This window comes from Amycolatopsis sulphurea (assembly GCF_002564045.1).
Classification (GTDB): domain Bacteria; phylum Actinomycetota; class Actinomycetes; order Mycobacteriales; family Pseudonocardiaceae; genus Amycolatopsis; species Amycolatopsis sulphurea.
The window spans coordinates 1030506-1087875 of record NZ_PDJK01000001.1 but is presented as its reverse complement, the minus strand read 5'-3'; the positions used below and the strand labels follow the sequence as shown (position 1 = coordinate 1087875).

Here is a 57370-nt window from a genome sequence, read left to right as displayed (position 1 = left end):
CGTGAATCCGGCAGGTTCGGCGACGTGCGAACCTCAGCCGCGAGTGCTCACCGCTTGCCCATCAACCGCCGGTCGTTGTCATCGAAGAGGAAGGACCGCTCCGAGGCGGGCCGGTTCCCGCGCGCGCGTCCCTTCCCCGGAACACAACCGGAACGCTCTTACGGAACAGCTCGACCAGTAGCCATGATCACCCCGCCGGGTATTCCGGTAGACGATCGCCTGACAGAACGCCCGGCTATATACGAACTGGTCTTCTCGATGGCGGTCGCCCTTGGCGGAAGGTCCCGTCAGCCGGTGAGTCTGATTCAGATGGCGGACTTGGTGAGTTCGGAATGCTGCGGACGCGGGTACGGCTAGACCATCCGGTGGAATCAGGTTTGCTTCGGCGCGGCGTGGCCACCATCGAGGTGATATTCCACTCGCGGTGGGCGTGATCCGCGTTCGGTACTCTTCTTCCGTGTCGGCCGCATTCGTTGCGGCGACGGGCGTTTGTCGCCATTCGGGGGGAAGGACCACGCACGATGGACCAAAGAGTCCTGGAAGCTCAGCAGTGGGTGAACGCCACTTACGGCGCGGTGGCCGGTTAAGCGGTGCCCGGAGAACGGGCGCACCGGCTGGTCCACGATGTACTCGCTGACCATGGGCCTGCAACACGAACTGGGCATCTCCCCCGTGGTCGCGAGCTTCGGCCCGGGTACGATGGCCAAGGTCAAAGAACTGGGCGTCGTCGGTTTCGGCTGGAACCGCAACAGCAACATCGTGCGCATCATTCAGCACGGCCTGTTCTGCAAGGGCTACAACGGAGCCAACGGTTACGGCGAATACAGCGCGGTGACCACCCAGGCAGTCAAGAAATGCGTGTCGACATGGGGCTTCCCGATGGCGGTATCGGCACTGCGGGCGGACAGGTCACGCCACAGATCTTCCGATGCGTGCTCAACATGGACGCCTACGTAACTGTTGGCGGCGGAACGGACAAGGTCCGCGGCATCCAGCAGTGGCTCAACGGGCGATACTGACAGCGCGACGCCGACACTCTCGGCCCCTGCGCCGGGAACTACTCTCGCGACGTACAGAAGTCGCTGGTGATCGGACTGCAGTACGAACTCGGCAGCAGCCAGCCCAACGGCAACTTCGGTCCCGGCACCCAGTCCGGACTGAAGAGCCACTCGGTCGGTCCGGGCAGTACCGGTATTTTCGTGGAACTATTCTCGGCGGCCTGTGTGTTCAACGAACCGGTACCGCTCGGAAACGTACGCACCACGCGGAAATCGACCTTCGACGGCGCGCTGGGCGAATACGTCCATGCGTTCCAGGGCTTCTCCCAACTCACCGTGAACGGCCAGGGCGACTACTCGATCTGGGCGCAACTGCTGGTTTCGATGGGGGACGCCGACCGGCCCGCACAGGGCTGCGACACCCGGTTCGAGATCACCGCCTCCCGGGCCCAGTGGCTCAAGTCCAACGGATACCGGGTGGCGGGCCGCTACCTGTACGACCCGCCGCGCTCAACCCTGGACAAGGAGATCAAGCCGGGCGAGCTGAAGACGATCTTCGGTGCCGGTCTGCGGGTATTCCCGATCTATCAAGACAACGCCCGTCAACTCTCCGACTTCACCTACTCCCACGGCTATCAGCACGCCCTCAACGCGCACCGGCTGGCCGTCGGCTACGGCTTCAATCGCGGCACGGTGATCTACTTCGCGGTGGACTACGACGCTACCCAGGAGCAGATCGACTCGGCCATCGTGCCTTACTTCCAGGGCGTGCAGGCTGGGCTGGCCAGCAACGGCAAGAAGTACGTGCACGGGGTGTACGGCTCGCGCAACGTGTGCATCAACGTCACGAACAAGACCTACGCGCGGCACTCGTTCGTCTCCGGAATGTCCTGGGGCTTCTCCGGAAACCTCGGTTTCCCGCTACCCGCGAATTGGTCGTACAACCAGATCAAGGAATTCACCGTCACGAACGGCTCGGACAAGTTCGACCTGGACCGTGATGTGGCCCGCGACGACGGCGGCGACCCTGGTCAGGGCAGTGTGAACGACCCAACCGGCCCCGCGGACACGTTCCTCGGCTACGTGCAGCGGCTCTACGACTGCGCCCGCTCCTACGGCAAGGGCAACCCGAGTCAGCTCGTCATGGAGTACATCCGAGAGGTGTCGTACAACGACTTGAGGTGGAAGGGGCTGATCGGTGGTGAGGCACGGATGGCCCGGCAGTACAAGGCCAACCACGACGCCTACCTGCGCCAGGCCCAGCAGCGAGCGGCCCGCTGATGGCCCGACTCCGTGTACGAGGCTGGCTTGGGCTGGCTCTGCTCGCTGCGGTCGCGTTCGTGTTCACCGCTTTCGTCGGCTTCGCGGCGGTCGGTCTGGACAGCCAGGAGAAGCGCGAAGCCGTACACCAGCAATACGACCGGGAGTACCTGAACCAGCATTCGCAGGAATCCGGCCAGTTTTTCCCGATGCACGAGTGGTGCAACGCCGACTACGACGTGGTGCCTGGCTGGATCAATCCAGCGCTCGTGATCTTCGCTGTCGTCACGGTGGCGTGCCTCATCGGAGCTGCCGCGGCCACCGTCCGCTTGATAAGGAATTCCCGATGACTGTTCCGGCCTGCTCGGCCCTCAGTCGCCGGCTGTTTCTCGGCTCGACTGCGGCGACCGTCGGCACTATCGCCCTCACCGGATTCACCGCCACCACCGCGGCCGCGGCGCCTACGGGTGCGAGCGCCTGGACCGGTTCGACCTCCGGCAACGGCTGGCCGATTCTGGCCAAGGCAACCGCGTTCCGCATCGAGGGCAGCAACCAGGCAGTCCGCCTGGTGGACGGGGACGCGGCGACGATTTTGTTGCACGTCGCGCGCCGTTTCCACTACGAGATCGACACCCTGCGCGACGGCGGCGTCGTCGGTTTCACACCCGGCCGGCCGGTCACGCAGCCGTTCGAATCGAACTGCCTATCCGGAACCGCGATCACCATTCGCTCCATCTGCTATCCCCTCGGCGCGCACGGCGGCTTCTACCCCAGGGTTCCGGCAAAGTTGGTCGGGGACCCGGCAGCGGGCGATGCTGAGGTGTGTGCGACCACCTCGTGGCGTGCGCCAGACCGGTTTCGGGTCTGTGAAGGGGCCCTTCACAGACTCTGAGTCCGTGAAGGGCCCCTTCACGGACTTCCACACCGACTTTGCCGACACCCTGGGCTTCTACCCCGGGGAACAGGCCGTGATCCGGGACATTCTCGCCGAACTCGGCAAGGCTGTGTCCTGGGGCGGCGACGAGCGGGTTCCGAAAGAATCGCATTTTCAGATTGCCCAGGCGCCTGGCCACCCCGCGATCCGGGCCGCGGCCCAGCAGATCCGAGGCTGGGACGATACCCCCGGCGGGCACGGCGCGGGCGCGGTAAACGTCTTCGCCACCAATCGGCTCCAGGCTGCCCACCAGGTCCCATTGCACACTCGGTGATCCCACAGCCCCGGTCCGGGTTCGGCGCGGGGTCGTGGTGCTCGGCTCCGGGCTGGAGAGCCTGATCGCGCCGATGTTCTTCAACCGCGGCAGCAGCCGGAACCCCACCAGCTCGGTGAACGCGAACCCGACCACGCCGGCGCCGTGCGGTGTCAGTGTGGTCTGCCTCGATCTCCGCATCGGTGCAGCGTCGCACCATACCCTCGATCATCGACGCGACCCCGGAACCGCTTCGAGTCACTCGCCGGTCGTGGTGGCCTTGCCCCTGGCAGCTACCCAGGACCTCCGGCATGCCATCCCGACGACATCCCCAAAGCGATCTTGCCTGACTGAAACGCACTCGACCGGAAAGTCCGGATCGCGGCGGTAACCGCACCGTCCACTGTGGATGGTGAACCACCCGGGCTCACCATCCACAGTGGATCGACCTCACAGCCGGCAGGAGCGGATGTCCGAGGCCAGGACCGCCTTGGCGCCGCATTCGGCCAGTTCGTCCATGATCCGGTTGACGTTCTTGCGGGACACCATCGCCCGCACCGCGACCCACTTCTCGTCGGCCAGCGGCGCGACCGTGGGCGATTCCAGCCCCGGCGTGATCGCGATCGCGCGCTCCAGCAGGTCGCGCGGGCAGTCGTAGTCCAGCATCAGGTACTGCTGCGCGAACACCACCCCGCGCAGCCGGGCGGCCAGCTGGGCCTTCGCCTTCGCCGGTTCGCCGCCCGCACGCTGGAGCAGGACCGCCTCGGACACGCAGATCGGGTCCCCGAAAGCGACCAGGTTGTGCTGGCGCAGCGAACGCCCCGACTCCACCACGTCCGCGATCGCGTCCGCGACGCCGAGCTGGATCGAGATTTCCACCGCCCCGTCCAGCCGGATCACCTCGGCCTCGACGCCCTGGCGGGCCAGGTCCTCGCGGACCAGCCGCGGATACGAGGTGGCGAGGCGCTTGCCGTGCAGATCGGCCGGCTTCCAGTCCCGGCCCGCCGGTGCCGCGTAGCGGAAGGTGGACCCGCCGAACCCCAGCGCCAGCACCTCCTCCACCGGGGCACCGGAGTCCAGCGCCAGATCGCGGCCGGTGATCCCGAGGTCCAGCTCCCCGGAGCCGACGTAGATCGCGATGTCCTTGGGGCGCAGGAAGAAGAACTCGACGTCGTTGACCGGGTCGAGGACGTTCAGGTCCTTGCCGTCATGTCGCTTGCGGTAGCCCGCCTCGGCGAGCATCTCCGCCGCGGCGACGGCGAGGGCTCCCTTGTTCGGCACGGCAACACGCAGCATTTCGCTCTCCTCGATCTCCGGTTCGGATGCGCGTCAGAGGTAGCGGTACACGTCCTCGGTCGAGATCCCCCGGCCGAGCATGAGCACCTGGACCCGGTACAGCAGTTGCGAGATCTCCTCGGCGAGCCGCTCGTCGGACTCGTGCTCGGCGGCGATCCACACCTCGCCCGCCTCTTCGAGCACCTTCTTGCCCTGGGCGTGCACCCCGTCGTCGAGGGCGACGACGGTGCCGGACCCGTCGGGACGGGTACGCGCGCGCTCGGCAAGCTCGGCGAACAGCTCATCGAAGGTCTTCACGGACAGCGATCCTTCCACCCCGCCCGCACCCGCCCGGCCCCGGGTGACCGGAAGCGGCCGGGCTCACACCTGCGCCAGCAACGCGGCCAGCGCCGGCCCGTCCACACCCACCAGCGAGCTGCGGAACACCCGCCGCGGGCCGCCGGGGACCTCGACGTCGTTCGGCACGACCAGCACCGCGCAGCCGGCCCGTTCGGCCGACTCCGCGCCCGGCGGCGAATCCTCCACCGCGACACTGCGTTCCGGCGCCACCCCGAGCAGCTCGGCGGCCTGCAGGTAGGGGCGGGGCAGCGGCTTGTTCTCCCCGCCGACCTCGTCGCCGCAGACCGTCACGTCGAAGAACTCGCGGCCGATGGAGTTGAGCGCCAGCTCGGTCAGCACCCGCTCGGTCGAGGTGACCAGCGCCGAGGGCAGCCCCGCCGCGCGCACCGCGCCGAGCGCCTCACGAGCACCCGGCCGCCACGGCAGCGCCCCGTCGAACAGCCGCGCCGTCCGGCGGCGGATCCACTCCCCCGTCTCCGCGACCGCCTCCGCGGTGACCGGCCGCCCGGCGACCTCCAGCAGCACCGCGGACGTGGCGTCCATGTTCGAGCCGACCAGCGTCAGCCGGGTCCGTTCGGACAGCGTCCCGCCGAGCATCTCCGCGCATTCGTACAGCGCGACGTCCCAGAGCTTCTCGGAATCGACGAGGGTGCCGTCCATGTCCCAGAACACGGCGGCGGGTCCGTCCGGCGAGGACGGTGCAGTCACGGTTTCTCCTTCATCCCGGGGACGGCTCTCCAGGCCCAGGATTCCACGGAGGCCCGGGTGAGCGGCGCCACACCCGAGCCCGCCCCGCGTGCGTGACGCGCCCGGCCGGGCACGCTGCGCAGCGGACGGGCCGAAGGTCGTAGGCTGGTCCGGTGAGTGACCCAGTCGAGCAGACCCCGCGGCCCGGTACCCCGGACCGCGACCACCCGGAATCGAACCGTCCGATCATGATTCTGGCTTTCGAAGGCTGGAACGACGCCGGTGACGCCGCCAGCCGTGCGCTCGAGCACCTCCAGCTCACCTGGGACGCCACACCGCTGGCCGAGGTGGAGCCGGACGACTACTACGACTTCCAGGTGAGCCGCCCGTCGGTCCGGCTGGTGGACGGGGTGAGCCGCCGGGTGGACTGGCCCACCACGCGGCTGTCGGTGTGCCGCCCGGAGGGGCTGGACCGCGATCTGGTGCTGGTGCAGGGCCCGGAGCCGAACATGCGCTGGCGCGCGTTCTGCGCCGAACTGGTGGAGCACGTGGTGCAGCTGGACGTGGAGCTCGTCGTCGCGCTCGGCGCGCTGCTCGCGGACACCGCGCACACCCGGCCGGTCCCGGTCACCGGGACGGCCTACGACAAGGACACCGCGAGCCGGTTCCACCTGGAGCTGAACAACTACCAGGGGCCGACCGGCATCGTCGGCGTGCTGCAGGACTACTGCGTGCAGGCCGGGGTGCCGGCGGTGTCGATCTGGGCGGCCGTGCCGCACTACGTCTCGCACCCGCCCTCGCCGAAGGCCACGCTGGCGCTGCTGCACAAGCTGGAGGATGTGCTCGACGTGGAGATCCCGCTCGGCTCGCTGCCCGAGCAGTCCGAGGAGTGGCAGCAGACCGTCAGCGAGATGGCCGACGAGGACGAGGAGATCAGCGAGTACGTGCGCGGCCTGGAGGAGCGCGGCGACGCGGAGACCGACTTCACCATGGAGGAGGTCTCCGGGGACAAGATCGCCGCGGAGTTCGAGCGCTACCTGCGCCGGCGGCGGCCGGGCCCGGGTCCGGACAGCGGCGGCTTCGGCCTGCGCTGAGCACAGCCGGCCACCGCGTCGGTGTTTCAGCGGTACGGGTGAACACGCGGTGACCAGGCTGACTCGGAACCGGCAGCACCCAGATCTGCCTCGGGTGCGGTTACGGCATTCCGGGTGCGCCACCTTCCCGCGCCGCGGCGGTCGGAGGGACTCGCCGGACCGGGGAAGAGGCGAACATGCGCAGCCCGCCGCCGCTGAGCACGACCGGCCGCGCGGCGGGAAATCCGCTTATGCGGTGAGCAGTTTCCGCACCGGCACCGCGCCGCGCGCCCGGCGGCTCCACTCCCGCGGGTAGCCGAGCGAGACCTCCTCGAAGCGCACGCCGTCGGCCGAGGTGGTGCGCGGGATGTGCAGGTGCCCGTAGACGGCCAGCTCGGCGCGGTACCGCAGGTGCCAGTCCTCGGTCTCGGTGGTACCGCACCAGAGTGCGAACTCCGGGTAGTACAGCGGCTCGGTCGGGTGCCGGTGCAGCGGCCAGTGCGACATCAGGATGGTGCGGTGATCCGCCGGGATGGCGTCGAGGCGGTCGCGGCTGACCTTCAGCCGGGCTTCGCACCAGGCCTGCCGGGACGGGTACGGATCGGGGTGCAGGAAGTACTCGTCGGTGCACACCACACCGGCCTCCCGCGCCTGCGCCAGCGCCACTTCGCGGCTCTCGCCCGCGGCCGCCGGGGTCCGCCAGCTGTAGTCGTAGAACACGAACAGCGGCGCGATGGTGAGCGGCTGCGGGCCGTGCGGCCACACCGGGAACTCGTCCTCCGGGGTGTGCACGCCCACCGCACGGCACTGCTCGACCAGGAACTCGTACCGGGCCTGGCCGCGCAGCTGACATTCGTCCTTCGGCGTGGTCCACAGCTCGTGGTTGCCCGGGACCCAGACCACCTTCGCGAAGCGCTCCCGGAGCGTCGCGAGGGTTTCTTTGATGGCTGAAGCACTTTCTGCCACGTCCCCGGCGACCAGCAGCCAGTCGTCCGGTCCGTCGGGCACCACCCGATCGACGAGCGGGCCGTTGCCCTCGTGGGTCACGTGCAGATCGGAAGTGGCGAAGAGAGACGGCACGCTCCCACCGTAACGACTTTCCGGGCCGGGGAACGCCGGAACCCGCCCCCGAGCGACCCCGGGACGGGCGACGCACCCCGGACGCACGACGGGGCATGACGAGAGGCGCCCACCCGCCCGTCGCCCGTCCCGGTCAGCTATGCTCACGCTCAGTCACTGCACCAGGCAGTGACTGAGTCCGTCAGCCACTTCGCCACCGAGGAACCATTCCGTGCCCGACCAGCGAGAACTCGCCACCGCCGCCACGCTGGCCCTGCCGCGGTTCATCAGCGCGACCGTCCGGTTCCACACCACCGTCGCGGATCGGCTCGGGGTCACCCCGGCCGAACTGCACTGCCTGCAACTGGTGCACAGCGGCGTCACCGACTCGCCCACCGAACTCGCGCGGCTGCTCGGGCTGACCACCGGCGCGTTCACCCGGCTGCTCGACCGGATGGAGCGGGCCCGGCTCGTGGAACGGGTACCCGATCCCGCCGATCGGCGGCGGCTGCGCGTGCGGGCCCGGCCGGACCGGATGGCCGAGCTGACCGACCTCTACGCCCCGCTCGCCCACCAGCTCGGCGCGCAACTGGCGAAGTTCGACCGCAGGCAGCTGACCGCGCTGGTCGCGTTCCTCACCGGCGGCGAGGCGGCCGCGGGCCGGGCCGTCGCCGAGCTGCACGAGGGAACGAGCTGAAGGCTGTGAAGGGGCCCTTCACGGACTCTGAGTCCGTGAAGGGCCCCTTCACGGACCTCGCTGATTGGTCAGAGAGCGATACCGAGGAGGGCGTCCACTGCGTCGCGGATCTGGCCCGGCGCGGCCGCGTCGGTGCCGGAGCGGTGCAGTGCGGCGCTCACCCAGGCGTCCACGGCCGCGAGTGCCTTTGGGGTGTCGAGGTCGTCGGAGAGGTGGTCGCGCAGCCGTACCACGGTGTCGGCCGCGTCCGGTCCGTCGGGCAGCGCGGCCGCCTCTCGCCAGCGGGCCAGCCGCTCCTGCGCCTCGGTCAGCAGCGCGTCGGTCCACGGCCGGTCTTCGCGGTAGTGCCCGGAGAACAGCGCCAGCCGGATCGCCGCGGGGTCGACGCCGTCCGCACGAAGGCGGGAGACGAACACCAGGTTCCCGCGGGACTTCGACATCTTCTCGCCGTCCAGGCCGATCATCCCGGCGTGCACGTAGTGCCGCGCGAACGGGTGCTCCCCTGACACCGCCTCGGCGTGCGCCGCGCTGTACTCGTGGTGCGGGAAGATCAGGTCCGAGCCGCCGCCCTGCAGGTCGAAACCGGACCCGAGGCGGTTGGCCGCGATCGCGCTGCATTCGATGTGCCAGCCCGGCCGCCCCGCGCCCAGCTCGGACTCCCAGGACGGCTCACCGTCGCGGGCCATCCGCCACAGCAGCGCGTCCAGCGGGTGCCGCTTGCCGGGGCGATCCGGGTCGCCGCCGCGCTCGGCGAAGAACTTCGCCATGGTCTCCGCGTCGTAGCCGGATTCGTAGCCGAACCGGCCGGTCGCGTTGTGCGCGAAGTAGACGTCCGGATACTCCGCGTCGTCCGCGCGGTAGGCGCTGCCGTCGGCCAGCAGTTTCGCGATCACCTCGATGATCTCCGGGATCGCCTCGACCGCGCCGACGAACTGCCGGGGCGGCACCACCCGCAGGGCTTCCATGTCCTCACGGAACAGCGCGGTCTCGCGCATGCCGAGCACGATCCAGTCGCCGGAGTCCCGCTCCGCGCGCTCCAGCAGTGGCTCGTCCACGTCGGTCACGTTCTGCACGTAGTGCACCTCGTGGCCGTTGTCCCGCCACACCCGGTTGACCAGGTCGAAGGCCAGGTACGTGGCAGCGTGGCCGAGGTGCGTGGCGTCGTAGGGGGTGATCCCGCAGACGTACATCCGGGCGGTCCGGCCCGGCGCGGTCGGGCGCACCTGCCCGGTCGCGGTGTCGTGGAGCCGGAGGGGGCGGGGCGTGCCGGGCAGCCGCGGCACGGCGACAGATGACCAAGTCTGCATACCTCCGACTGTAAGCGTGACGTCCGTCCGCTTTCTCACCCGGTGGGAGCCCGACCGCAGGCTCCCACCGGGCGAGAATCAGTGGCGCAGGGCGTTGGCCCGAACGGCGTCGCGCACGTACGCCCCGATGGCGGACTGCTGCTCCTCCTCACGGACCAGGAAGGGCCAGTTGGGCCGGCTCGCGCACGTACAGCTCCGCGATCCACTGCTGCATCTCGTAGCCGCACTCCCCCATCACCGCGGCGAGCATCGCACGGTGCTCCTCGGCGAGCGCGGCCGCTTCGGCGCCGTCGGCCGAAACTCCTGCGTCGACGAGCCTCGTCACCCAGTCTTTGCGCTGCCGCCAGGGTCCCGGCAAAGTTATCGAGGACCGTGATCAGCAGAGAGAGCCGTGGCTGCCGCGTCATCCATCGACGGCGCCTGCCCTCTCGATCTATTGCGCGGCGGGCGATGCGGAGGTGTTCGAGACGCCAGACCACCTCGTGGTGTGCGCCGGACCGGCTTCGGGTCTGTGAAGGGGCCCTTCACAGACCTTCACGGACCTCCGCCGTCTGCGCAGGGCCCCTCACACCGACTTTGCCGACACCCTTGCGTTGCCGCTCGGCTTCCGCCCATTCGGCCTTGTCCGCGGGCAGCGTGGCGCGCTGCCATTCCGGGGGTGTCGCCCCAGCGCTGCGCGGCCTCCTCCGGGTACCCCTCGGGCTCACGGAACCCGCCGAACACCTCGAACTTCTCCTCGGGCGTCAATGCGCTGCCCATGGCTCTCGCCTCCGGTACGCGATCGACGGCCGCGACCATGCGGGTGACCCGGTCCGCTTTCGCCACCAGCAGCTCCCGCTGCCACCTCAGGTGGGCGTCAGCTTCGGCCTCCGGTGCGGAAAGCAGAGTCGCGATCGTCTCAAGGGGGAGGCCGAGCTCCCGGTAGAGCAGGACACGCTGCAACCGGTCGAGATCGGCGTCGCGGTAACGACGGTAGCCGGCGGCGCTCCGCCCGCTCGGCGACAGCAACCCGATCTCGTCGTAGTGGTGCACTGTGCGCACGGTGATCCCGGCGAACGCCGCGACCTCGCCCACCCGGTAGTCCATCGCTTCCCCCGTTCTTGTGGCCGTCACCGGCCCGCAGGGTTCCGGCAAAGTTGGTCGGGGACCCGGCAGCGGGCGATGCGGAGGTGTATGCGACCACCTCGTGGCGTGCCCCGGACCGGTTTCAGGTCCGTGAAGGGGCCCTTCACAGACCTCCACACCATTCAGCGCCGTCGGGTACGCAGATAGTCCCCGACCACGGCCGCACCGAGCCCGTCCAGGTCCGGGGCGACGACGCGGCCTCCGGAGCGGCGCGCGATCAGGTCCACGAAGGCCGCCAGCCGGGGGTCATCGCCCAGCCGGAACACCGTGATCGCCGCGCCCAGCTTCGCCAGCCGGTCCACTTCGGACAGTGTCTTGTGGAGGGTGCGGGGCTCCGGCGGATAGGCGAACTCGGCCGCGCCGTCGGGTTCCAGGTGGGCGGTCGGCTCGCCGTCGGTGACCATCAGCACCACCGGCTGCGCGTCCGGGTGCCGCCGCAGGTGCCGCCCGGCCAGCAGCAGCGCGTGGTGCGCGTTCGTGCCCTGCTCCCAGGTGCCTTCGAGGCCGGCCAGCTCGGGCAGCTCGACCGGCGTCGCGTACCGGCCGAACGTGATCAGCTGCAGCGCGTCGCTGCGGAACCGGGTGCTGATCAGCTGGTGCAACGCCAGCGCGGTGCGTTTCATCGGCAGCCAGCGGCCTTCCTGGACCATCGACCACGAGGTGTCCACGAGCAGCGCGACGGCCGCGCGCGAGCGGTGCTCGGTCTCCACCACCTCGACATCCTCGACGTCCAGCCGTACCGCGCGCGAGCCCGTCGCGGCCGACCGCAGCACCGCGTTGCGCACCGTGCGCGGCACGTCCCAGGGCTGCATGTCCCCGAACCGCCACTCCCGGCTCGCGCCGGTCGGCTCCCCCGCCGCCCCGGCCGACTCGGTCTCCCGGTCGCCGGTCTTGCCGCGCAGCGCGCTGACCACGTCGGCCAGCGCGGTCTCCCCCAACCGGCGCAAAGCCTTGGGCGACAGGCGAAGCGTGCCGTCCGCTGCCCGTTCGAACAGGCCCTGCCGGCGCAGTTCGCGCTCCAGCTCGGCCAGCCGCCGGGCGTCCACCCCGGCCTCCAGGCCCAGCTGTGCCTCCAGCGCTTCGAGGTCGATGTCCTCCAGCCGGGCGCCGGGGTAGGACTGGCCCAGCTGCTCGGCCAGCGCATCCAGCTCGGCCAGATCGGACATCGCCTGCGCGCCTTCGCCGAGCCCGAGCGGGTCCTGGCCGCGGAACCGCTCCGAGGAGGTCCAATCCTCCCCCGGCCGCAGCGCCCGCAGCTGGGCGTCCAAAGCGGACAGCTGCGGTGCGAGCCGGGGATCGCCGAACGCCTGCTGCGCCAGCTCGGCCAGCTCCGCCCGCTGCTCCTCGGACATCGAGTTCAGCATCCGTTGCGCGGCGGCCGATCGGGCGGCCAGCACGTCGATCAGCTCGTCGACGTTCTGCGGGTGCTCCGGGAAGAACTCGCCGTGCTGACGCATGAACTCGGCGAAGCGTTCGCCGATGTCGGCAGCGCCCTCGGCATGTGCGGCCAGCAACGCGTTGAGATCGCCGAGCATCTGGTTGATCCGCTCGACGTCCTGCGGGCCGGCGTTCTCCATCGCCTGTTTCATGCCCTCGAACCGCGCGTCGAGCATCTCGCGGCCGAGCAGGTCACGGATCTGCGCGTACTTGCCGCGGGCCTCGTCCGAACGCCAGTCGTACTCGGTCAGCTCCCGTACCGCGGCCGCCGTGCCCGGTGGGAGCGCGTCCAGCTGTGCCTCCCGGAAGCGGGCCTCGTCGTCCGGGTCCGGGAACAGCTCCCGGCGCTCGGCCTCCACCGCTTCGCGCAGCAGCCGCTGCACTTCTTCCAGAGTGCCGTCCAGCCGGTGGCGGCGGCGGATCTCCGAACGGCGCTGCCACAGCCGCCGGGTCAGCTCGTCCAGACCGGCCGTCTGCCCGGTGCCGCGACGCAGCAGCTCCTCCAGCGCCGACCGCGGGGACGCGCCTTCCAGCACGTCGCGGCCGATCTCGTCGAGCGCTTCCCGCAGATCCGCCGGAGGCGCCAGCGGATCCGGCCCGTCGTGCCACGGGCCGTAGGAATAACCTTCCGGCAGCTGTGTCAATGCCGCCTCCGCGGGAAAAAGTACGTCGGCGGCGGCATTATTCGCCGTACACCGTGGTGGTGTCGTCGGTGTCCTTCGCCAGCCTGCGCGCGAGGAACAGCGACTCCAGTGCCAGCTCGACCGCCGCGGCGATCCGGCCGGCGGGCTCGTCCGCGGACACCCCGGCACGCTGGGCGACCTCGTGCAGCACCGGCAGCTCCGGCAGCGCGGCAAGCACCTCACTGCCCGGCACACGCTCCCCGGTGGCAACCAGGTGCCCGTCGGCCACCGCGTCGGACAACGGGCGCAGATCGAGCCCGGCGAAGCGTTCGCGGGCGGTTTCCGCGACGGCGCGGCGCAGCAGATGCACCAGGTGCTCGACCTCGCGGCCCTCCTCCCCCGGTTCGAACTCGACCTTGCCGCGCAGCACGGCGGGCACCGCGTCGAGGTCCACCGGGCGGGCCACCGCCGGCCGCTCCCCGGTCAGCGCGGACCGCCGCAATGCCGCGGCGGCAACGGTTTCCGCCGCCGCGACGGCGAACCGGGCGGACACGCCGGACCGCTGGTCGATCACCGTCGACTCGCGCAGGTTCCGCACGAACCGGGCGAGCACCTCCAGCAGCGGCTCGCCGACCTCGGCGACCAGCTCCGCCTCCTGGCGCACGACGGCGACCTCGGCGGCCACGTCGAGGGGGTAGTGCGTGCGGATCTCCGCGCCGAACCGGTCCTTGAGCGGGGTGATGATCCGGCCGCGGTTGGTGTAGTCCTCCGGGTTCGCGGTGGCCACCAGCAGCACGTCCAGCGGGAGCCGCAGAGTGTAGCCGCGGACCTGGATGTCGCGCTCCTCCATCACGTTCAGCAGCGCGACCTGGATCCGCTCGGCGAGGTCGGGCAGCTCGTTGAGCGCCACGATGCCACGATGCGCCCGCGGCACGAGCCCGAAGTGGATCGTCTCCGGATCGCCGAGGCTGCGGCCCTCGGCCACCTTCACGGGGTCGACGTCGCCGATCAGGTCGCCGACGCTGGTGTCCGGGGTGGCCAGCTTCTCGGTGTAGCGCTCGCTGCGGTGCCGCCAGGCGACGGGCAGGTCGTCGCCCAGCTCGGCGGCACGGCGGATCGACGCCGGGGTGATCGGCTGGAGCGGGTGCTCGCCCAGCTCGGCGCCCTCGATGACCGGGGTCCATTCGTCGAGCAGCCCGGCCAGGGTGCGCAGCAGGCGGGTCTTGCCCTGCCCGCGCTCCCCGAGCAGGACGACGTCGTGACCGGCCAGCAGCGCGCGTTCCAGCTGCGGCAGCACGGTGCGGGAGAACCCGACGATGCCGGGCCAGGCCTCGCGGCCCTCGCGGAGGGCGGCGAGCAGGTTGTCGTGGATCTCACGGGCGATCGGGCGCGGGGTGTACCCGGCGGCGCGAAGCTCGCCCGCGGTACGGGGAAGTGCCTCGGGAACTGCGTTCACCTCATCGACGCTACTGCGCGTTCCCGCGTCCGTCGACGTGGAGCGACTCCAGCGTGCGCGGCTGCCACCCTCGGCGCGGTGGCTTCGCCGCGCGGGGCCTAGGTTCTGTTTCGTAAGCGGCGGAGCCGCTTGCTGTGGGCCGTCAACCGGCACTCTGCTGTCGAATTCTCAGGCGTCCTCTCGCGAGGACAGCTCCGAGGTGGTGAATCGGCATTCATGAGGAGGAGATCCCGGAGTGAGAGGACGTCCGAGGTTCCACTACCCGCACCGCCACGCAAGCCACTTTCGAGACAGTCTCTAAACTAGGTCGTCGTGTGCCGACCCAGTGCGACTCTCGCCGTCTGGTCCTCCGCGTGGCTGAACGGGACCGCTGCCTCCGACGACGTGCTCGATGCCCTTCAGGACTGGGCCGAGGCCCACGACGTGGTCGCGGCCGATCCCGCCGCGGCCGACGCGTTCGATCTCCCGCTCGCCTTCCACCGTGCCGCCACCCCGGTGCAGCTGCTGCTCGCGCTGCGCGCGCAGGGGGCGACCAGCGCCCAGCTCGTGCTCCCGGTCGCCGGGGACGTCCGCGGCCTCGGCGGGGCCGGCCCGCTCGCCGAGGCGGCGGTGCGCTGTGGGGAGGCCGTGGTGCTCACCGCGCTCGGTTTCGGCCTGGTCCCCGAGCCGATCGCCGAGGGTCTGATGCGGTGGACGGTCTACTCGCTCGGCACGCCGACGCCGCTGGAGTACCAGTCGCTGGCGGACGCCGAACACGGCCTCACGGACGCGATCCGCGCGAGCGCCGGCGCGCTGCAGGCGCTCGATGTGGCCAGGGACCGTCCCGGCGTGCGAGCTGAGCTGTCCGCGCACCTGCGTGCCCGCCCGCAGATCGAATGGCCGGCGGGGATGCCCGCCCGTGCCCTGCGCGTGCTGCAGCGTGCGGAGGAGATCTCCGCGATTCTCGCGATCGCGCGCAGCGACGACCCGGGCGGCGCGTTGTCCGCCTCCGCCGCGAGCCGTCGCGCGGAAGCTCTGCGCCCGCTCGTGGACGCGGTCCGCACCGCGCGTACGGCTTCGGTGAACGAGGCCGTACGCGTCTTCTCCGATCAGGGCGACCGCCACCCCTGACCCGGGTGGGTCAGCGGCCCGGCCGCTTCGCGGGCTCGCAGCAGCCCACAGCGCACGGAGCGCCGTTGAGCGTGCAGCCGGCGGCCGGGAAATCCGACAGCTTGCGCACGGGAGCGTCCGTCAGGTGTTCGCGGATCAGCTCCACCACGAGTTCGGCGAAGCGCGGGTCAGTGTCCGGAGTGGACGCTCGCGCGAAGGCCATCCCGTGCCCGGCGGCCCGTTCGGCGGCTTCGTTGTCCAGATCCCAGATCACTTCCAGATGATCGGAGACGAAGCCGATCGGGCTCACCACCACGGCTTTGACGCCCTGGGAGTGCAGCGCGTCCAGGTGGTCCACAATGTCCGGTTCCAGCCACGGAATCTGCGGCGGTCCCGAGCGGGACTGCCACACCACGTCGTACTCCGCGATCCCCGCCTCGGCGGCCACCAGGCGCGCGGCCTCGGCGATCTGCCGGGAGTACCGGCGCCCGCCTTCCGCAGGCAGGCCTGAGGCGCGGTCCGCGCTCTCCGGGATGGAGTGCGCGGTGAACACTGTGCGGATACCCGGCCGGTCGCCCAGTTCGGCGTGCGCCGCGCGAACCGCGTCGGCGACCGCCGCCACGAACAGTGGGTGGTCGTAGAACTGCCGCAGCTTCACCAGATCCGGCGCGTCGCCGACCGCGGTGCGGGCGCGCTCGATGTCCTCGTCGTACTGCCGGCACGCCGAGTAGCCGCCGTACGCGCTCGTGGGGAACACCAGCGCGCGACGCACGCCTTCGGCCTTCATCCGGGCGACGGTGTCCTCCACCATCGGCTGCCAGTTGCGGTTGCCGAAGTGCACCGGCAGGTCGAGACCCTCCGCGGCGAGCTGCTTCTCCACCGCCGCGATCGCGGCCCGGTTGAGCCGGTTGATCGGCGAGACCCCGCCGAAGTGCTGGTAATGCTCGGCGACTTCGAGCAGGCGTTCCCGCGGCACCCCCCGGCCCCGGGTGACGTTCTCCAGGAACGGCATCACCTCGTCGGGCCCTTCCGGACCACCGAACGAAAGCCACAGCAACGCATCGTAACCCACCCCGACATCTTGCCGTGGTGGCCCGGCCCACGCCGCGGCGGCCCGGCTTGTCCGGTGCGCCTTCGGCCGGAATGCGTTCCGTGCGAACGACGACGATCCCCGCGGAACTTCCCGCGGGGACCGTCGTGGTCGCTTGTCCGGGCTCAGATGCCGAGCGCGTGCACCCCGCCGTCGACCATGATCATCGAGCCGGTGGTGGCGGGCAGCCAGTCCGACAGCAGCGCGCACACCGACTTCGCGGTCGCCGTCGGGTCGGAGCTGTCCCAGCCCAGCGGAGCACGGTCGTTCCAGCCCTCCTCCAGCTCGTCGAAGCCGGGGATCGACCGGGCCGCCATGGTCTTCATCGGGCCCGCGCTGACCAGGTTCACCCGGATGCCCTGCGGGCCGAGTTCCTTGGCCAGGTAACGGTTCACCGACTCCAGCGCGGCCTTCGCGACGCCCATCCAGTTGTAGGCGGGCCACGCCACGCGCGCGTCGAAGTCCATGCCCACGATCGAAGCGCCCCGCGAAAGCAGCGGCAGCGTCGCCACGGCGAGCGACTTGAAGGAGAACGCCGACACGTCCACGGCGACCTTCACGTCGTCGGCCGGGGCGTCCAGGAACGGGGCGCCCAGGCAGGACGGCGGGGCGAAGCCGATCGAGTGCAGGACGCCGTCGAGACCGTCGACGTGTGCGCCGACGCGCTCGGCCAGCGAGTCCAGGTGCTCCTGGTTGGTCACGTCCAGCTCCAGCACCGGAGCTTCCTTGGGCAGGCGCTTGGCGATCCGCTCGACCAGCGACATCCGGCCGAAGCCGGTCAGCACCAGTTCGGCGCCCTCCTCCTGGGCGAAGCGGGCGGCGTGGAAAGCCAGCGACGCGTCGGTGATGATGCCGGTGATCAGCAGCCGCTTGCCTTCGAGCAGTCCGGGCAACGGGTCCTCCAGGTCGTGGTTCGGCGTCGTGGTTGAACGTCGTCGTTGAACACTGTGGTTCAGCGGGGAATTCGGGGTGTCAGTGGCCCAGGCCGAGGCCACCGTCGACGGGCAGCACCGCGCCGTTGACGTAGCCGGCCTCGTCGGAGGCGAGGAAGCGCACCGCGGCGGCGATCTCCGCCGGCTCGGCGTAGCGGGCCGAGGGCACCGCGGCGAGGATCTCCTTCTTCCGGGCCTCGGGCAGCGCGTCGGTCATGTCCGTGTGCACGAAGCCGGGCGCGACCACGTTCGCGGTGATGTTGCGCGAGCCCAGCTCGCGCGCGAGCGAACGGGCGAAGCCGACGAGGCCTGCCTTCGACGCGGCGTAGTTCGCCTGTCCCGCCGAGCCGGACAGCCCGACCACCGAGGAGATGAAGACGAAGCGGCCCCACTTCGCGCGCAGCATGCCGCGCGAAGCGCGCTTCGCGACACGGAAGGCACCGGTCAGGTTCGCGTTCAGCACGCGCTCGAACTGTTCCTCCGACATCCGCATGAGCAGCGTGTCGTCGGTGAGCCCGGCGTTGGACACCAGCACCTCGACCGGCCCCTGGTGTTCTTCGACCTGCTTGAACGCGGTGTCCACCTGTTCGAGGTCGGTGACGTCCGCCTCGACCCCGAAAAGCCCCTCCGGCGCACCGGACCCACGGTGGGTGACCGCCACCTGGTGTCCCTGCGCGGCCAAATCACGGGCGATCGCGAGACCGATGCCCCGGTTGCCGCCGGTGACCAAGACCGACCGTCCCACTGCCACTCCCCTGTTCGTCGCAATCCGCTGTGCGGTTTCTGCCGCCACGAGGCTATCGGCCCCGCTGAGCGGCCCCGCATCCGGCGTCCGCGTGGTGACGCGGGCGTCCTAAGCGCAGGTAAGGAACCGCGTTTCGACCTTGCTGGTTACCCGCGGGTTGGTCACCGTGAGTCGCAACACAGGAGGTCAACGATGACTACCCGGACCCAGAGCGGCGAAGCACGCCGGAACGAACGGCGGGTCGCAGGCAATGTGCTGCGCGGCTCAGTGGGCAATCTCGTCGAGTGGTACGACTGGTACGCCTACTCGGCCTTCACCACGTACTTCGCGAAGTCGTTCTTCCCCGGCGGGGACTCGACACTCCAGTTCCTCAACACTGCGGCGGTGTTCGCCGTGGGATTCCTTATGCGCCCTCTCGGCGGCTGGCTGCTGGGCCGCTTCGCGGACCGGTTCGGCCGCCGGTCCGCGCTCGTGCTCTCGGTGTCGATGATGGCCTGTGGGTCGTTGGTCATCGCCGTCACGCCGGAGTACGGGAAGATCGGCGTCGCGGCGCCCGTACTGCTCGTGCTCGCACGACTGTTGCAAGGGTTGTCGGTGGGCGGCGAGTACTCCACTTCGGCGACGTACCTGTCCGAAGTGGCCACTCCCGGCCGCCGCGGGTTCTATTCAAGCTTCCAGTACGTGACGCTCGTCGGCGGGCAGCTGCTCGCGCTCGGGTTGCAGCTCGTGCTGCAGAGCGTGCTGACCGACCGGCAGATGAGCGAGTGGGGCTGGCGGATCGCGTTCGTGGTCGGCGCGCTGGCCGCCGTGATCGTGATGCTGCTGCGACGCAGCATGGACGAGTCCGAGAGCTACCAGCGCGTCGCGGGGAACGCCGGAGAACGCGGCACGCTGCGACAGCTGGTGAAGTACCCGCGCGAGATCGCGTTGGTCGTCGGGCTGACCCTCGGTGGCACAGTCGCGTTCTACACGTACGCCACGTACACGCAGAAGTTCCTGGAGAACACTGCGGGCATCCCCCGACGCACTGTGACGGTGATCCTCTTCATCGCGCTGCTGCTGTTCGCGATCCTGCAGCCGCTCGCCGGGCGTCTGTCCGACCGCATCGGACGGCGCAAGCTGCTGCTGTTCTTCGGCATCGCGGGCACTGTGCTGACCGTGCCGATCATGACCGTTATGGCGCACACCAAGCAGCCGGTGCTCGCGTTCCTGCTGCTGATGGCCGCCTTGGTCATCGTCACCGGGTACACGTCGATCAACGCCATCGTGAAGGCGGAGCTGTTCCCGACGCGTATCCGCGCGCTCGGCGTGGGGCTGCCATACGCGCTCACTGTCGCCATCTTCGGCGGCACTGCCGAACTCATCGCGCAAGCGCTGAAGAAGGCGGGTCACGAGTCGCTGTTCTTCTGGTACGTCGCCGGATGTGTCCTGGTGTCCCTTGTCGTGTACGCAACAATGCGGGAAACGTCGCGTTCCTCTGCTCTCGAACGCGACGAGGACCAGAACGAGGACTAGGCCGAGAACTAGCTGGGGAGGACGGCCGTGCGCGTGCTGCTCGTCGAGGACGACACCGGTGTCGCCCAGGCGCTCGCCGAGACACTGCACACGCACGGCCACGCCGTCACCGCAGTCGGCCGGGGCGTCGACGCACTTCACCGGCATCACGACGCCGACGTGTTGTTGCTCGATCTCGGGTTGCCCGATCTCGGTGGGCTGGACGTACTGCGCAAGATTCGTCAGGTGTCGACGGTGCCGGTCATAGTGCTCACCGCGCGCGCAGACGAGCGCTCCGTCGTACGCGCGCTTCGGCTCGGCGCGGACGACTACCTGGCCAAGCCTGTACGGCTGCACGAACTACTGGCACGGATGGACGCTGTACTGCGTCGCGGCGGCAGTCGCGGCGAAGCAGCTGCAGACCGCGTCGTACGGCTCGAAGACGTCGAGATCGACCTCGGTGGACGCCGGGTGCTCGTAGACGGGCGAGACGCGGGCCTGACCACGAAGGAATACGAAGTGCTCGCGGTTCTGGCCGTACGCCCAGGTACGGCGGTCAGCCGCCAGCAGTTGATGGACGAGGTGTGGGGCGACGCGTATCTCGCCGTCTCGCGATCTCTCGACGTACACATGACCCAGCTGCGCGCGAAGCTCGATCGGCCCGGACTGCTCACCACCATCCGCGGCTTCGGGTACCGGTTGGGCCGGGACTGACTCCGTGCGAACGCGCCTGCTCGCGGTACTCGTCACGTTCGCCCTCGCCGGCGTCGCCGCCTTCGCGGTGCCACTGCTGTCGACCACGGCAGACCAGCGGACCCAGGAGCTGGTCATTTCCCGTAGCAGCGACGTGGAGCGGTTCGTCGTCCTCGCGCAGCAAGCAGTTGACGCCGGTGACGCGACGGCGTTGACGGCCGAAGCGGCGGAGTATTCGTCGTTATACAGCGAAGCGGTCCTCGTGGTGGACGCGCAGCGGCTTCCGCTGGTCCAGACTGGCGGCCTCACCACCGGAGACCCCGCCGTACGCGCGCTCATCGAAGCAACGCTCCGGAACGAGCCAGGTCCGCCGGTAGAGCAAGTCACGCCCTGGTCCGCTGAGCCGGTGCTGTTCACACGTCCGGTCGGTACCGGGACGCGGGTGTCCGGCGCCGTCGTACTGCGTGCGTCGGCCGCGCAGGCCGCGTCCGACGTCGCTGCGCGGTGGGCCGCCATCGTGGCCGGTGCCCTGGTGGTCGCGGCGTTGTTCGTGCTGCTGTCCGTGCTGCTCGCGCGGTGGATGGTGCGGCCGTTGGTGGAGCTGGAGAACGGCGTGCTCGCGGTCACTCGGGGACGACGCGCGCAAGTGCCGGAACGGTCCGGCCCGCGCGAGTTGCGATCGCTCGCCGCCTCGGTGAACCGGATGTCCGACGCCGTCGTCGCCGCCGCGGAGCAGCAACGGCGGCTCGTCGCCGACACGTCACATCAGCTGCGGAATCCGATGGCGGCGCTGCGGCTGCGCCTGGATTCGCTCGCCACCGACCTGCACGGCCACCCGGCCTACCAGGCCACTGCCGCGGAAGTCGAGCGGCTGGAACGCATCCTGGACGGCCTGCTCACCCTCGCCGCCGCGGAAAGCACCTCCACCCGCCTCGCCGCCGGGGAGGATCCCGAACCCGCCGATCTCGCCACGGTCGTCGCCGAGCGCGTCGACGCGTGGCGTCTCTCCGCCGACGAAGCGAACGCCACGCTCCTACCGTGCGCCGCGCACACCGAACCGGTCCTGGTCCGGATGCCCGAGAACGAGCTTGCCCAAGTCCTCGACGTGCTGCTCGACAACGCAGTGCATCACGCCGGCCGCGGCGCGACCATCACCGCCGGTTGGGAGACCGATCCGGGCACCGTCACGCTGCTGGTCACCGACGACGGCCCTGGCCTCGCCCCTGAAGAGCTTTCCCTTGCCACAGAACGGTTCTGGCGCGCGGGTGGCGAAGGCGCGCCACGAGGTAGCGGGCTCGGCCTGGCCATCGCGCGGGAACAGACGCGCGCCCGCGGCGGACTGCTGGAGCTGCGCGCGGTGGAGCCGCACGGGTTGCAAGTCCGCGTCACGCTGCCCGCGGAGGTGACACCGTGAACCGACGCGCTGCTCTCCTCGGCGGGCTCGGCCTCGTACTCAGCGCTTGTGACGGCGGCTATCGCGGTCCCGACCGCACCGTCACAATCGCGGCCGGCGAGCCAGGTGGCTTCTATCTCGCCTTCGCGGATGTACTCGCCACAGAGCTGAACCGTGCTGTGCCCGCACTGCGGTGCGTCGCATTGCCCACCGAAGCAAGCGTCGAGAACGTCGGGCGCGTACAGGACGGTACGGCGGACCTAGGGCTCGTCCTCGCCGACGTCGCACAGTCTGCACTCGCCGGTGACCCGCCGTTCTCCAAACCTGTCCCGCTACGCGCGCTGGGCCGGGTGTACGAGAACTACTTGCAGCTCGTCGTCAGGGCCGCCGACCGTCGCCACGACCTCACTGCACTGGCCGGCCGTCCGGTATCCCTCGGCGCCCACGGATCAGGCGCCGCACAGCTGGCCGAGCGCGTCTTCGCGACCGCCGGAGTGCCCGTACAGGCCCAGCACCTCCGGCTGGCCGACGCCCTCACCGCACTACGCGACCGGCGCATCGACGCGTTCGCCTGGTCCGGCGGCGTGCCCACCCCGGCGCTCGCCGACCTGAACCGTACGACCCCGCTCGCCCTGCTACCACTCACGTCGGTGCTCCCCGGGCTACGGAAGGCGTACGGCCCGCTGTACGAACCGGTCCAGGTCCCCGCGGGCGCGTACCGCGGCGTCGGCGCACTCGGCACCATCGGCGTCGCGAACCTGCTGGTCTGTTCTCCAGGGCTGCCGGACGAGGTCGCCGCCGCAGTCGTGCGCGTGCTCGCCGGCCGGGCCGCGGAACTCGTACCCGCGCAGGCGGTCGGCACCCAGTTCCTGGACGTACGCACCCTCATCGGCACCCGGCCGGTCGCGCTGCATCCCGGCGCGGCCGGGACCTACCGCACCCTGCACGGCTGAGCAGCGGTGGCAAGATTGGCCTGGTGACCGAACGCCGCGCCATCACCGAAATGCCCGTCCGGGTGCGCTACCACGAATGCGACGCACAAGGCGTGGTGTTCAACGCGCACTACCTCTCCTACGCGGACATGGCGTCCTTCGAAGTGGAGAAGGCGCTGTTCGGCTCGCACCGGGAGTTCCTGGCGACCGGGCTGGACGTCGTGGTCGCCGAGTCGAACCTGCGCTACCGCCTGCCCTGCCGGTTCGACGACGAGCTGGTCGTGTCGGCCTACCTCGGCCACCTCGGTACGACCTCGCTGGTCTTCGACTACGAGATCCGCCGCGACGGGCAGCTCACCACCGAGATCCGGACCCGCTACGTGTTCGTCGACCCCGCGACACTGCGGCCCACTCCGCCACCGGACGAGGTGCTGGCCCGGTACACGCCCTTCCTGCCTCAGCCGGTCTGAGCCGCGCCGTGTTCCGCATTCTCTTCTACCACCCGGAAATCCCGCCGAACACCGGCAACGCGATCCGGCTGGCCGCGAACACCGGCAGCGAACTGCACCTGGTCGAGCCGCTCGGCTTCACCCTCGAAGACAAGCAGCTCCGCCGTGCCGGTCTCGACTACCACGACCTCGCCCGGGTCCGGGTACACGCCGACCTCGCCGCAGCCTGGCGCGCGCTGCTGCCTGCCCGGGTGTACGCGTTCAGCGCGTCTGCCGCCAGGCAGTACACCGACGTCGCGTACGCGCCCGGGGACGTGCTGCTGTTCGGCCCGGAGTCCAACGGCCTGCCCGACGAGGTACAGCACGCCCCGGAGGTCACCGACCGGCTGCGGCTGCCGATGCTGTCCACCAGCCGTTCGCTCAACCTGGCCAACACCGCCGCGATCACCGTGTACGAGGCCTGGCGACAGAACGGCTTCGAAAGTCCGTGAAGGGGTCCTTCACGGACTCTCAGGCCAGGGTTCCGGCAAAGTTGGTCGGGGACCCGGCAGCGGGCGATGCGGACGTGTGTGCGACCACCTCGTGACGTGCACCGGACCGGTTTCAGGTCTGTGAAGGAGCCCTTCACAGACTCAGAGTCCGTGAAGGGCCCCTTCACAGACCTCCACACCGACTTTGCCGACACCCTGGACTCTGCCGCTGTGAAGGGCCCCTTCACAGCTTCACGGCAGCCGCTGTCCGAACAGCAGGGCGGTGCCTGCACCGATCATCAGGATCAGCGTGCCGGCCACCAGCCACGGCTTGCTCGCGTCCGCGTCCTTGGTCTCGTACCCGATCTGCTCGCCGAGGTCCGCGTAGACCCGTTTCAGCTGGTCCGCGCTGGCCGCCTTGTAGAACTCACCGCCGGACAGATGCGCGATCTCCCGCAGCGACGCGTCGTCGACCTTCACCGGCTCGCGCTTGCCCTCGATGTCCACCGAACCTTCCTCGGTGCCGAACGAGATCGACGAGATCGGCATCTTCGACTGCTTCGCCGACTGCGCCGCGGTGTAGGCCCCCCGCGGCGCGGACAGGTCCTGCGGCACGGTCTGCTTGCCGTCGCTCATCAGCACGATCCGCGCCGGCGGCGGCCCCTCGGCCCCGCCGACCACCGCGGAGAAGTTCTGGATCGACTGGATGGCCGCGTAGATGCCCTCACCGGTGGCAGTGGACTCGGACAGCCTCAGGTTGTCGATCGCGGTGCTCACCCCGGCCCGGTCGGTGGTGGGGTTGACCAGCACGGTCGCGGTCCCGGCGAAGGAGATCAGGCCGAGGTTGATCCCCGGCGTCATGTTCTGCGCGAACTGCTTCGCCGCGTCCTGCGCCGCCTTCAGCCGCGACGGCGCGACATCGGTGGCCTTCATCGACAACGACACGTCGATCACCAGCATCACGGTCGCCCGGTTGCGCGGCACCCGCTGCTGGGCGGTCGGCCCGGCCAGCGCGACGGTCAGCACCAGCATCGAGAGCACCAGCAGCACCGCGGGCACGTGCCGGATCCAGCCCTGCGCGCGCGGCGCCACCCGATCCAGCAGCTCCAGATTCGCGAACCGCAGCACCCTCCGGCGCCGCGACCGCTGCACCAGCACGTACGCGACGACGACCCCGGCCACCACGATGAGCAGCAGGAACCACCACGGCGCGGTGAACCCGGTGAGACTCACGCGGCACCTCCCGACCAGCGGCGCTTGCGGGCCACCACGAACCGCACCAGATCGGCGATCCAGTCGGAATCGGTGCGCAGCACCAGATGCGCCGCCCCGGCCCGGCGGATCCCGGCCGCGACCCGCTGCCGGTGCTCGTGCGCGGCCGCGGCGAACTCCTTGCGCAGCAAGGCCGAAGCGTGCACCTCGCGCTGTTTTCCGCTCTCCGGGTCGGCCAGCACGACCGTGCCCACCTCCGGCAGGTCGACGTCGCGCGGGTCGACGATCTCCACCGCGATCAGCTCGTGCCGCCCGCCGAGCGCCCGCAGCGGACGCTCCCAGTCGGCCGGGCCGAGGAAGTCCGAGATCACCACGCCCAGACCACGCCGCCGGGGCGGACGGCGCAGCTTCTCCAGCGCCCCGGTGAAATCACCACGCACCCCTTCGGGCGCACGCGAGGTCTCGGCCAGCTTGCGGACCAGGCCGCGCGCATGCGGGAGCCCGCCGCGCGCCGGGATCCGCGTGATGCCCTGCCCGTTCGAGATCAGCGCGCCGATCCGGTTGCCGCCCCCGCCGGTCAGGTGCGCGACAGCCGCCGTCGCGCACACCACGAGGTCGCGTTTCTCGCACAGCGCGGTGCCGAAATCGAGGCTCGCCGACAGATCGGCGACCACCCAGGTCTCCAGCTCGCGGTCGGCCACCGTCTCCCGGATGTGCGGGGTGGTGGTCCGGGCGGTGACCGCCCAGTCCATCCGCCGCACGTCGTCGCCCGGCTGGTACGGCCGCGCCTCGCCCGGCTCCGAACCGGGTCCCGGCACCAGGCCGAGGTGATTGCCCTGCAACAGCCCGTCCAGCCGGCGCCGCACCTCCAGTTCGAGGGTGCGCAGCCCGGCCGCCATGCGGTCGCCGCGCAGCACCGGCGGCGCCCACGACGGGCGCTCGTCGTTCTGGTTCTTCCCGGCCACGCGGCTACCTGACGGGGACGCCCGCGGCCACCGGCCCGGCCCCGCCCTGCGGACGGGCGGACACCTGCGGCAGCGGCACGGTCTGCAGCACGCGGGTGATGATGTGCTCCACCGGCACCGCGTCGGCGAGCGCGTCGTAGGAGAGCACGAGCCGGTGCCGCAGCACGTCCGGCACCACGTCCACCACGTCCTGCGGCAGCACGTAGTCACGGCCGCGGACCAGCGCCAGCGCCCGCGCCCCAGCGATGATGCCGAGGCTCGCGCGCGGCGAGGCACCGTAGGACACCCAGCCCGCGACGTCGGTCAGGCCGTGCTCGTTCGGCGTGCGGGTGGTCAGCACCAGCCGCACCACGTAGTCGACCAGCGCGTGGTGCACGAACACCTGCGAGGCCACGCCCTGCAGGCGGACCAGCTCGGCCGGGCTGAGCACCTCGTGCGGCTCGGGCGGGGTCACGCCCATCCGGTAGACGATCTCGCGCTCCTCCTCGGCGGAGGGGTACTCGACCACGATCTTGAACAGGAACCGGTCGCGCTGCGCCTCCGGCAGCGGGTACACGCCCTCGTTCTCGATCGGGTTCTGGGTGGCCAGCACGAGGAACGGATCCGGCATCGGGAAGGTCTTGCCGCCGATGGACACGTGCCGCTCGGCCATCACCTCCAGCATCGCCGACTGCACCTTCGCCGGGGCCCGGTTGATCTCGTCGGCCAGCACGAAGTTCGCGACGACCGGACCGAGCTCCACGTCGAAGCGCTCCGCGCCCTGCCGGTAGATCCGGGTGCCGAGGATATCCGCGGGCACCAGGTCGGGGGTGAACTGCACCCGGGAGAACGAGCCGCCGACCACCCGCGCGAAGGTCTCCACCGCCAGGGTCTTCGCGACCCCGGGCACGCCTTCCAGCAGCAGGTGGCCCTTGGCCAGCAGCCCGACGAGCATCCGCTCCACCAGCCGGTCCTGCCCGACGATGACGCGCTTGACCTCGAAGACGGTCCGTTCCAGCAGCTGGGCGTCCCGCGCCGGGGTGCCGGGCTGCTGCCCGTTGCCGCCCTCGGCGTAGCCGGGCTCGGTCACTCTTTCCTCCAGTGGTTCTGCTTCCGCGGGCTCGCCCACGACCGTACTGCTTCACGGCGCCGCCGCCGCGCGCGGCACGCACCTCCCGCAGCGGTAGCCAACCCCATCCGCGGTGTGACAGCCGTGAAGCCGGTCTCAGCGGTACCGCGCCCAGTCCTCGGGGGTGTCGATGTCCTCGGCTTCCCCCTGCTCCGCCAGCACTTCGGCGATTCGCAGCCCGCCGAGCGTGCGACGCAGCGACCGGTTCTCCGGCGCCTCGGGCAGGGCGCCACGCAAGGCCGCGGTACGCCACGCGCCGGCGAGCCACTGCCGCTCCCCCGCCGCGTCGAGCAACACCGCGCCGTCCATTTCGCCGGTCAGCGCCGTCCGCAGACGTTCCACTGTGGACTCCCGGATCCCCGGCAGATCCCCGGCCAGCAGCACGGTGACCGGCGCGTCCCCCACCTGCCCGAGTCCCGCGGCGAGCGCGGCCACCGGGCCGGTGCCGGGCACAGGTTCGCGAGTCCAGACCACCCCGGGGTACCCGGGCCGGGCAGGGCCGACCACGACCAGCGGGCGGACTCCGGCCAGCGCCGCGAGCGCCCGCGCGAGCAGCGAGCTGCCGCGCACGACCAGCTCCGGTTTGTCCACTCCGGACATCCGGCGCGCGGCGCCCCCGGCGAGCACGATCCCGGCGACCGTCATGCGGGCCGCACCGCTTCGATCGTGGCGTCGTCGGAGTCGCCCTCGTATGGGCGCAGCCGGTCGGCTGGGACGTCGTACCGCCGCTGCTCGATCCGGTCGACCAGCCGCGCCATCCAGGTCTCCGCAGCGTCCCGCCGGAATCGCAGTACCGCCTCCGGACCGGACACGGCGCTGCCGGTGTCGTCGACTGCTTCGCTCAGCTTCGTCACCACTCCAGCTTGCCGGTTCCGGCAAATCCGCGTGCATCGCGAGCCGCCGCGCATTACGGTGCGCGGGTGCCCGACGCAGCGCGGCTGCTCGCCGCCTACGACCACGAACTGCGCGCCGCGGAACTCACCCGGCCCGAGCCCGGCCTGCAGCTCAGCATGGACGGACCGCTCACCCGGATCACCGGCGGACGGCGCGGGTTCATCGCCGGGCCCCCGGATCTCGGCCTGCACGGCGACGCGCTGGCCACGCTGATCGCCCGGCAATGCGCGTTCTTCACCGGCCGCGGTGAGGAGTTCGAGTGGAAGACCCGCGGCCACGACCGCCCCGCCGACCTGCCCGCGCGGCTCCTGGCCGCGGGTTTCACGGCCGAGCCCACCGAAACCGTGTTCGTCGCGCCGCTCGACGCGGTCACCCCGTCCGCGCCACCGGCCGGCGACGCGCTCGTACGCGAAGCCCACGGCACGGATGACCTGCTCCGCATCGCTTCCCTCACCGCGCACGTCTTCGGCCACGACGAAGCCGCCGTCGCCGCGGACCTGCTCGCTCGGGCACGCGCCGACGACGGCACCACCACCCACGTCGTAGCCGAAGCCGATGGCCGGTTCGTCTCCGCAGCGCGGCTGGAGCTTGTGCCCGGCACGGGCTTCGCCGGTCTCTGGGGCGGCGCGACCCTGCCCGGCTGGCGCGGACGGGGCCTGTACCGCGCCCTGGTCACACATCGCGTGGCGGTCGCGCGCGCTCACGGCGCGCGGTACCTGCTGGTCGACGCACTGCCCCCGAGCCGCCCGATCCTCGAACGGCTGGGTTTCCTCGCGATCACCACGACGACGCCGTACACATACAGTCCAGTACGGAGTGCTCGACAGCTCAGCCGATGAGGCGGGTCGCGTACGGCATGATGCCGCCGTAGCGGACCGGGCTGACCCGTACGTAGGAACCCGACTGTGGCGCCTCGACCATCTGCCCGTTGCCCAGGTACAGCGCGACGTGGTGGATACCGGCCGAGCCGCCCCAGAAGAGCATGTCACCGCGACGCATCTGAGACAGCGGTACGTGGCGACCGGAGTTGTACTGGTAGCCGCTGTAGTGCGACAGGCCCTGTACGCCCGCGAAGGCGTAGATCATCAGGCCCGAGCAGTCGAACCCGATCTTGCGGTAATCGCCGTAGGCGTCCGCCACACCACCGTCGCGGATGCCGCGGGTCGGGCCGCTGCCGCTGCCGCCGCCCCACGCGTACGGGAGACCGAGCTTCGACAACGCCCGCGCGATGACGGCTTCGATCGAGCCTCCGGCCGCAGGCGACGGCCGGCGGACGCCGCTACCCCCGCCACCGTTGTCACCGTTGTCACCGCCGGAGTTGCTGCTGCTCGCGCGCAGCGCCGCCTGCCGCGCGCGCTCCTCGTCCTCACGCTGCTTCTGCGCCACCCAGTCCTGGTAACGCTGACGCTGCCCCTGCAGCCCGCTGACCTTCGCCTGCGCCGCGTACAGCTGCTGCTCGACGCTGTTCTTGTTCGCTTCCAGCTGCGTGTTCTGCGCCGACTGCGCCTGCTGCGCGGACACCGCGGCCGCCTGCGCGGCATCCGCCCCGCCCTTCGCCCGCGTGGCCGCGTCCTGCTTCTGCTGGGCAATCTCCAGCGCTTTGCGCGCGGCCGCGTCCTTATTGGACTTCTCGGTCTGCGCCTGCTGGAGCCGGTCCAGCGCGTTCAGCCGCGAGCCGCCGATGGAGTCGAGCAGCTGGGCACGGGCGAGCAGGTCCTTCGGGCTGTCCGAGGTCAGGTACGCGGAGATGGACCCCACCGTGCTGCCCTGCTCGAAGCTGGCCGCGGCGAACTTCTTCAGGTCCTCGCGGGCCGTCTCGATCGCCCCGGTCGCGGCGTCGGCCTCCCGGCGCGCGGCCTGCGCGTCGTGCTGCGCCTGGCCCGCCGCGTCCTGCGCGGTCTGCAGGTCGACCAGGGCCTTCATCGCCTGTTCCTGCTTCAGCTCGACGTCGTCCTGCAGCGAGCTGAGCTGCTGCTCGGCCTGGGCCAGCTGGTTCGTCAGCTTCCCGACCTCGCCGGCTTTCGCGTTCGCCGCCGCCTTGGAGGAGTCGATCTCGGAGTCGCTCGGGTTCGGCGGCGGGGGCGGCATGGCGAGGCCGGTCCCGGCCGCGCCGTACAGCGCGACGAGCGCGAACGTGCCGACCACGAGACCTCGCCGGATCCGCATGATCCGCCACCTCCGCTGTCCAGAACCACCGGCACCGGGCACACCCGCCGTCACCGCAGTCACACCACTATCACAAGCCTCACCAGGAACTCCCACACCGTAAACACCATTTCCCCAGATCGGGGGACCTTTGCGCGGCGCGTCCGGGGACGGTTCCGGCAGTGCGCCCGGGAGCGTTTCCGGCATGGCGGGCGTCACCCCGCGTGGCGCCTTGAAGGAAATACAGGACGCGCGTACTGTTTAGGCGACGACGAGGTGTGCGCTCCCGCTTCCGGCCCTACCGTGGGAGTGCGCAAGACTCGGCCGGGGCCGGCCCGACGACCCCGGCACACCACCGAACTGACCCGGGGCGGACGCCGCGCAGGCGCGAGCCCCCGCCACTGGAGTTTGAAGTGACTGCATCTGCCAGCAAGGACAGCTTCGGCGCGAAAGACACGCTGAAGGTGGGCGAAAGCTCGTACGAGATCTTCCGCCTCGACAAGGTCGAGGGCTCGCAGCGGCTGCCCTACAGCCTCAAGATCCTGCTCGAGAACCTGCTGCGGACCGAGGACGGCGCGAACATCACCGCCGGGCACATCCGCGCCCTCGGCGGCTGGGACGCCGGCGCCGACCCGTCGGTGGAGATCCAGTTCACCCCCGCGCGCGTGATCATGCAGGACTTCACCGGCGTGCCGTGCGTGGTCGACCTGGCCACCATGCGCGAGGCGGTGACCGACCTCGGCGGCGACCCGGACAAGGTCAACCCGCTGGCCCCGGCCGAGCTGGTCATCGACCACTCGGTGATCATCGACGTGTTCGGCCGCGCGGACGCCTTCGAGCGCAACGTGGAGATCGAGTACGGCCGCAACCGCGAGCGCTACCAGTTCCTGCGCTGGGGCCAGGGCGCCTTCGACGAGTTCAAGGTCGTCCCGCCGGGCACCGGCATCGTGCACCAGGTCAACATCGAGCACCTGGCGCGCACCGTGATGGCCCGGGGCGGCCAGGCCTACCCCGACTCCTGCGTCGGCACCGACTCGCACACCACCATGGTCAACGGCCTGGGCGTGCTGGGCTGGGGCGTCGGCGGCATCGAGGCCGAGGCGGCCATGCTGGGCCAGCCGGTGTCCATGCTGATCCCGCGCGTGGTCGGCTTCAAGCTGACCGGCGAGATCCCGGCCGGGGTGACCGCGACCGACGTCGTGCTCACCATCACCGAGATGCTGCGCCGCCACGGCGTGGTCGGCAAGTTCGTCGAGTTCTACGGCCGGAGCGTCGCCCAGGTGCCGCTGGCCAACCGCGCCACCATCGGCAACATGAGCCCGGAATTCGGCTCCACCGCGGCGATCTTCCCGATCGACGACGAGACCATCCGCTACCTCAAGCTCACCGGCCGCTCGGCCGAGCAGGTTGCCCTGGTCGAGGCGTACGCCAAGGAGCAGGGCCTCTGGCACGACCCGTCCCACGAGGCGACCTACTCCGAGTACCTGGAGCTGGACCTGTCCACGGTCGTCCCGTCGATCGCCGGGCCGAAGCGCCCGCAGGACCGCATCGAGCTGTCCGACGCGAAGTCCTCGTTCCGCAAGTCGGTGCACGACTACGCCGAGGACGAGCTGCCCACCCCGCACACCAATGTGGACGAGACGGTCGAGGAGACCTTCCCGGCCTCCGACCCGGCCGCGCTGTCGTTCAAGGACGAGACCGCGGTGCCGGTGCAGTCCGCGGCCAACGGGGCGACCGGCCGGCCGAGCAAGCCGGTCAAGGTGTCCAGCGCCGACCACGGCGAGTTCATCCTCGACCACGGCGCCGTGGTGATCGCCTCGATCACCTCCTGCACCAACACCTCCAACCCGTCGGTCATGCTCGGCGCGGCGCTGCTCGCGCGCAACGCGGTGGACAAGGGCCTGTCGGTCAAGCCGTGGGTGAAGACCTCGATGGCCCCGGGCTCGCAGGTGGTCACCGACTACTACGAGAAGGCCGGTCTCTGGCCGTACCTGGAGAAGCTGGGCTACCACCTGGTCGGCTACGGCTGCACCACCTGCATCGGCAACTCCGGCCCGCTGCCCGAGGAGATCTCCGCCGCGGTGCAGGAGAACGACCTCACCGTGGTCTCGGTGCTCTCGGGCAACCGGAACTTCGAGGGCCGGATCAACCCGGACGTGAAGATGAACTACCTGGCCTCGCCGCCGCTGGTGATCGCCTACGCGCTGGCCGGCACGATGGACTTCGACTTCGAGCACCAGCCGCTGGGCACCGACCAGCAGGGCAACGACGTGTTCCTGAAGGACCTGTGGCCCTCGGCGCAGGAGATCCAGGAGACCATCGACTCCGCGATCACCCAGGAGATGTTCTCCAAGGACTACGCGGACGTGTTCGACGGCGGCGAGCGCTGGAAGGCACTGCCCACCCCGCAGGGCAAGACTTTCGAGTGGGACGCCGAGAGCACCTACGTGCGCAAGCCTCCGTACTTCGACGGGATGGCCGCCGAGCCCTCGCCGGTCGAGGACATCTCCGGGGCGCGCGTGCTGGCGAAGCTGGGCGACTCGGTCACCACCGACCACATCTCGCCGGCCGGCGCGATCAAGGCCGACTCCCCCGCCGGGCGCTACCTCACCGAGCACGGCATCGAGCGCAAGGACTTCAACTCCTACGGCTCGCGCCGCGGCAACCACGAGGTGATGATCCGCGGGACCTTCGCCAACATCCGGCTGCGCAACCAGCTGCTGGACGACGTGCAGGGCGGCTACACCCGGGACTTCACCCAGGAGGGCGCGCCGCAGGCGTTCATCTACGACGCCGCGCAGAACTACGCCGCCGCGGGCACCCCGCTGGTGGTACTGGGCGGCAAGGAGTACGGCTCCGGCTCGTCGCGTGACTGGGCGGCCAAGGGCACGTCGCTGCTGGGCGTGCGCGCGGTCATCTCCGAGTCGTTCGAGCGGATCCACCGGTCGAACCTGATCGGCATGGGCGTCATCCCGCTGCAGTTCCCGGAGGGCGAGTCGGCCGCTTCGCTGAAGCTGGACGGCACCGAGACGTTCGACATCGCCGGCATCACCGCGCTGAACGAGGGCAGCACCCCGGCCACCGTGCACGTGACCGCCACCAGGACCGACGGCACGAAGGTCGAGTTCGACGCGGTCGTCCGGATCGACACCCCGGGTGAGGCGGACTACTACCGCAACGGCGGCATCCTGCAGTACGTGCTGCGCAAGATGACCCGCTCCTGATTCACCGCGGCCATCAAGCTGTGAAGGGCACCTTCACGGACTCAGCGTCCGTGAAGGTGCCCTTCACAGCGTTTCGGGGGCCTCAGCGCGTGGGGGCGCCGGTGCGGGGGTTCAGCGGCAGGGGTTCGGCGTGGGGGCGGGTGAAGTCGAACATGCCGGTGAGCGGGGCGGCGAGCGCGTCGTAGGAGCCGCCGCCGATCCGGCCCAGCCGCCAGTTGTCCTCGATGAACCGCAGGACCGAGGTCTGGTCGGTCATCGTGTGGTCGACGTGGTTGACCCGGCTGTAGGGCGAGAGCACGAGCAGCGGCAGCCGCGGACCGTATCCGCAGCGGTCGGCCGCCCCGCCGAGGCCGGGCGCCTGCGACGAGCACACCGGGGAATCCTGCGCGCGGTCCCGCGAGCCGTTGACGATCTTCGACGGCACGTGGTCGTACCAGCCGTCGGAATCGTCGTAGGCGAGCACGATCGCGGTCGAGGACCACTGCGGGGACGCCTGGATCCGGTTCACCTGGTCCACCACGAACGCCTGCTCGTCGAGCGGGTCCGAGTAGCCGGCGTGACCGTCCTGATAGGACGGTGCCTTCAGGAAGCTCACCGCGGGCATGGCGCCCGCCTTCAGCGCGTCGTCGAAGTCCGCCACGTCGTACTGGTGATTGGCCTGGTCGGGCTGCCCGATCGCGGCCGGGGAGGACGGCGGCAGGTGCTTCGGATTGGCCGTCGAACGGTAGTACTGGAACGGTTCGTGGTGCGGGCTGTAGTCGACGACGTCCTGCTTGCCGACGTTCGGGTGCTGGGTCCCGCAGACGGCGTACCCGTGCTGCTCGCCGGTGGGCCGGAAGCCGCCCTCGAACCAGCCCCAGGTGATCTTGCGCTGATCGAGCAGATCGCCGACGTTGCGGCCTTGAAACGCGCCGAGGTTGTCGGCCGCGGTGTGGTTCTTGCCGGAGCAGTCGTCGAACGCCGGGTCCGGGTCGGTGATCATGGTGCCGACCCCGTGCGCGTCCGGGGAGGCGGCGGTGTTCGGATCGACCTTCGGCTCCCCGGTCACCGAATCCACCGGCTGCAGGCCGTGGGTCTGGCCGGAGATCAGGTTGATCGCGCCGGGGCTGGACGGGCCGAACACCGTGTCGAACGAGTTGTCGTTCAGCGCGTAGTGCTGCGCGTAATTCCACATCGCGGTGACGGTGTTGCCGTCGAAGTAGTCCATCACCAGGCCGGGCTCGCCGAAGAGCACCGGCTGCCCGGTGCACTTGTCCTTTTCGGTGTGCTCGACGAACTTGTCCATCTTCCCGTCGTGGAAGGCGGCTTGTTCTTTGTTGTAATCGTGCGCCTGGTCGCAGGTGAGCGCCTGGTCGGGACTCAGCCGCTTCGGGTTGTAGGCGTTCGGGTTGTCATGCAGCAGCTGCGGCGTCAGGCCGTTCACGGCCGGGGTGCCCGGCGTGGCGTGGAACGGGGTGCCGTTTTCGTTGGTGGCGTTCGGATATGTGCCGAAGTAGTGGTCGAACGAGATGTTCTCGCCGAAGATCACCACCACGTGCTTGATCGGGGTGGCGGTGCCGAAGCCCTCCGCCGCCACCGCATACGCCGGCCGTTCCGGCGCACTGCTCGCGCACGCCGCGGCCAACGCCGCGGTCGCGGCCAGCGCCACTGCCGTGGTGACGCGCGCTCGCCTGGTCCGGTCCACTGATGACCCCTTTCCGCTCAGCTCAGCAGTGCCCGGCCGTAGTGGTCGGCCGGATCCCGCACGCCGGGGAACAGGTGGAAGTACCCGCCCCCGAACGGCGAGACATAGTCGGTGAGCGGCTCGCCCGCCAGCCGCCGCTGCACGGTCTCGAACTGGCGCTCGGGATCGCGCTGATAGCAGGCGAACACGAGGCCCATGTCGAGGTTGCCGTTGGTGTCCACGCCCCGGTCGTAGTTCACCGACCGGCGCAGGACGCGGTCGCCGTCGGTGCCGGGCGTCCGCGGATTGGCCAGCCGGATGTGGCTGGTCAGCGGGATCACGGTGCCGACCGGATCCTCGCCGTAGCGCGGCGCGTCCTGCTCGGCCGCGCCGTCCAGCGGTGCCCCGGTGTCGCGGCGGCGGCCGATCATGTTCTCCTGCTCGGCCAGCGAGACCCGATCCCAGAACTCGACGAGCATCCGGATCAGCCGGATCACCTGGTAGCTGCCGCCTTCGCCGGTCCACACCAGACTGTCCGCTTCGGACGGTGACGGGTTCGCCGTGCCGTCCTTGAAGCCGAGCAGGTTGCGCGGGGTGCCGGACGGTCGTGGCGGCGAGCTGAACCCGTCGATCTTCCAGCGCAGCTGCATCCCGCCGCGGGTGGCGCGGGCGAGGTCCCGCAGTCCGTGCAGCACGATGTCCGGCTCCGCGGCGTTCAGGACCAGGCTCAGATCACCGTGGCACCACTGCGGATCCAAGGCGTCGTCGGGGAAGGCCGGCATCTGCTTGAGCTTCGGCGGTTTCCGCGCGGCGAGCCCGAACCTTTCGTCGAACAGCGAAGCGCCCGCACCGGCGAGCACGGACACCGCCCCGCCGGGCACCTCCGGACCGAGCACGCCGGAATCCGCCGGTGGCCCGGTGATGCCCAGCGCCGCGGGCGCGCCACCCGCGGTCAGGAACCTCGCCCGCGAGGTGAGCGTGCGCAGCAGCTCGGTCAGCTCCGCGCGGCTCTCCGCGATCACGTCGAACGCGGCCACCACCGAATGCCGCGCCGGTTCGGCGAGCACCCCGGCCTGGCGCGGCCCGTGAAACGGCTGCGCGGCATCGCTCGCCGCTGCGCTGCCGGTGAGCACCGCGAGTCCCGCCCCGGCACCCGCGGTGCCACGGAGGAAGGCGCGCCTGCCCAGCGTCACGAGATCCTCCTCGGCTCGGTGATCGCGGCGATCGGCGCGAGCCGTTCGGTCAGCTCCGCGACGTCTCCGTTGAGGCGCTCCCGCGTTCGGCGGTCCACTGAGGACAGTGACTTGCCCGCGCCGGAGCGGAGATCACGCTCGGTGCGGCCGAGCCAGGCGTCCAGGTCCTTCAGCCCGGGGAACCGGCTGTCCAGCAGCGGGCGCAGCACGTCGAGGACCGCCCGGGTGCCGGTGACCTGGGCGCCCGCGGTCGCCAGGTTCGTACCGCTGCCGTAGTCGGTCCGCCCGGTCAGCTCGAACTGGAGCGTGTTCTCCATGATCTCGTGCGCCCGCAGCCCGAGGTCGTTCTGGTCGATCTGCGCATCGGCGAACGATGCCTGCAGCCGCCGTACGTCCGCATCGAGCCGGTCCGCGACCGGGACCAGCGCTGCGGCGGGTTCACCGTGCCAGAGCCCGTTTTCCAGGCGGTGGAAGCCGGTGAACCCGGGATCGGCCGCACCTTCGGGCAGGCCGTCGGTGGTGCCGTTGATCGCGCCGTCCGCGTCGCCGAACGCGTCGTAGGCGGCGCCGAGCCGCTCGTACGTCAGGTGCGCGGTGAGCCAGGCACGCTCGGCGCCGGACCGGTCCCTCGCGTGTACGGCCTTACGGAGGGCACCGGTCTGGACCACGAGCGTGCCGAGCCCATCGGCGACGTACGCGTGGTACTTCTTGAGCGGTTCGAGCAGGTCAGCATTGGTCACCGGCACCACGGCCGGCCCCGGGCGGTCGGCACCGCCGGTCACCTGCACCGCCGGACCGACGAACGGTGTCCCGTCCTCGGGTGCGCATCGCAGCGCGTACGCCCCGTTGCCGAGATTGACCGGCAACGCCCGGGTGGTGCCGGTGCCGACGCCGTCCAGCTCGCCGAACACGGTGCCGGTCGCCGGATCGACCAGCTCGACCTCCATCGTGACCGCGGCGGCGTTGCGGATTCGCAGCGTCTGCGGGCCTGGCGGCGGCGCGGCCCAGCCCGCGCCGCACGCCGCCCGCGTCACCTCGATCGGATCGGCCTGGGCGGGGGCTTCCGCACAGCCGGAGACGGCGGCGACAAGGGCGGCGGCACCTGCATACCAGACCGTCCACCGCCGCACGTCAACTCCCCTCGGGTGAACAACTGGCGGACACTTTCACGGGTTCGTCCGCACCTGACAAGAGGGGTGTGCCGTTATGCCCGGTTTTCCGTCCGAAGGGCGGGCGGTTCAGGTCCGTTCGGGGGTGCCGAACGGCTGTGTGTCCGGCTGGAAGACCTGGCCGTCCGCGGGCACCTTCAGGTCGATCAGGTAGGCCGCGGCCGCCTCGTCCACCCCCTTCGCGTCGCCGAGGATGCAGTGGCCGAACGCGTCCACCGAGAGCAGCCGCGAGTTGCCCAGCTCGGCGGCCATCCGCCGGCCGAACCGGTACTGGGTGGCCGGGTCGTAGAAATTGCTCACGACGAGCACCGGGGTGGCGGTGTGCGCCTGCCACGGCCCGCGGTACGGGTCGGAGGTCTTCGCCGACGGCCAGGTCGAGCAGGCCGCGATGTCGGTGAACACCTGCCCGCGCCCGAAGGTCGGTGATTCCCGCTCCGCCTTGGCCGCGATCCCCGGCACCTGGTCCGGCCCGATGCCCATCGGCTTGTCCGCGCAGTTCACGCCGTAGTAGGAGTCGTTGGCGGTGTACGGGCTGTCCGGGTGCGTGTCCGCGTGGGTGTTCTGGGCGCGCAGCGCCGCGATGAGGGGCTTCGGGTCCGGATAACGCTGCTTTTGGCTCTGCACGGTCGGGTGCAGCACGTCGTAGGCCTGCTGCAGAACCTGGGCCAGCCTGGGGAATCGGCCCGGCGAGTACAGCGCGCCCGAAGTCGTGTCGGTCAGCGCGCCGAGGTCGAACCGTTCGCCGCCGGACAGGGTGATCGGCTCGCCGCGCAGGTGGTCACGCAGTTCGTCGAACTTCGCCCGCGGGTCGCCCGAGCCGAACGCGCACGCTTTCCCCGCCTGGGCGCAGCGCTTCAGGAAACCGTCCAGGGCGATTTCGAAACCCTGCGCCCGCGCGACGTCGTAGGTCACGCCGTCGTTCGTGCGCAGGTCCGGGTCGACGTTGCCGTCGATGACGATGGCCCGGGTCTGCTGCGGGAACATCGCGGCATAGGTGGCCCCGATCAGCGTGCCGTAGGAGAAGCCGGCGAAGCTCAGCTGCTTGTCCCCCACCGCGGCGCGCAGCTTGTCGAGATCTCGCACGACGTCCCGGGTGGACATGTGGTCGAGCAACGTGCCCGCGTTGCGGCGGCAGAACTGGCCGTAGTCGCGGAAGGACGCCATGGCAGCGGAGATCTCCGCGCGGGAGATCGGGACCGAGATCTGCCCGAGCTTCACGTCGTGGGCGTCCTCGGCGGTGGTGAAGCAGCGCAACGGGTTGCTGGCGCCGACCCCGCGCGGGTCGAACCCGATCAGGTCGAAGCGGTCCAGCACCTGCGGCTGGAAGTACTTGTCACCACGTTTGGGCATGCCCAGGCCGGACCCGCCGGGACCGCCCGGGTTGAGGAACAGCGACCCGATCCGCTGCCCCGGCACCTTCGCGGCCCGCTTCATGAGCGCCAGGTCGATCGTGCCCAGCGAGGCGTCGTCGTGGTCGATCGGCACCCGGTACCGCGCGCAGCTGTACAGCTGCGCCTGGTCGGCAGGTACCCCGGCGAGTTCGGCCTTGGTGCACGCGCCCCAGTTCACCGCGGCGGTACTGCCGGTCGCGGCCGCCCGCACCCCGCTGCCCGGTGCCGCCGCCGCGGTCCCGGTGACCGCGGCCGCTGTCACCGCCAGCGCTGCGACCAGCGTCCCGATCCGCGCTGTTCTGCCTGCTCTCACATCGACCTCCTCGCCGCGCGTCGTGGACCGGCCACGACGCGTCACCCGATCGAGGCTCGCACAAAGCGGCCAATCCGGGCACCGGTCGAAAGGAGGGATCCCACCCGCGCGGCCCCGTCATCGCGCGGGGCACGAGGTCATTGCCGGGTCAGCACGAAGCTCGGCAGCACCCGGCCCGCGGCCGCGCGTTCCATCGCGTAGCCGGGCCAGAATTCGAGCAGCCCGGCCCACATCCGGTCGTACTCCTCGCCGTCGAGCTCGCGGGCTTTCACCGCCACCGCCCGGCCGCGCAGGGCGACCGTCGCGTCCGGCGTGGCGCGGAGGTTGCGGATCCACGCCGGATGCCGCCGGCGGCCCAGTTCGAGCCGGTCAGCACGAAATCCCGGCCCTGCGGGAAGTACAGCAGGTTCGTGCTGCGGGGCAGGCCGCTGGTGGTCAGCCGCAGGGACGGCAGACCGGCGAGCCCGACCAGGCTCGCCCGTCCGCCCGTCCGCCCGTCCGCCGGACCACCGGTAAGGCGCCGATCGGTCGCGATGATCAGGTGTGCGGCGGCCACCACCCGAGCCTGCGGGCGAGGGACGCCAGGGGGTTACGCACGCACCGATCTTGCCAAACTCACCCCGAACCGCCGCTGCGAGTCGGTCCAGCGGCGGACCACCGCGAATCCGGCGGCGGCCAGCTCCGCGGCGATCCCGTCCGGCCGGAATTTCGCCGACACCTCGGTACGGATGTGCTCACCCGCGGCGAACTCGACGACCAGCCCGGCACCGGGGATGCGCACGGTGGTGTCCCGCTGCGCGCGCAGCCGCATCTCGATCCACTCCTGCCCGGCGTCCCACTGCGCGACGTGGTCGAACGCGTCCGGATCGAAGTCCGCACCCAGGTGCGCGTTGATCACCCGCAGCACGTTGCGGTTGAACGCCGCGGTCACCCCGGCCGCGTCGTCGTAGGCGCGCTCCAGCGTTTCGGGCTCCTTCACCAGGTCCGTGCCGAGCAGCAGCCACTCCTCCTCGGCCAGCACCTCCCGCACCGAGTGCAGGAACGCGGCGCGCTCGGCGGGCAGGAAGTTGCCGATCGTGCCGCCGAGGAAGGCCACCACCCGGGGCGCGCTGCCGGGCAGCAGCCGCAGGTGCCGGGTGAAGTCGCCGACCACACCACGCACGTCCAGCCCCGGATAGTCCGCCGAGATCGCAGCGGTCGCCTCGGCGAGCGCGGATTCCGACACGTCCATCGGCACGAACGCCTCCAGCGTGCCGTGCGCGGTCAGCGCGCCCAGCAGCAGCCGGGTCTTCTCACTCGATCCGGAACCCAGCTCGACGAGGGTGCGTGCCCCGGTCAGCCCGGCGATCTCCGCCGCCCGCGCGGCGAGCACCTCGCGTTCGCTGCGGGTCGGGTAATACTCCGGCAGCGCGGTGATCTTCTCGAACAGCGCGCTGCCCTCGGCGTCGTAGAACCACTTGGGCGGCAACCACTTCTGCTCGGCGGTGAGGCCGGCCCGCACGTCCGCGCACAGCTCGGCGGCCACGTCCGTGCGGTGGGTCTGCAGGTCCGCTTCGGTCATCGGAGGGGACTCCGTTCCAGTGACGGGGATTCGAGGAGAAGAATGTCGACGCCGTCCGCGGTGATCCGCACGGCGTGCTGGTCGGGCACGGCCTGCCAGGCCGGGCCCGGGTCGACGGGCTCGGAGGCCAGCAGCACCCCGGACCCGGTGCGCCGCCAGGACAGGGCATGCGACCACGCGGTGCCGACGAGCATTTCGCCATCGGTGAGCAGGAAGTTCAGCCGCGAGCCCGGTGCGGCCGCGACCACCTCCCCGACGAGCGCTCGCACCGCGGCCAGCGGCTCCTCGCCCGCGCGCAACCGTGCTCGCAACAAGGCCCACAGCAGAGCCGAATCGGTGGGCGCCTCCAGCGTGAGCAATTCGGTCACGTCGAGCCGGCCGGCGAGCCCGGCCATCGACTTCGGCCAGCCGCGCACCACGCCGTTGTGGCTGAACAACCAGCGGTCCGCGGCGAACGGCGCCGCCGCCGCCTCGGTGACCGGCATCCCGGTGGTGCCGTTGCGCACCGCGGCGACGAACGCCGTGCTCCGCACCGAAGCGGCCAGCGCCGGCGCCGCGTCGTCCGTCCACAATGGCTCCCGGCGGCGGTAGCGCAGCGGCGGGGCGCCCGGCTCCGGGTACCAGCCGAGGCCGAAGCCGTCGGCGTTCACCGACCCGCCCCCGCGCATGTCGCACGGCGCGTACGACTGCACCAGCAATGAATGCGGGGCGGTGAACACCGGCTCGGCAGGCGAGCCGGGCTCGCCCAGATACGCGAGGTGACGGCACATACCGGCTAGGCCACCTCGCCCGGCCGAGGATCTCGGGCGCAGCGGAACCCGGCGAAGATCTGCCGCCGGATCGGGTAGTCCCAGTTGCGGAACGTGCCGCGCACGGCCACCGCGCCGGTGCCGAACGAGCCACCGCGCAGCACCTTGTACTCGGGGCCGAAGAACACCTCCGAGTACTCCCGGTACGGGAACGCGCCGAACCCCGGGTAGCCGTGGAAATCGGTGCTCGTCCACTCCCAGACGTCGCCGATCAGCTGCCGCACGCCCAGCGGGGACTGCCCCGCCGGATACGCGCCCGCCTCGGCCGGGCGCAGATGCCGCTGGCCGAGATTGGCGTGCGCCTCCGTCGGTTCCTCGTCGCCCCACGGGAATCGCCGGGAACGGCCGCTCACCGGATCGAACCGCGCGGCCTTCTCCCACTCCGCCTCGGTGGGCAGCCGCTTGCCCGCCCAATTCGCGTACGCCTCGGCCTCGTAATAGGACACGTGCACCACCGGCTCCCGCAGCGGGACCGGCTCGCGCACCCCGAACCGGGTGCGCCACCAGCCATCCGGCTCGCGATGCCAGAACCGCGGCGCCGTGATGTCGTGTTCCTGCCGGTAGGCCCAGCCTGCCGCGCTCCAGAACCGCTGCTCGGCATACCCGCCGCCGGCCAGGAACTCCAGGTACTCCCCGCAGGTGACCGGCGTGGTGTCCAGCACGAACGCGGGTACGTCGACCTCGTGCGCCGGGCGTTCGTTGTCCAGCGCCCAGGGCTCCGCGCTGGTGCCCATGGTGAACCGGCCGCCGGGGACCAGCACCTCGGCGAGCCTCCGCCCGGACGGCGCGTGTGGCGGCTCCGGCGCGTGCAGCACCGGCTCTCCCCGGCGCAGCTGGTGGGTGGCCAGCATCGTCTCGTCATGCTGCTGCTCGTGCTGGGTGATCATGCCGAAGGCGAACGCGCTCTCGGTGAGCCTGCGCCCGCTCATCGGTGCCTTTTCCAGCACGTCCAACGCCTTTTCCCGGACCTCGCGCACGTACGCGCGTGCCTCGGCCGGGCCGAGCAGCGGCAGGGCGCGACGATCGGCCCGCGAGTGCTGGAAGGCGTCGTAGAGGTCGTCGAGGTCCGGCCGCAGCGGCTCCCGGCCGCCGACGTCGCGGACCAGCCACAGCTCTTCCTGGCTGCCGATGTGCGCGAGATCCCAGACCAGCGGCGACATCAGCTTCGAGTGCTGGCGGATCAGATCCTCGTCGTCCACCGCGTCGGTCAGCGCGACGCTGCGGGCGCGGGCGCGGGTCAGCGCCCCGGCCACGTGTGCCCGCAGGTCCTGTGAACTCAGTTCGAGCAACGGGCCGGATTCCGGAGTTTCACTCATCGCTCGTCCTTCCTCGATCGGTCCGGCCGGGCACACGGCCCGGCGATGTTCCCGGCGACGGGGCCGGCAGGCAGTCCGCGAGCGCGACGCCGCGCGCCCGCACCTGGGCCGGCCCGGCCACACGCGCTTGCAAACCCTGCGAACTCGATTCCGCAGTCTCCCTCATCGCCCGTCCCTCCCCCGGCCGCGCACGCAGCCTGGCGGCGCGACGCCCCGCGCACAGGCCTCGGCCACACGCGACCCCAAACCCCTGCGAACTCAGCACGAGCAACGGGCCGGACTCCGCAACCTCCCTCATCGCTATCCCTCCCCCGACCCGTCCAGCCAGGCACGCAACCCGGCGACAATCCCGGCCGACAGCACCGCCGTCGGCAGCGCCACACGCGCCCGCAAATCCCGCGAACTCCGCACGAACGACGAGCCCGATTCCGCAGTCTCCCTCACCGCCCGTCCCTCCCTGATCCGTCCAGCCGGGCACGCAGCCCGTCGACGATCCCCGCGACCGTCTCGACAGGCAGCCCGGTGGACGGCAGCACGGCACCGCCCAGCTCCACCAGATCCCTTGCCACCGCGGCCATTCCGGGCGCGGCGAGGCCGTGGCGGGCGGCCTGCTCCCACTGTCCGGCCACCGGGGCGCACCGGCGGCGCACTTGCTCCACTGTGGACGGACCGGCGAGCAGCGCGGTGACCAGGGCGACCGGCGGCAGCCACTGCCCCGGCGGTTGCGCGTCCAGGTACCGCAGCTCCAGATAGCCCTGCGGCCGGACCGGGGTGAACATCGTGCCGAGGTGGTAGTCCAGATCGGCGGCGGTGGGCCGGCGCAGCATCCCGGCCGCGCCGCGGCCCTCGATCCACTCGGCGAAGGTGAGCCCCTCCGGCGCATCCCACGGCCGGTAATCCCGCGGCAGCACCATGATCGGGGTGTCCATCAGCCGCCGCGCCCAGGCCCGCTCGGGGTCCGGGCCGGGTTCCGCGGCGCGGGTGCGCACCGGTTCGGTCGCCAGCACGGCGAGCCAGCGCGCGGAGGCGTGCCCGGTGTCGCGGCCGTGGTGGATCCGGGAATTGGCGAACAGGGCCAGCAACGGCGGGCCCATCTCGTGCGCGGCCGCCCAGCGCTCGGCGAACCGGTCGGGCTCCCCGGCGTCCACGCAGATCTGCAGCCCGGCGGTACTGCACATCATGGTGATCCCACCCGGCCCGAGCGGGGCGAACCGCCGTTCCATCGCGGCGTAACGGGGGGTGTGCAACCGGCGCCGCGGCGGGCGGTGCGCGTCGATGCCCGAGGCGCCGAGTTCCAGCCCGGCGCGGGCGAGCAGTGCGGTGAGGGCCGCGAGATCGGTGTCCACCGCCGCCCGCAGGGCGGGCAGGGAACTCTGCGGGAGGGTGGAGATCTCCACCTGGCAACCGGGTTCGAGACTCACCGGCGAACCGGCCGGGAGCGGGGCCGCGGGGCTTTCGGGGCGCAAGGTCCGCGGGGCGTGCGGGCCGAGCGCGGAGGCGAGCAGGTCCGGGTCGAGGGGGCGGGCCGGGTCCCCGGTGTGGTGCACCGTGAACTCCAGTTCCACCCCCACCAGCCTCGGCGGCCCGTGCTTGAAGCACACCGAGGCGACGTAGCGTTCCCCGGCCGCCCGGTCCGACAGCGCCGGCACCGACGCACTCCCGGACCGGTCCGGAAAATCGTGCACCGTAGTCATGTATCGCCGTCCAGCTCAGGAGACCACGGGATGCGGCCTCATCGGTTCCGGACGCTACACGCGGGCTCCGACAAAATCAGGGCTCGTGACCGGGACGGCCGAGCGGCGGGCGGTACCCGACCGGGACTTCCCGGCATATTCCTCGCACTGCGCCGCCGGTCCGGGCGACCCGTTCAGGGCAGCTCGGGTTCGCTGCCCAGCCCCAGTTCCGCCGCCGAGGTCTGCACCGCGGCGACCACCAGCTGCAGGGCCGGACGCCGGATCTCGGTGCGGCGATAGGCGATCGACACCGTGCGCAGCAGCGGCGTGGTCAGCGCGACCACGTCGATCCCCGGCGGGCGCAGCAGCCGCAGCCCGAGATCGGACACGAGCGTGACGCCGAGCCCGGCGCCGACCAGCACCATCGCGGTGGACTGCTCCTCCACCTCGTGGTTGATCTTCGGCTGGAACCCGTGCCGCTGGCACGCGATCCGGATCGCACGGCCGAAATGGGACCGCGGGCTGGCCATGATCCACGGATACTCGGCGAGCGCGTCGAGCGACACGGTGGCCGCGGGCACCGCGCCCGCGGGCACCGCCGCGTGCAGCCGTTCGACCGCGACCACCGCGCGTTCCAGCCCGGTGTCCCAGCGCATCGGCGCGTCCGAATAGTCGATCACGAACGACAGGTCGAGCGTGCCGTCGCGCACCGCCTCCGCGGTCGCCTCCGGCGCCAATTCCCTGGTGCGCACCTGAATTCCCGGATGTTCGGCGGCCAGCGAGGTGAGCGCGCCCGGCAACAGCCCCGACGCGACCGACGCCCACACCCCGGCGGTCAGCCGGGCGGACATGGTGCCCTGCGCCTCTTCGAGCGCCAGCGTCGCACGCTCGACCGAACCCAGGATCTCCTCGGCGTGGTCGGTCAGCAGGAAACCCAGCTCGGTCAGCTGCACCCCGCGGCCGAGCCGCTCGAACAGCTTCACCCCGACGTCCCGTTCGAGCAGCGCAAGCTGTTGCGACACCGCGGAAACCGTGTAATGCAACGACGCAGCCGCGGCCGTGACGGTCCCCCGCCGCCGTAGCTCACGCAGCATCCGCAACCGGTGCAACGAAAGCTCCATGTACGAACCCTAAACAACGTCGTGCAGCTTCGTTAACTGGACGCGCCCGTGCCTTTGCAACCACCCTCGAAAGTGACGGCGGCACATCCGCGCCGCCCCGGACTCCTGGAGGTGAAGGGCCAGATGAACGCCGAACCGCTGATGAGGCTCACGTGGACCGACCCGGTCACCGGCGCCCACGGCTACCTGGTCGTGCACAGCCTGGTGTCCGGGATGGCAACCGGCGGTACGCGGATGCGCGCCGGCTGCACCGTCGACGAGGTCGCCGACCTCGCGCGCGGCATGGCGAACAAGACCGCCACCTTCAACCTCCCGGTCGGGGGCGCCAAGGGCGGGCTCGACTTCGACCCGAAGGACCCGCGAGCATTCGGCGTGCTGACGCGGTTCTGCGAATTCCTGCGCCCCTGGCTCGACGCGAGCTGGGTGACCGCGGAGGACCTCGGCGTGCCCCAGCACCTGATCGACGAGGTCTTCGCGAAGCTGGGCCTTGAACAGTCCTACCACGCGGCGATTCACCGGTCGGCGGATCCGGCGCGCACCCTGCGTCGCGTCCAGGCCGGGCTCAATGCGCCGGTGCCGGGCGGCCAGTTGCTCGGCGACGTGATCGGCGGTTACGGCGTCGCGCAGGCGTGCCTCGGCGCGGCCAATGCGTGGAGCTGGGAAGTGCCGGAGACCACGGTGGCGATCCAGGGCATCGGCACCATGGGCGGCGGCGCGGCCTGGTATTTGCACGAAGCCGGGATGAAGGTGGTCGCGGTGGCCGACGCCGCCGGTACCCTCTACGACCCCGAAGGCCTCGACGTGCCCGCGCTGCTCGACCTGCGCGACCGCTTTGGCGAAGTCGACCGTACACAGCTTCCTGACGGCGTACGCACGCTCCCGCGCGACGCAGTGATCGGTATCAACGCCGACCTCTTCGTGCCCGCAGCGATCTCGTACGCAATCCGCGTGGACAACGAGAACCTTGTGAAGGCCAAGGCAGTCGTCGAAGCGGCCAACGCTGCGACGACACCGGAGGCGGAGGCCGCGCTCTCCGCCCGGGGCGTCGCCGTGATTCCGGACTTCGTCGCGAACGCAGGCGCCGCGGCGTGGGCTTGGTGGCTGCTGCTGGGCGAAGTCGGCGCCGACCCGGCCGACTCGTTCCTGCGGCTGCGCACCGAAATGCAGGCGAAGGTGGCCTTGTTGCTGGCCGAGTGGAACCTGGACCGTATACCGCCGCGCGTCACCGGGCTGCGGCTGGCCGAGAACACCCGCACCGCCCGCGCCGAAGAGGCACTCGCACCCGGAGGCGCACCCGCGCTCACTATCCCCTGAGCGCGAACCTGTCGGTGGCGCCGATCAGCACGTCCTCCATCGCCGGAACGGACGTGGTGTGCCCGGCGCCGCCGACCAGAACCAGCTCCGCATCCGGCAGCGCGCGCTCCAGCAACCACGGCGTACCGCTCAGGCTGCTGAGATCCAGCATCCCCTGCGCGAGCACAGCCGGGATCCCCGCGAGCTTCGCGGCGTCGCGCAGGATCGCGCCGTCTTCCAGGAAGCATCCGTGGGAGAAATAGTGCGTGACGAGGCGGGCGAAGCAGAGCCGCGCCCGCGGGTCGTCGAAGAGGGCCGGAACCGGCACGCCGGGCACCAGGGCGTCTTCCCAGGCACACCAGCGCCGCGCGGCTTCTTCGTGCACTGCGGGGTCCGGGTCGAGCAACAGCCGGTAGTACGCCGACACGACATCGTCTTCGCCCTCCGGGACGCCCGCGCGGAATTGCGCGTACGCCTCCGGGAACATGCTGCCGAGATCACGCGTGAGCAGTTCGATCTCCACGCGCCGATCGGTAGCCAGGCCCGCCAGCACCAGCTCGCTGACCCGGTCCGGATGCCGCACGGCGTAGCTCAGCCCGAGCACCGAACCCCAGGAACCGCCGAACACCAGCCACTTCTCCACCCCCAGCGTGGTGCGCAGCAGCTCCATGTCCTGCATCAGATGCCCGGCCGTGTTCGCGGTCAGCGCTTCGGCGGTGTCCCCGGCATGCGGGGTGCTCCGGCCGCAGCCGCGCTGGTCGAACAGCACCACACGGTAGTGCTCGGGGTCGAAGAACCGGCGCATCCCGGCGCGACACCCGGTGCCCGGCCCGCCGTGCACGACGACCGCCGGCTTGCCCGCGGGATTCCCGCAGACCTCCCAGTACACCTGGTGGCCGTCCCCGGCGTCGAGCAGGCCGTGGTCGTACGGTTCGATCTCCGGATAGCGCAGGGTGTCGGCAAAGTCGGTGTGGAGGTCTGTGAAGGGGCCCTTCACGGACCCGAAAACCGGTCCGGCGCACACCACGAGATGATCGCACACACCTCCGCATCGCCCACTGCCGGGCCCCGACCAACTTTGCCGGAACCCGGATAGCGCATCAGGCGAGGCTATCGGCGAGCTCCCGCAGCGCGCCACACAATTCGGCCGGGCCGGCCGGGCCGATCCGGATCACCGCTTCGGCACCCGCGCCGACGGTGTAGCTCAGGTAGCGGCCCCAGTCGGTGTCCGCGTAGTGCAACGGCTCTTCGAGCCTGCTGTAGCGGCCGACCTCGTCACGACGGCCCGCGTACAGCTCACCGCTGCCGTGCACCGGGCGACGCACCAGGTTCACCACGTCGGCGAGCACCGGATCCAGCGGATAGGCGTCCGCGCCGCGGTGCGCCGCGTCGGTGAGGTCCCCGACCAGGACACTGCGCGGCTGCCCGCCGCCGGGACCGACCTGCGGCAGCTGGGCGACGAGCGTCTCCAGCACTGCGTTCCGGTCGATCTCCTGGACGCCGACCTGCTCCCCGTCCGAGACCGCGAGCACCGCCTGCATCCCGCTCGACGCGGCGAGCACGCCGTAGGTCCGGTCCCCGGTGGCCACCCAGCCGTAGTACTCGACCACCGGCCGCACCAGCAGCGGAAGCCAGTCGAGGAAGGCGGCGGTGGCACGGCCGCGGCGGTCCACCAGGCCCGCCACCGCGAGCGCGTCGTCGACCCGCTTGGCCGCCTCGTCGCGTTCGGTCTCCGACAGCCACCGCGGATCCGGCCGCAGGGTCACGTGCAGGCTGCCGACCTGTTCCCGCTCGGCCAGGGCGGCCAGGGCTTCGACCGGGACGTCCACCCGGTCCGTCGATCCGGTCACCGCTACTCCTCGCCGAGCACCGGCGGGCTGACCCGCCGGTCGGTGCCGAAGGCCGCGTCCGGATCGTCCTCCACCAGGTACTCCGGGCGGTACCGGTACTGCTCGTCCACCCGGCGGGCGCCGGGCGCACCGGCGACCGCACCGGCCCCGCCCGCCTGCCGGGCCGGCAGCTCGGCCGGCACCGGCGCCCAGGCCGCGGGCGCCGCCGCACCGCGGTCGGCCGACGCCGCCTGCGTGGTCGTGGTGCCCGAACCCGCCCGGTGCACGGCCGCGCCGTCCCGGCCGACCAGCCCGTACTGCCGGGGCAGCACCGACTTCGTGTTCAGGGTCACGCCGTGATACTGCTCCATGACCCGGACGTTGGTCTCGTTGGCCGCCTGATGCCCCTCGACCCCGGCCTGGAAGGACTGCGGCACCGCCGCGGCCGGGCTCACCCCGGCGAACTCGGCGACCTGCTGCAGCCCGGCGGTCCACGGCTGTGGCTGCGCCGGCCGCGGCGGCACCTCCACCACCTGGTGCCCGGACCGCTCGAAACTGCTCGCCTGGGTGTCGGCCGAGGCCGTGGTCATGTCCAGCGGATCGGCCGACTCGCGGAACGCGGCCTCCAGCGGACCGGCCCCGGCGTGCGCCGCGGCCGCGCTCGTCCCGGCCCAGGACCGTGCCATCCGCTCCTGCAGGTCCTTGATCGCGCGGGCGCGCTCGAGGTAGGCCTCCGACAGCGCCCGCACCTTGTCCGCGGCCGACCGCAGGCCGGAGGTGTCCCCGCCGCGGAAGTTGTCGAAGATCTGCTTGCCGTCCACCTGGTTCCCTTTCCTGCCCGGCCCGGACCGCCGCGCCTCAGCGCAGCCGGCCGAGCTCGGCGTTCGCCCGGTCCGCCTCGACCGTGCGGTCGCGGGCCGTGCGCAGCCGGCCGAGGTAGTCCTGCACGTACCGGCGCATCGACTCGTTCTGCTCGCGCAGCGCCCGCAGCGAGTCCGCGCCGGCGGCGGCGTACTCCACGCTCGCCGGATCGGTGCCCGGCGCGCGGAACACCGCCAGGATCTCCTCGATCTCGCGGCCGTCCGCCACGACCTGCGCGAGCTGGTCCTCCCAGAGCCGGATCACCGCGGTGAGCTCGGCCGCGTCCATCGCGAACCCGCTGCTCGCGGGGTCCGCACCACCAGTGGCCAAGGCCGTATCCCTTTCCCCAGGTTCACGCACCGTGATGAAACATCAGCGTAGTCAAGTGTCACGACTGTGTCAGCCGAACACAGCGCATTCACAGAAGTGATGTGCAGCATTCCGGATACGCCGGGCACGCATAGTGACAGTACGTACGTACGGATTGCAGGGACCCCGGTGCGGATGTCAGGATTCGAGGATGCCACGGGTCAGCCAGGATCACCTCGACACACGCCGGCGCCAGATCCTCGACGGCTCGCGCGTGTGCTTCGGCCGTCACGGCTACGAGGGGGCCACTGTACGCCGACTGGAGGAGGCCACCGGGCTTTCCCGCGGCGCGATCTTCCACCATTTCCGGGACAAGGAATCACTGTTCCTCGCCCTGGCCGAGGACGACGCGGTGCGGATGGCGGACGTGGTCGCCGAGCAGGGCATCGTGCAGGTCATGCGCGATCTGCTGGCCGGGGACAGCGAGCATCCCGCGGACTGGCTGGGCACCCGGCTGGAGGTGTCGCGGCGGCTGCGCACCGACCCCGAGTTCCGCGCCCGCTGGGCGGAACGCTCCCAGCAGCTGACCATCGCCACCCGCGAACGCCTCGAACGCCAGTACGAGGCCGGAAACCTGCGCGACGACGTGGACGTGGACGTGCTCACCGCGTTCCTCGAACTGGTGCTGGAAGGCCTGGTCTCACACCTGGCGATGGGCCTGCCCGGCGACGATCTCGGCCCCGTGCTCGACCTCGTCGAGGAGACCGTACGACGGCACCGGCCGGGCCATGCCGACCCGCCGGACATCGCCGGAGACCGCCCCGGCTCAAAGCTGTGAAGGGGCCCTTCACGGACTCTGAGTCCGTGAAGGGCCCCTTCACAGCCGTAGCCCGGCGGCGCCGCACGTGGGCACGGGCGCGGGTGCGTTCACCAGGGAGTGCGAACTGCTGTGCCGGGCGGGCCGAAGCGTGTGTTCTGCGGTGCGCGCGGACGGACACCCGGTACGATTGTCGGCATCGTCGCACTACACACCGTTTTCCCGAGGAGTGACTGCATTCGTGCGCGCCGCGCCATCGCCCGGTGACAGTACCGGGCCGGGTCTCAGACCCGGCTTCCCGTCCGCCGTCCGCCGCTCTCCGGCGGGTGCGACATGATCCACGTTCTGCTCTCCGTGCTCGGAGTGCTGCTCTTCCTGCTCCTGACCATCGGCACCGGGCTCGCGGTGGCCGCGGAGTTCTCCCTCACCGCGCTGGAGCGCAGCACGGTCGAAGCGGACGTCCACCAGGTCGGCGACCGCCGCTCGCTGAGTGTGCAGAAGGCCCACCGCACCCTCAGCTTCCAGCTCTCCGGCGCTCAGGTCGCCATCACGCTGACCACGCTGATCACCGGGTCGCTGGCCGAACCGCTGATCGGCAACCTGGTGCATCCGCTCTTCGCCGGGGCCGGGCTGTCGGCCGGGGTGTCCGCCGGGGTGTCCGTGGCGGTCGCACTGGTGCTGGCGACCTTCCTGTCCATGGTGCTGGGCGAGATGGTGCCCAAGAACCTCGCGATCGCGCGGCCGTTGCCGACCGCGCGCGCGGTCACCGGTTACCACGCGCGGTTCTCCGCGCTGTTCCGCTGGCTGATCACGCTGATGAACAACGGCGCCAACTTCGTGGTGCGCAAGTTCGGTGTGGAGCCTCAAGAGGAGCTGCGGTCCGCGCGGTCCCCGCAGGAGCTGGGCTCGATCGTGCGGTCCAGCGCGGAGAGCGGGAAGCTGGACACCTCCACCGCCGAGCTGCTGGACCGTTCGCTGCGCTTCGGCGGCCGCACCGCGGAAGAGCTCATGACGCCCCGGGTCCAGGTCGAGTCGCTCACCGTGGACGACACCGTGGACGACCTGCTGGCCGTCTCCCGCCGTACCGGGTTCTCCCGTTTTCCGGTCTATACCGAGGATCTCGACGACGTCCAGGGCGCGGTGCACGTCAAGCAGGCGTTCGCGATCCCGGCCGCGGAACGCTCGGTCACCCGGATCCGCTCGGCCATGCGGCCGGTGCCGACCGTGCCCGAGTCGCTCTCCGGCGACGCGCTGCTCAACCGCCTGCGGGACTCGCGGTTCCAGCTGGCCATCGTGGTCGACGAGTACGGCGGCACGGCCGGGCTGGTCACCCTGGAGGACGTGGTCGAGGAGATCATCGGCGACGTCCGCGACGAGCACGACGGCGGCGAGGCCCCGGCCGCCCAGCAGGTCGGCGCGGACCACTGGCTGGTGTCCGGGCAGCTGCGCGCGGACGAGGTCAGCGAGGTCACCGGGTTCCGGATGCCCGAGGGCGACTACGAGACCATCGCCGGGCTGATCCTGGAGCGCCTCGGCCGCATCCCGGACGAGGGCGACGCGGCCGAGGTCGGCGGCTGGCGGCTGACCGTCGCGTCGATGGACCGGCACCGCATCGCCGAGGTGCAGGTGCGGCCCGTGGAACCGGCCGGGGTGAGCGCATGACCGACTGGCTGAATATCGCACTGGTCGTGGTGCTGCTGCTGACGAACGCGTTCTTCGTCGGGGCCGAGTTCACCCTGATCTCCTCCCGCCGTGACCGGCTGGAGGCGTTGCTGGAGCAGGGCAAGACGCGTGCGCGGATAGTGATCAACGCGAGCCGCGACGTCTCCCGGATGCTGGCCGGGGCGCAGCTGGGCATCACCATCTGCTCGCTGCTGCTCGGCCGGCTCGGCGAACCCGCGGTGGCGCACCGGCTGTCCGGGTTCTTCGATCTGCTCGGCCTGCCCGAGCAGCTGCTGCACCCGATCTCGTTCGCGCTGGCGCTGGCCTTCATCACCATGCTGCACGTGCTGGTCGGCGAGATGGTCCCGAAGAACCTGGCGATCGCCGAACCGGAACGGCTGGCGCTGTGGCTGGTGCCGCTGCACGTGGCCTGGGTGAAGCTGGCGAACCCGGTCATCGCGTTCCTCAACTTCGTCGCGAACTCCTTGCTGCGCGCGGTGAAGGTGGAGCCGAAGGACGAGCTGGAGACCGCCTACACCTCCGCCGAGCTGGCCGAGCTGCTGAGCGAATCCCGCCGGGAGGGGCTGCTGGAGCAGTCCGAGCACCAGCGGCTGGCCCAGACGTTGTCCTCGGCCGCGAAGACGGTCGCGGACGTGCTGGTGCCGACCGCGGAGCTGACCACGCTCACGTGCCGGCCGACGCTGGGCGAGGTGGAGCGCGCGGTGTCCACGACCGGGTTCTCGCGGTTCCCGGTGTGCACGGACGACGGTTCGCTCACCGGATACATCCACGTGAAGGACATCCTCGATCTGGTCGGCCAGAGCGCGGACACGGCGGTGCCGGCGGACAAGACCCGCCCGCTCACCGAGCTGCGTTCCGACGCCCGGCTCGATGTGGCGCTTTCCGCGATGCGCAAGGACGGCACCCACCTCGCGCGGGCGCTCGACGAGTCCGGCCGCGCGGTCGGTGTGGTCGCGCTCGAAGACCTCGTCGAGGAGTACGTGGGGACTGTTCGCGACGGGACGCACGTCGCGGCATGAACACCTCAGTACTCGCCGAGCCCGAGTGGCAGGCACGCGAACAGGCACACGCGCAGCGGATGCGCGAGTGGACGGTCCCGCACCAGGAACGCCGTGCCCGCGGCGAGAAACACCCGGTGCTGGACTTCCTGTTCACGTACTACTCGTACCGGCCGGCACATCTCGAACGCTGGCAGCCGGGTCCGGGCGTGACGCTGGCCGGCCCGGCCGCCCGGCGGTTCCTGGAGCGGCCAGGCTTCGCCGAGACCGCCGAAGGCGTCACGCTGGACCCGTCGGCGTGCACCGGCCGTCGCGCGCGAACCGCGGAGTTCGTGCTGCGCCTGCTGTCGGCGACGGCCACGCGGGCGCCCCGGTTGAGCTGTTTCGGCCTGCACGAATGGGCCATGGTGTACCGCGAGCCCGCGGCGTCGGTGCGGCACGCGCAGGTACCGCTGAGGCTGGGTTCCGCGGGCACCGACGCGGTGGTGGAAGCGATGGACATCCGGTGCGGGCATTTCGACGCGTTCCGGTTCTTCACCGATCCGGCGCGGCCGCGCAACACCCTCGCGCCGACCCGGGAGAATCAGGCCGATCTCGAACAGCCGGGCTGCCTGCACGCGAACATGGATCTGTTCAAATGGGCCTACAAACTCGATCCCTTCGTCCCGGCCGAACTGGTCGGCGACTGTTTCGCACTGGCCGCGGACATCCGTGAGCTGGACATGCGCGCGAGCCCGTACGACCTCGCCGCCTACGGCTACTCGCCGGTCCGGGTGGAGACCGCCGAGGGGCGCGCGGCCTATGCCCGCGCGCAAGCGGCCTTCGCCCGGCGGGCGGAACCGCTGCGTGCGCGACTGATCGGGATCTGCCGGATCCTGCTCGGCGATCGGGTGGCCGCACTCGAGTAAATGGGCCAACCCTCTGTCACATTATTCCCCGCCGATGGCTCACCTGTTAGAGTGATAACAATGGTGTTTCATTACTGCTGGTAATGTTTACCTCACGAAAGGATAACGATGGGGCGACACAGCCTGGCCGAGGAGCCGGTGCCGCACCCTCTCGATCCGCCTTCGCGGCCGGCCGCCGGCCGCAGCGAGACGACCGGATCGCACCGGATCGTCGGGAACCAGGGCCCCCGCCGCAGGATCGCGAAATGGCCCATCGCGGTGGCCGGCCTGGCCGTGCTCGGGACACTCGGCATCCTCGGCTGGAACTGGGCCGACGGCGAGCTCACCAACCGGGCCGAGGCGCAGGCCGCCAGCTGTTCCGGCGGGCGCACGGACATCCGGATCACGGTCACCCCGCAGGTCGCCGCGCCGGTGCAGGCCGCGGCCACCCGGTGGAACCAGGACCTGACCGTGGTGCACGGCAGCTGCGTGCACGTGGAGGTGCAGTCGCGGCCCGCACCCGAGGTCTACAACGCGCTCACCGGGGCCGCGGGCGCCGCGGCCATCGGCGGGGTCCCGGACGGCTGGATCTCCGAATCGCCGTACTGGATCACCAAGCTCGCCCAGGCCAAACCGGACGCGATCGGCTCCCCCGCGCTGTCCATCGGCGCCGGCCCGGCCGGAGGCGGCTACCAGTTCGTCGCGCTGGCCGGCCCGGCCACCGACGAGACCCAGCAGCGCGCCACGCAGAGCTTCCGCGGGTTCCTGAAGGAGCCCGCACAGCTGGCCGGCCTCGCCGCGGCGATGGCGAAGCAGCCCTGAGCCGGTTCCGGGTTCGGGCCGGTGCGCGTCGTTCTCCGCGCCGAGCCGACTGCTGTGAAGGGGCCCTTCACGGACTCTGAGTCCGTGAAGGGCCCCTTCACGGACTTGGTCTGGGCAAGGGTCATCGGCGGATCCGGGTCATCTCCGGGTCAACCAGGGGTTCGGCGGCCACCGTCGCGGCCACGCGGCGGCCGAAGTAGCCGATCTCCACCGCGTCCCCGACGCCCACGGCGCCGGGCAGCCAGGCGTAGGCGATGGGCCTGCCGACGGTGTAGCCGTAGGCTGCGCTCGTCACGTACCCCGCAGGGACACCGTCGACGAACACCGGTTCCTTCCCGAGCACCACAGTCCGGCCGTCGTCGCCGGTGAGACAGCGCAGCCGCCGGGCCGCAGTGTCCTCGCTGCGGCCTTCGATCGCGTCCCGTCCGACGAACTCGCCCTTCGCCGAACGGACCGCGAAGCCGACGCCCGCTTCGTACGGGTCGTGCTCGGTGGTCATGTCCGTGCCCCACAGCCGGTAGCCCTTCTCCAGCCGCAGGCTGTTGAACGCCGCCCGGCCCGCTGCGATCACCCCGAAGGCCCGGCCCGCGTCCCACAGCGCGTCCCACAATCGCAGGCCGTTGTCCGCGTCGGTGTAGATCTCCCAGCCGAGTTCGCCCACATAGGACAGTCGCAGGATGGTCACCGGCACCCCGGCGATCCGGGCCCGGCGCCCGCGGAAGTACTTGAGCCCGGTGTGCGACAAGTCCTCCCGCGACAACGGCTGCACGAGATCCCGCGCGAGCGGCCCCCACACGCCGATGCAGCACGTCCCGCCGGTGCAGTCCCGGACCCGCACCGTCTCCGGCGCGTGCCCCTGCAGGTAGGCGACGTCGATGTTTCCGTTGATGCCGGCCTGGAACAGGTCCCGCCCCAGCCGGGCCACGGTGATGTCGCTGCGCACCCCGCCCGCCTCGTCGAGCATCAACGTATAGGTGACCGAGCCGACCGACTTGTCCAGCTGGTTCGTCGTGAGTCCCTGCAGGAACTCCAGCGCTCCAGCGCCGCTGATCTCGACCCGTTTCAACGAGGTCATGTCGTACAGCGCCACGCCGTTGCGCGTGTGCCAGGCCTCCGCGGCGACGATCGGCGAGTGGAACTGCCCGGCCCAGCCGTCCCGCGCCGGCGGCAGGTAGTCGTGCGGCAGATCCTTCAGCAGCGAAGCGTTCGCCTCGAACCAGTGCGGCCGCTCCCAGCCACCGGCCTCCAGAAAGACCGCGCCCAGTTCACGTTGCCGGACATGGAACGGGCTCACGCGCAGCTCACGCGGGGAAAGCCGGGGTTGCAACGGGTGCAGCACGTCGTAGATCTCCACGAAGTTCTGCTGGGCGGTTTCCCGCACATACTCCGACGCCAGCTGCACGTCCTCGAACCGGTGCACGTCCAGCTCGTGCAGATCGGTCTCGGCCCGCCCGTGCACGAGGGTCTCCGCGACGGCCTTCGCGATCCCGGCCGAATGCGTCACCCAGATCGCCTCGGCCAGCCAGAATCCGCGCACCTGCGACGATTCGCCGACCAGTGATTGCCCATCCGGGGTGAACGAGAAGATGCCGTTGAACCCCTCCTCCACCTTCGTCCGGCCCAGCGCGGGAAGCAGCAGAGTGCTCTCCTGCCACGACGGCGCGAAATCGTCCTCGGTGAACGGCAGCATCGACGGCATCGCCGATTCCGTCACCCGGCCCGGTTCGGCGAACTCGTCCACCGGCATCGGGCGATGCGCGTACGAGCCGATGCCGATCCGGTCGACGTGCTCACGGAAGTAGAGGTCCTGATCCTGATGCCGCAGGATCGGCATGCTCGCTTCGCCGGTTTCGGTGTTGCGGCCGCGCAGCTCGGGCAGCTGGCCGGTCTTCGCGTACTGGTGCGCCAGCGGGAGCAAGGGCACCGGCATGCCGACCATCTCGCCGATCTCACGGCCCCAGAACCCCGCGCAGGACACCACGATGTCCGCCGGGACCTCCCCGGCCGCGGTCTGCACGCCGGTGACGTGCCCGTGTGCCTGGAGGATGCCGGTCACCCTGGTCTCGCCGACGAACCTCGCGCCACGGGCCTGCGCCCGCCGCATCAGCGCGGCCACCGCACGAGAGGCCTTGGCCAGCCCGTCCGTGCGAACGTAGAGCGCGCCGTAGAGACGGTCACTGTCCAGGAGCGGCCACCGCTCGGCGCATTCGCCCGGGTCGATCAGCTCTGCTTCGACGCCCCAGGAGGTGGCCCAGCCCTGCTTGCGCTTCAGGTCTTCCCAGC

Annotated in this window: 57 protein-coding genes (1 of these 57 running past the window's edge); 22 read left to right on the top strand and 35 right to left on the bottom strand. The window is 70.9% G+C overall.

What is annotated here, in order from left to right; genetic code table 11:
• Positions 1 to 624 precede the first annotated feature (624 nt).
• The 5 genes from ATK36_RS32760 to ATK36_RS32750 all read left to right on the top strand — a co-directional run bounded on the left by ATK36_RS32760 (position 625) and on the right by ATK36_RS32750 (position 3466).
• Complete coding sequence (locus tag ATK36_RS32760; RefSeq protein WP_211291785.1) at positions 625 to 957, top strand: hypothetical protein; 333 nt, start codon at positions 625 to 627, stop codon at positions 955 to 957.
• A gap of 128 nt (positions 958 to 1085) precedes the next feature.
• On the top strand, positions 1086 to 2279 hold the full coding sequence (locus ATK36_RS04905) for a glycoside hydrolase domain-containing protein (RefSeq protein WP_211291784.1): 1194 nt from the start codon (positions 1086 to 1088) through the stop codon (positions 2277 to 2279).
• Positions 2279 to 2608 (top strand): hypothetical protein, encoded by a 330-nt coding sequence (locus ATK36_RS04900; protein WP_098510005.1) that lies wholly within the window; start codon positions 2279 to 2281, stop codon positions 2606 to 2608. Before ATK36_RS04905 ends, ATK36_RS04900 begins: the two co-directional genes overlap by 1 nt.
• Positions 2605 to 3150 carry a hypothetical protein gene (locus tag ATK36_RS32755; RefSeq protein ID WP_211291819.1) on the top strand — a complete coding sequence of 182 codons (546 nt, stop codon included), beginning with the start codon at positions 2605 to 2607 and terminating at the stop codon, positions 3148 to 3150. Before ATK36_RS04900 ends, ATK36_RS32755 begins: the two co-directional genes overlap by 4 nt.
• A 4-nt stretch (positions 3151 to 3154) precedes the next feature.
• Positions 3155 to 3466 carry a hypothetical protein gene (locus tag ATK36_RS32750; RefSeq protein WP_211291818.1) on the top strand — a complete coding sequence of 104 codons (312 nt, stop codon included), beginning with the start codon at positions 3155 to 3157 and terminating at the stop codon, positions 3464 to 3466.
• Positions 3467 to 3895: 429 nt separating this feature from the next.
• Here the strand turns inward: ATK36_RS32750 and hisG are convergent, their stop codons facing one another.
• The 3 genes from hisG to ATK36_RS04885 all read right to left on the bottom strand — a co-directional run bounded on the left by hisG (position 3896) and on the right by ATK36_RS04885 (position 5788).
• Positions 3896 to 4741 carry an ATP phosphoribosyltransferase gene (gene hisG / locus ATK36_RS04895; protein WP_098510004.1) on the bottom strand — a complete coding sequence of 282 codons (846 nt, stop codon included), beginning with the start codon at positions 4739 to 4741 and terminating at the stop codon, positions 3896 to 3898.
• A 33-nt stretch (positions 4742 to 4774) separates the two neighbouring features.
• Entirely contained in the window at positions 4775 to 5038 is a 264-nt protein-coding gene (locus ATK36_RS04890; protein ID WP_098510347.1) for a phosphoribosyl-ATP diphosphatase, read from the bottom strand.
• 63 nt (positions 5039 to 5101) lie between these two features.
• The gene (locus ATK36_RS04885; RefSeq protein WP_281259012.1) at positions 5102 to 5788 is read right to left on the bottom strand and encodes an HAD family hydrolase; all 687 of its coding nucleotides are present in this window, start codon (positions 5786 to 5788) and stop codon (positions 5102 to 5104) included.
• A 152-nt stretch (positions 5789 to 5940) separates the two neighbouring features.
• On the opposite strand from ATK36_RS04885, the gene ATK36_RS04880 reads away from it, so the two are divergent.
• Positions 5941 to 6861, top strand: coding sequence for a PAC2 family protein (locus ATK36_RS04880; protein WP_098510003.1), 921 nt, complete (start codon positions 5941 to 5943; stop codon positions 6859 to 6861).
• Between the two features lie 228 nt (positions 6862 to 7089).
• On the opposite strand, the gene ATK36_RS04875 is transcribed toward ATK36_RS04880, so the two are convergent.
• Complete coding sequence (locus tag ATK36_RS04875) at positions 7090 to 7920, bottom strand: metallophosphoesterase family protein (protein WP_098510002.1); 831 nt, start codon at positions 7918 to 7920, stop codon at positions 7090 to 7092.
• A 211-nt stretch (positions 7921 to 8131) separates the two neighbouring features.
• Here ATK36_RS04875 and ATK36_RS04870 point away from each other — a divergent pair, with 211 nt between their 5' ends.
• Positions 8132 to 8596, top strand: coding sequence for a MarR family winged helix-turn-helix transcriptional regulator (locus tag ATK36_RS04870; protein ID WP_098510001.1), 465 nt, complete (start codon positions 8132 to 8134; stop codon positions 8594 to 8596).
• Positions 8597 to 8664: 68 nt separating this feature from the next.
• On the opposite strand, the gene mshC is transcribed toward ATK36_RS04870, so the two are convergent.
• From mshC to ATK36_RS04845, 5 genes are all read right to left on the bottom strand, one after another.
• A complete protein-coding gene (gene mshC / locus ATK36_RS04865) occupies positions 8665 to 9903 on the bottom strand; it encodes a cysteine--1-D-myo-inosityl 2-amino-2-deoxy-alpha-D-glucopyranoside ligase (protein ID WP_098510000.1) in 1239 nt (412 codons plus the stop codon).
• Between the two features lie 148 nt (positions 9904 to 10051).
• Positions 10052 to 10228 (bottom strand): TipAS antibiotic-recognition domain-containing protein, encoded by a 177-nt coding sequence (locus tag ATK36_RS33270; protein ID WP_245914338.1) that lies wholly within the window; start codon positions 10226 to 10228, stop codon positions 10052 to 10054.
• A gap of 209 nt (positions 10229 to 10437) precedes the next feature.
• Positions 10438 to 11016, bottom strand: coding sequence for a MerR family transcriptional regulator (locus ATK36_RS04855; protein ID WP_342751986.1), 579 nt, complete (start codon positions 11014 to 11016; stop codon positions 10438 to 10440).
• A gap of 134 nt (positions 11017 to 11150) precedes the next feature.
• Complete coding sequence (locus ATK36_RS04850) at positions 11151 to 13109, bottom strand: VWA domain-containing protein (protein WP_098509998.1); 1959 nt, start codon at positions 13107 to 13109, stop codon at positions 11151 to 11153.
• Between the two features lie 37 nt (positions 13110 to 13146).
• Positions 13147 to 14544, bottom strand: coding sequence for an ATP-binding protein (locus ATK36_RS04845; protein ID WP_098509997.1), 1398 nt, complete (start codon positions 14542 to 14544; stop codon positions 13147 to 13149).
• 312 nt (positions 14545 to 14856) lie between these two features.
• On the opposite strand from ATK36_RS04845, the gene ATK36_RS04840 reads away from it, so the two are divergent.
• Complete coding sequence (locus tag ATK36_RS04840; RefSeq protein ID WP_098509996.1) at positions 14857 to 15654, top strand: hypothetical protein; 798 nt, start codon at positions 14857 to 14859, stop codon at positions 15652 to 15654.
• Positions 15655 to 15664: 10 nt separating this feature from the next.
• Here ATK36_RS04840 and ATK36_RS04835 read toward each other — a convergent pair whose 3' ends face one another.
• From ATK36_RS04835 to fabG, 3 genes are all read right to left on the bottom strand, one after another.
• A complete protein-coding gene (locus ATK36_RS04835) occupies positions 15665 to 16705 on the bottom strand; it encodes a ferrochelatase (RefSeq protein ID WP_098509995.1) in 1041 nt (346 codons plus the stop codon).
• Positions 16706 to 16848: 143 nt separating this feature from the next.
• Positions 16849 to 17616 (bottom strand): enoyl-ACP reductase FabI, encoded by a 768-nt coding sequence (fabI, locus tag ATK36_RS04830; protein ID WP_098510346.1) that lies wholly within the window; start codon positions 17614 to 17616, stop codon positions 16849 to 16851.
• A 79-nt stretch (positions 17617 to 17695) separates the two neighbouring features.
• Positions 17696 to 18400 (bottom strand): beta-ketoacyl-ACP reductase, encoded by a 705-nt coding sequence (gene fabG, locus ATK36_RS04825; RefSeq protein WP_098509994.1) that lies wholly within the window; start codon positions 18398 to 18400, stop codon positions 17696 to 17698.
• Between the two features lie 192 nt (positions 18401 to 18592).
• Here fabG and ATK36_RS04820 point away from each other — a divergent pair, with 192 nt between their 5' ends.
• The 6 genes from ATK36_RS04820 to ATK36_RS04795 are packed head-to-tail and all read left to right on the top strand — an operon-like array spanning position 18593 to position 23852.
• Positions 18593 to 19915 carry an MFS transporter gene (locus ATK36_RS04820; protein WP_098509993.1) on the top strand — a complete coding sequence of 441 codons (1323 nt, stop codon included), beginning with the start codon at positions 18593 to 18595 and terminating at the stop codon, positions 19913 to 19915.
• A 27-nt stretch (positions 19916 to 19942) separates the two neighbouring features.
• The gene (locus ATK36_RS04815) at positions 19943 to 20608 is read left to right on the top strand and encodes a response regulator transcription factor (RefSeq protein ID WP_098509992.1); all 666 of its coding nucleotides are present in this window, start codon (positions 19943 to 19945) and stop codon (positions 20606 to 20608) included.
• 4 nt (positions 20609 to 20612) lie between these two features.
• Positions 20613 to 22001: a sensor histidine kinase gene (locus ATK36_RS04810; protein WP_098509991.1), complete on the top strand. Its 1389-nt coding sequence runs from the start codon at positions 20613 to 20615 to the stop codon at positions 21999 to 22001.
• Positions 21998 to 22933 carry a TAXI family TRAP transporter solute-binding subunit gene (locus ATK36_RS04805; RefSeq protein ID WP_098509990.1) on the top strand — a complete coding sequence of 312 codons (936 nt, stop codon included), beginning with the start codon at positions 21998 to 22000 and terminating at the stop codon, positions 22931 to 22933. The genes ATK36_RS04810 and ATK36_RS04805 overlap by 4 nt, the downstream gene beginning before the upstream one ends.
• Positions 22934 to 22953: 20 nt before the next feature.
• Positions 22954 to 23382, top strand: coding sequence for an acyl-CoA thioesterase (locus ATK36_RS04800; RefSeq protein WP_098509989.1), 429 nt, complete (start codon positions 22954 to 22956; stop codon positions 23380 to 23382).
• Between the two features lie 8 nt (positions 23383 to 23390).
• Entirely contained in the window at positions 23391 to 23852 is a 462-nt protein-coding gene (locus ATK36_RS04795; RefSeq protein WP_098509988.1) for a tRNA (cytidine(34)-2'-O)-methyltransferase, read from the top strand.
• Between the two features lie 231 nt (positions 23853 to 24083).
• Here the strand turns inward: ATK36_RS04795 and ATK36_RS04790 are convergent, their stop codons facing one another.
• The 5 genes from ATK36_RS04790 to ATK36_RS04770 form a co-directional block, all read right to left on the bottom strand.
• A complete protein-coding gene (locus ATK36_RS04790) occupies positions 24084 to 25064 on the bottom strand; it encodes a VWA domain-containing protein (RefSeq protein WP_098509987.1) in 981 nt (326 codons plus the stop codon).
• Positions 25061 to 25942, bottom strand: a complete 882-nt coding sequence (locus tag ATK36_RS04785; protein WP_245914422.1) for a DUF58 domain-containing protein — start codon at positions 25940 to 25942, stop codon at positions 25061 to 25063. Before ATK36_RS04785 ends, ATK36_RS04790 begins: the two co-directional genes overlap by 4 nt.
• A 70-nt stretch (positions 25943 to 26012) precedes the next feature.
• Complete coding sequence (locus ATK36_RS04780) at positions 26013 to 27077, bottom strand: AAA family ATPase (protein ID WP_098509985.1); 1065 nt, start codon at positions 27075 to 27077, stop codon at positions 26013 to 26015.
• Positions 27078 to 27212: 135 nt separating this feature from the next.
• The gene (mobA, locus tag ATK36_RS04775) at positions 27213 to 27761 is read right to left on the bottom strand and encodes a molybdenum cofactor guanylyltransferase (RefSeq protein WP_098509984.1); all 549 of its coding nucleotides are present in this window, start codon (positions 27759 to 27761) and stop codon (positions 27213 to 27215) included.
• On the bottom strand, positions 27758 to 27970 hold the full coding sequence (locus ATK36_RS04770) for a hypothetical protein (RefSeq protein ID WP_141544370.1): 213 nt from the start codon (positions 27968 to 27970) through the stop codon (positions 27758 to 27760). Before ATK36_RS04770 ends, mobA begins: the two co-directional genes overlap by 4 nt.
• A gap of 66 nt (positions 27971 to 28036) precedes the next feature.
• Here ATK36_RS04770 and ATK36_RS04765 point away from each other — a divergent pair, with 66 nt between their 5' ends.
• Positions 28037 to 28849 carry a GNAT family N-acetyltransferase gene (locus tag ATK36_RS04765; RefSeq protein ID WP_098509982.1) on the top strand — a complete coding sequence of 271 codons (813 nt, stop codon included), beginning with the start codon at positions 28037 to 28039 and terminating at the stop codon, positions 28847 to 28849.
• Here ATK36_RS04765 and ATK36_RS04760 read toward each other — a convergent pair.
• Positions 28839 to 30176, bottom strand: a complete 1338-nt coding sequence (locus ATK36_RS04760) for an NlpC/P60 family protein (protein WP_170069596.1) — start codon at positions 30174 to 30176, stop codon at positions 28839 to 28841. The genes ATK36_RS04765 and ATK36_RS04760 overlap by 11 nt on opposite strands.
• A 392-nt stretch (positions 30177 to 30568) precedes the next feature.
• On the opposite strand from ATK36_RS04760, the gene acnA reads away from it, so the two are divergent.
• Positions 30569 to 33379 (top strand): aconitate hydratase AcnA, encoded by a 2811-nt coding sequence (gene acnA / locus ATK36_RS04755; RefSeq protein ID WP_098509981.1) that lies wholly within the window; start codon positions 30569 to 30571, stop codon positions 33377 to 33379.
• A gap of 82 nt (positions 33380 to 33461) precedes the next feature.
• On the opposite strand, the gene ATK36_RS04750 is transcribed toward acnA, so the two are convergent.
• From ATK36_RS04750 to ATK36_RS04705, 12 genes are all read right to left on the bottom strand, one after another.
• Positions 33462 to 35063, bottom strand: coding sequence for a phospholipase C (locus tag ATK36_RS04750; protein ID WP_098509980.1), 1602 nt, complete (start codon positions 35061 to 35063; stop codon positions 33462 to 33464).
• A 17-nt stretch (positions 35064 to 35080) separates the two neighbouring features.
• Positions 35081 to 36235, bottom strand: coding sequence for a Dyp-type peroxidase (locus ATK36_RS04745; protein ID WP_098509979.1), 1155 nt, complete (start codon positions 36233 to 36235; stop codon positions 35081 to 35083).
• Complete coding sequence (locus ATK36_RS04740; RefSeq protein WP_098509978.1) at positions 36232 to 37365, bottom strand: EfeM/EfeO family lipoprotein; 1134 nt, start codon at positions 37363 to 37365, stop codon at positions 36232 to 36234. The genes ATK36_RS04745 and ATK36_RS04740 overlap by 4 nt, the downstream gene beginning before the upstream one ends.
• Before the next feature lie 108 nt (positions 37366 to 37473).
• The gene (locus tag ATK36_RS04735) at positions 37474 to 39108 is read right to left on the bottom strand and encodes an alpha/beta hydrolase (RefSeq protein ID WP_245914336.1); all 1635 of its coding nucleotides are present in this window, start codon (positions 39106 to 39108) and stop codon (positions 37474 to 37476) included.
• Positions 39109 to 39245: 137 nt separating this feature from the next.
• Positions 39246 to 39440, bottom strand: coding sequence for a nitroreductase/quinone reductase family protein (locus tag ATK36_RS34595; protein WP_425427365.1), 195 nt, complete (start codon positions 39438 to 39440; stop codon positions 39246 to 39248).
• The gene (locus ATK36_RS34590) at positions 39377 to 39664 is read right to left on the bottom strand and encodes a hypothetical protein (RefSeq protein ID WP_425427353.1); all 288 of its coding nucleotides are present in this window, start codon (positions 39662 to 39664) and stop codon (positions 39377 to 39379) included. The genes ATK36_RS34595 and ATK36_RS34590 overlap by 64 nt, the downstream gene beginning before the upstream one ends.
• Positions 39665 to 39697: 33 nt before the next feature.
• Positions 39698 to 40669 (bottom strand): L-histidine N(alpha)-methyltransferase, encoded by a 972-nt coding sequence (egtD, locus tag ATK36_RS04725; protein WP_098509977.1) that lies wholly within the window; start codon positions 40667 to 40669, stop codon positions 39698 to 39700.
• Complete coding sequence (gene egtC / locus ATK36_RS04720) at positions 40666 to 41439, bottom strand: ergothioneine biosynthesis protein EgtC (protein WP_098509976.1); 774 nt, start codon at positions 41437 to 41439, stop codon at positions 40666 to 40668. Before egtC ends, egtD begins: the two co-directional genes overlap by 4 nt.
• A 5-nt stretch (positions 41440 to 41444) precedes the next feature.
• Positions 41445 to 42794: an ergothioneine biosynthesis protein EgtB gene (gene egtB, locus ATK36_RS04715; protein ID WP_098509975.1), complete on the bottom strand. Its 1350-nt coding sequence runs from the start codon at positions 42792 to 42794 to the stop codon at positions 41445 to 41447.
• A gap of 300 nt (positions 42795 to 43094) precedes the next feature.
• Positions 43095 to 43238 (bottom strand): hypothetical protein, encoded by a 144-nt coding sequence (locus ATK36_RS32005; protein WP_170069595.1) that lies wholly within the window; start codon positions 43236 to 43238, stop codon positions 43095 to 43097.
• A complete protein-coding gene (locus tag ATK36_RS04710) occupies positions 43235 to 44488 on the bottom strand; it encodes a glutamate-cysteine ligase family protein (protein ID WP_098509974.1) in 1254 nt (417 codons plus the stop codon). Before ATK36_RS04710 ends, ATK36_RS32005 begins: the two co-directional genes overlap by 4 nt.
• Positions 44489 to 44661: 173 nt before the next feature.
• Positions 44662 to 45588, bottom strand: a complete 927-nt coding sequence (locus tag ATK36_RS04705; protein WP_098509973.1) for a LysR family transcriptional regulator — start codon at positions 45586 to 45588, stop codon at positions 44662 to 44664.
• A gap of 123 nt (positions 45589 to 45711) precedes the next feature.
• Here ATK36_RS04705 and ATK36_RS04700 point away from each other — a divergent pair, with 123 nt between their 5' ends.
• Positions 45712 to 46902, top strand: a complete 1191-nt coding sequence (locus ATK36_RS04700; RefSeq protein WP_098509972.1) for a Glu/Leu/Phe/Val dehydrogenase dimerization domain-containing protein — start codon at positions 45712 to 45714, stop codon at positions 46900 to 46902.
• Here the strand turns inward: ATK36_RS04700 and pip are convergent.
• The 4 genes from pip to ATK36_RS04680 form a co-directional block, all read right to left on the bottom strand.
• The gene (pip, locus tag ATK36_RS04695; RefSeq protein ID WP_098510343.1) at positions 46892 to 47833 is read right to left on the bottom strand and encodes a prolyl aminopeptidase; all 942 of its coding nucleotides are present in this window, start codon (positions 47831 to 47833) and stop codon (positions 46892 to 46894) included. The genes ATK36_RS04700 and pip overlap by 11 nt on opposite strands.
• Before the next feature lie 148 nt (positions 47834 to 47981).
• On the bottom strand, positions 47982 to 48710 hold the full coding sequence (locus tag ATK36_RS04690) for an ESX secretion-associated protein EspG (RefSeq protein WP_170069626.1): 729 nt from the start codon (positions 48708 to 48710) through the stop codon (positions 47982 to 47984).
• Between the two features lie 23 nt (positions 48711 to 48733).
• Complete coding sequence (locus tag ATK36_RS04685; protein WP_098509970.1) at positions 48734 to 49531, bottom strand: hypothetical protein; 798 nt, start codon at positions 49529 to 49531, stop codon at positions 48734 to 48736.
• 37 nt (positions 49532 to 49568) lie between these two features.
• Complete coding sequence (locus ATK36_RS04680; protein ID WP_098509969.1) at positions 49569 to 49901, bottom strand: hypothetical protein; 333 nt, start codon at positions 49899 to 49901, stop codon at positions 49569 to 49571.
• 190 nt (positions 49902 to 50091) lie between these two features.
• Between ATK36_RS04680 and ATK36_RS04675 the strand changes: the two genes are divergently transcribed.
• From ATK36_RS04675 to ATK36_RS04655, 5 genes are all read left to right on the top strand, one after another.
• Positions 50092 to 50718, top strand: coding sequence for a TetR/AcrR family transcriptional regulator (locus tag ATK36_RS04675; protein ID WP_098509968.1), 627 nt, complete (start codon positions 50092 to 50094; stop codon positions 50716 to 50718).
• Positions 50719 to 51030: 312 nt separating this feature from the next.
• Positions 51031 to 52359 (top strand): hemolysin family protein, encoded by a 1329-nt coding sequence (locus ATK36_RS04670; protein ID WP_098509967.1) that lies wholly within the window; start codon positions 51031 to 51033, stop codon positions 52357 to 52359.
• Positions 52356 to 53399, top strand: coding sequence for a hemolysin family protein (locus tag ATK36_RS04665; protein ID WP_098509966.1), 1044 nt, complete (start codon positions 52356 to 52358; stop codon positions 53397 to 53399). Before ATK36_RS04670 ends, ATK36_RS04665 begins: the two co-directional genes overlap by 4 nt.
• Positions 53396 to 54286, top strand: coding sequence for a 3-methyladenine DNA glycosylase (locus ATK36_RS04660; protein ID WP_098509965.1), 891 nt, complete (start codon positions 53396 to 53398; stop codon positions 54284 to 54286). Before ATK36_RS04665 ends, ATK36_RS04660 begins: the two co-directional genes overlap by 4 nt.
• Before the next feature lie 108 nt (positions 54287 to 54394).
• Positions 54395 to 55087, top strand: coding sequence for a substrate-binding domain-containing protein (locus ATK36_RS04655; protein ID WP_211291783.1), 693 nt, complete (start codon positions 54395 to 54397; stop codon positions 55085 to 55087).
• A 121-nt stretch (positions 55088 to 55208) separates the two neighbouring features.
• Here ATK36_RS04655 and ATK36_RS04650 read toward each other — a convergent pair whose 3' ends face one another.
• Positions 55209 to 57370 carry the 3' portion of a GcvT family protein gene (locus tag ATK36_RS04650; protein ID WP_098509964.1) on the bottom strand. 283 nt of this gene lie beyond the right edge of the window, so only the last 2162 of its 2445 coding nucleotides appear in the window; the start codon falls outside the window, past its right edge; it ends in the stop codon at positions 55209 to 55211.

Excerpts from the sequence above, each read along its gene's own strand:
- ATK36_RS32760 (WP_211291785.1), top strand. The coding sequence starts at position 625 with ATGTACTCGCTGACCATGGGCCTGCAACACGAACTGGGCATCTCCCCC.
- ATK36_RS04900 (WP_098510005.1), top strand. The coding sequence starts at position 2,279 with ATGGCCCGACTCCGTGTACGAGGCTGGCTTGGGCTGGCTCTGCTCGCT.
- ATK36_RS32755 (WP_211291819.1), top strand. The coding sequence starts at position 2,605 with ATGACTGTTCCGGCCTGCTCGGCCCTCAGTCGCCGGCTGTTTCTCGGC.
- hisG (WP_098510004.1), bottom strand. The coding sequence starts at position 4,741 with ATGCTGCGTGTTGCCGTGCCGAACAAGGGAGCCCTCGCCGTCGCCGCG.
- mshC (WP_098510000.1), bottom strand. The coding sequence starts at position 9,903 with ATGCAGACTTGGTCATCTGTCGCCGTGCCGCGGCTGCCCGGCACGCCC.
- ATK36_RS04820 (WP_098509993.1), top strand. The coding sequence starts at position 18,593 with ATGACTACCCGGACCCAGAGCGGCGAAGCACGCCGGAACGAACGGCGG.
- ATK36_RS04785 (WP_245914422.1), bottom strand. The coding sequence starts at position 25,942 with ATGGCGGCCGGGCTGCGCACCCTCGAACTGGAGGTGCGGCGCCGGCTG.
- mobA (WP_098509984.1), bottom strand. The coding sequence starts at position 27,761 with ATGACGGTCGCCGGGATCGTGCTCGCCGGGGGCGCCGCGCGCCGGATG.
- ATK36_RS04760 (WP_170069596.1), bottom strand. The coding sequence starts at position 30,176 with ATGCGGATCCGGCGAGGTCTCGTGGTCGGCACGTTCGCGCTCGTCGCG.
- egtD (WP_098509977.1), bottom strand. The coding sequence starts at position 40,669 with ATGACCGAAGCGGACCTGCAGACCCACCGCACGGACGTGGCCGCCGAG.
- egtC (WP_098509976.1), bottom strand. The coding sequence starts at position 41,439 with ATGTGCCGTCACCTCGCGTATCTGGGCGAGCCCGGCTCGCCTGCCGAG.
- egtB (WP_098509975.1), bottom strand. The coding sequence starts at position 42,794 with ATGAGTGAAACTCCGGAATCCGGCCCGTTGCTCGAACTGAGTTCACAG.
- ATK36_RS04710 (WP_098509974.1), bottom strand. The coding sequence starts at position 44,488 with ATGACTACGGTGCACGATTTTCCGGACCGGTCCGGGAGTGCGTCGGTG.
- ATK36_RS04705 (WP_098509973.1), bottom strand. The coding sequence starts at position 45,588 with ATGGAGCTTTCGTTGCACCGGTTGCGGATGCTGCGTGAGCTACGGCGG.
- ATK36_RS04700 (WP_098509972.1), top strand. The coding sequence starts at position 45,712 with ATGAACGCCGAACCGCTGATGAGGCTCACGTGGACCGACCCGGTCACC.
- ATK36_RS04675 (WP_098509968.1), top strand. The coding sequence starts at position 50,092 with ATGCCACGGGTCAGCCAGGATCACCTCGACACACGCCGGCGCCAGATC.
- ATK36_RS04670 (WP_098509967.1), top strand. The coding sequence starts at position 51,031 with ATGATCCACGTTCTGCTCTCCGTGCTCGGAGTGCTGCTCTTCCTGCTC.
- ATK36_RS04665 (WP_098509966.1), top strand. The coding sequence starts at position 52,356 with ATGACCGACTGGCTGAATATCGCACTGGTCGTGGTGCTGCTGCTGACG.
- ATK36_RS04660 (WP_098509965.1), top strand. The coding sequence starts at position 53,396 with ATGAACACCTCAGTACTCGCCGAGCCCGAGTGGCAGGCACGCGAACAG.
- ATK36_RS04655 (WP_211291783.1), top strand. The coding sequence starts at position 54,395 with ATGGGGCGACACAGCCTGGCCGAGGAGCCGGTGCCGCACCCTCTCGAT.